We start from the raw sequence: 57671 nt of genomic DNA, 5'->3' as shown, positions 1-57671 counted from the left end.
GGAGCGGGCGCCGTTCCCCAAGAGAATTTTTCGCACGGTCATCTCGCGGCCGCTCCCCCTGTGTCAGCGTAACACACTTAAGAGCGCGCTCGATACGATGTCGTAGTGGCATCCCGACAGGGCGGGTCGGGGGACGCGGAGCCCCTCGGGCCCGGATCGACGGAGCGTCGGACCGCTTCCACGACCGCCGCCGCGAGCCGGCAGACAGACGCGCGGCCCAGGTCGCCGCCGGAGTCGCCGGCGCGCCGCCGCGCTCGGGCCGGCAGAACGGATCGACCCGAGTATCGATCGGTCGATTCGCGCCACGGCGGGAAGTCTGCTGCCCGAACGCCGGAGGACCCGCCGGTACGCGACCCGGGCCTCTACGCGCTCACCGACCACTTCCGCGAGCGCCTCGAACAGCCGGGTCGGTACGTCTCGACGCGCACCGTGAGCGACGCGATCCGGAGCGGTCAACTCCGCTGGAACAGCACCGACGGCTGGCGGTTCGCCCTCGTCGAGGGCGGGGTCCGGTTCGTCGTGGTCGTGAGCGACACCGAGACGAACTCCCCGGTCGTCGTCACCGGGTGGACCGAGGTCGCGGACCGCGAGGCGGCCCTCGAAGCGTCGCGCTGGGACGGGGTCGACGTGGACACCATCGCCGTGCGCACCGCGTTAAGCGAGTCGGCGTCGACGGCGATTCCCGACCGGATCCGCCCCCGGACCGTGACCCGTCCGTTCGAGGTGGGCGAGCACCGCCTCGAAACCGAACCTGGTGAGCCGTTCGTGCGCTGTACCGACTGCGGCTGCCGGTTCCGCTCGAAGGAAGGGATCACCTCGCGGCGGTGCCGGGGGCGGTCGCCGGGACGGTAGGCGGCGGACTCTATTTATAAACGACGTTCGGATTCGCACGCTACGCGTGAGTGCTCGCGTAGCGCGGTGGCGCGTGCCTCTGAGCGCCCGAAGGGCGCGAGGAGCACGCGCGAGGGAGTCGCGAACGGAGTGAGCGACGAGGCTGGGGAGGCGTGAGGTGCGGTCCCGCGAGTGACCGGCGGGAGCGAGCGGGAGTACGGAAGTCGCAGCCCGCGCAGCGAAGCGAGCAGGAACGGCTTCCGGTGGTGCGGTCGCGGTCGGGTGGGACTCGAAGGGGCAGTCGCGAGGACGGCGCGGGTGACGTAAGGACCGCAAGGAGCGAGCAGCGCGAGCGACTGAGGACCGCAGCGAACGTGCGCCGTCCTCGCGACTGGGGCTTTGGAGGCGTTCGCCGCCGATCTACAGTTAGTCATTTATCAGCAAGCGACTGGGGTTTCGGCGGCGTTCGCCGCGACAGCGATCCGTCACGATTTCCGTGATGTCGTCAACTCCTCTCGGCCGCTGACGCTATCCATTTCCGCGTCGCGGCCGAAGCTGCGGTGATGACCGACGACACCGGCGACGACGCCGGCGACGATTCCACCGACGACACCGGCGACGACGCCGAAAACGATCCCGAAGACAATCTCTCCTTAGATCGCTTCCACGAGGCGCTCGAAGCCGAGGAGCGCCCGGTCGCGACCGCGAGCGAGGTCGCCCGCCGACTCGGGACCACGCAGGCCGCGGCCCGCGACGCGCTCGCCGCGCTGGTCGACCGCGGCGACGTGGACCGCCTCGACGTGGAGGCCGACCCCGTCGTCTTCTACCCGCGCGACTGGGGGGCGTTGGCGAGCCGCGAGCGCCTCGTGACCTTCCCGGAGCGCCGCGAGATCGTCGTCGACCGGCCCACGCAGTACACCCGGGCGCGGCTCTCGCAGTTCGCGAACCTCGTCGACACCACCGGCACCGAGCCGGGGACCCGCGGGTACCTCTATCGGATCCGGCAGGAGGACGTGTGGGCCGCGCCGTTCGACGACGCCGACGCGCTCGTCGACGCGCTGCGCTCCGTCCTCCCGCGGCGCTACGACCACCTCGAAGCGTGGGTGCGCGACCAGTGGCGGCGCGCGCACCGCTTCCGGTTATACACCCACGCGGACGGCTACGTGGTCCTCGAAGCCGCCTCGGAGAACCTGATGGGCAACGTCGCGGACCAGCACCTCGACGAGGACCACCTCCGCGCGCCCATCTCGGACACCGAGGCGTGGGTCAACGAGGCGGCGGTCGCCGCGGTGAAGCGCGCGCTGTACGACGCGGGCTACCCCGTCGAGGACGACCGCGACCTCGAAACGGGCGACCCCGTCGAGATCGAACTCACGACCGACCTCCGCGACTACCAACGGACCTGGGTCGATGAGTTCCTCGACCGCAAGTCCGGGGTGTACGTCGGGCCGCCCGGCTCCGGGAAGACGGTCGCCGCCATCGCGACCATCGCGGCCGTCGGCGGCGAGACGCTCATCCTCGTCCCCTCGCGGGAACTGGCCGACCAGTGGCGCGAGGAACTGCTCGACCACTCGACGATCGACCCGGCCGACATCGGGCTGTACCACGGCGGGACCAAGGATATCAGTCCCGTCACGATCGCGACCTACCAGATCGCCGGAATGGACCGCCACCGGAGCCTCTTCGACTCCCGCGAGTGGGGGCTGATCTGCTTCGACGAGGCGCACCACGTCAGCGCCCCCGTCTACTCCCGGACCGCCGAACTCCAGAGCAAACACCGGCTCGGACTCTCCGCCACCCCCGTCAGCGAGACCGGCAGCGAGGAGGAGATATACACCCTGATCGGCCAGCCGATCGGCGCCGACTGGGACTCGCTCTTCGAGGCCGGCTTCGTCCAGGAGCCGGAGGTGGAGATCCGGTACGTCCCGTGGCGCGACGAGATGGCGCAAAGCGAGTACGCGGCGGCGGACGGTCGGGAGCGCAGACGGGTCGCGGCCGAGAACCCGGCGAAAGTCGAGGAGATCCGCTACCTGCTGGCTGCCCACCGCGACAAGAAGGCGCTCGTGTTCGTCGAGTACCTCGACCACGGCGAGGCCATCGCGGACGCGCTCGACGCCCCCTTCATCAGCGGCGAGACGCCACACCACGAGCGCGCGGAGCTGTTCCGACGGTTCCGGGCGGAGGACGGGGGCGACGGCGACGAGGGGTCTCCCGACGCCGTCCGCGACGGCGACCTCGACGTCCTCGTCGTCTCCCGCGTCGGAGACGAGGGGATCGACCTCCCGAACGCCGAACTCGCGGTCGTCGCGAGCGGGCTCGGCGGCTCCCGGCGACAGGGGTCACAGCGCGCCGGCCGGACGATGCGACCGACCGGCTCCGCGCTCGTGTACGTCCTCGCGACTCGCGGCTCCAGCGAGGAGGAGTTCGCCCAGCGACAGATGCGCCACCTCGGCCGGAAGGGCGTCCGCGTCCGCGAGACGAACGTCGCGGAGTGACCGGGCGACGGACGCCGCGACCGAGAGACGAACGCCGTGCGCCGGGGCGACGACCGGCCGCCGAGGCCGAAGGCTTCAACACCCGTTCGGTCGAGTTCGCATCATGGACGCGGACGACCCCGCCGCTCGCGACGACCCCGACGACGCGGCCGACGACGACCGCCCGACCGTCGCCGAGGCGGTCGTCGACGCCATGCTCGCCCGCGGCGTCGACACCGTCTTCGGCATCCCCGGGAAACAGACCCTCCCCCTGAACCGGGCGCTCGCCGACCGCGACGCGCGGTTCGTCGTCGCCCGCCACGAGACCGCCGTCTCGCACCAAGCGTGGGGATACGCCGAGACGAGCGACCCGGAGGGAATGGCCGCCACCTGCGTCGTCCCCGGCCCGGGCGACACGAACGCGATGAACGGGCTGAAGAACGCCCTGAACGACTGCGTCCCGCTCCTCCACCTCGCCGTCGAGACGGAGCGCTCGGTCCGCGGCGGCGACGGCATCCACGAGACGCCGCCCGAGACGTACGACACCGTCGTCAAGGACAACGTCCTCGTCGACTCGCCGGCCGGCGCGGTCCCGGCGGTCGTCGAGGCGATCCGCACCGCCCGCGAGCACCCGCAGGGACCCGTCAGGGTCGGGATCCCGAAGGACCTCCTCGCGGGCCGCACGCCCCAGCCCGCGGTCGGGGACCGCGACCCATCGCCGCCGCCGGCCGCGCCCGCGGACGCGGTGCGCGAGGCCGCCGGCCTGCTTACCGACGCGCACTCGCCCGTCATCCTCGCCGGGGGCGGCGTCAGGCGATCGGACGCGAGCGACGCGCTGCGCGCGGTCGCGGAGAAGGTGGACGCACCGGTCGTAACGACGTACAAGGGGAAGGGGACGCTCCCCGAGACGCATCCGCTGTCCGCGGGGGTCCTCTGCGGCGGCGCCAGCGCGGAGCTGCGAGACCTCCTCGCGGAGGCGGACGTCGGTCTCGTCGTCGGCTCCGACCTCGACGCGGTCGCGACCGCCTCGTGGTCCGTCGAGATGCCCGAGTCGCTGGTTCACGTCACGCTCGACGGCGACGATATCGGGTTCGGCTACGACGCCGCCCTCGGGGTCGCCGCCGACGCCGACCGCTTCCTGCGCGCGCTCGACGACCGCGTCGACGGCGGGTCGGCCGCCGCCGAGCCGGCCGCGTCTCGCGACCGCACGGGCGCCGAACGCGCCGATTCGGTCCGCGCCGCCGACCGCGAGCGGTTCGCGGCGCTCTCGGGGTCGGCCGCCGGGGAGGACAGCGACGGTCCCGACGACGGCGACGGCCGCCCCCTCCGCTCGGTCGAGGTCCTCTCCGCGGTGCGCGACGCGGTCCCCGAGGAGGCTGTCGTCACCGCCGACGCGGGCGGGTTCCGGCTGTGGACGCTCGTCTCCTTCCCCGCCGCCGGGCCGCGGTCGTACGTCAACCCCGGCTCGTGGGCGACGATGGGGACCGGACTCCCCTCCGCGATCGGCGCCAAGCTGGCGAACCCGGACCGCGACGTCGTCGCGCTCACGGGCGACGGGGGGCTCATGATGTGCGTCCACGAGCTGCACACGCTGGCGAGCGAGGGAATAGACGTGACCGTCGTCGCGCTCAACAACGACGACTACGCGATCATCAGCGAGGAGGCGTCGCGCTCGTACGAGTTCTCCGAGGGCGCCTACGGCTGGGCGGAGACCGGGCTCGACCTCGTCGCGGTCGCGTCGGGGATGGGCCTGCCGGCGGAGCGGGTCCGCGAGCGCGACGCGGTCGGCGACGCCGTCGAGCGCGCCCGCGCTCGGGACGGTCCCGCGCTCGTCGAGGTCGTCACCGACCCGAACGAGCCGCAGGCGAGCGAGTGGATGACCGGGTCGCACCCGAGCGAGTGACCGGCCTCCGACCCGGATAAACCCCCTCCGGAGGCTTTCCGCCCCGTTCAGTTTCACGCCGGGCATTTCCGAGATCTGAAGCGATCTATATGAGCGCCCGACCACGAGTTCGCGTATGCGAAACCCGTGGGTCCACGACGACGTCCCGGACGACGCCGGGAGGGGGTACGACGGGCCGGTCCGCCTGCTGGCGGCGCTCATGTGGGGGTCGCTGGTCCTCCTCGTCGGGGGGTTCGTCCTCCTCTCCGGGGCGGGCGTCGTCGACCTCGCGGACGGCGGATCGCTCGGGGAGGTCGTCACCGGGGTCGTCGCCGCGCTCGCGCTCGCGCTGGCGGTCCCGATCCTGTTGCGGCTGCTCGCGATCTCGCGGGCGCTCGCCCTCCTCGCCTTCCTCGTGACGGGCGCCTCCGTCGGTCGGTTCGTGATCGCCCGGGAACCGGAGCGGTTCCGGGCGCTGCTCGACGCCCGCGACAGTCTCGCCGGGAACGCCGGCGCGCTTGGGGAACTCTTCGATTTCGTCGACTCGATGGCGCCCGCGGTCGTCGACGCCGCGGCGACGCTGGTCGTCGCCGTCCCGGTCGCCTGACGCGGAGACCGCCGCCTCGACCCGCCGCGTTCGGCCGGACGTGTGTGTTAAAAACACCCGTTGTGAATCCCGTCTATGACGCATCCGAACGACGTCGCCGTCGGCATCGTCGGTCTCGGCGGCATCGGGTCCCACCACGCGACGAAACTGGTCGAGCGCGGCGCGAACCTCGTCGGCGGGATGGACATCGACGCGGACGCCCGCGAGCGGTTCCACGAAGAGTTCGACCTCCCTGTCCACGCGGACGAGGCCGCGCTGTACGACGACTGCGACGCCGTGTTGGTCACCACGCCGAACCGGTTCCACGAGGAGTACGCGACCGCGGCGCTCGCGACCGGGCTCGACGTGCTCTTGGAGAAGCCGCTGGCGCACACGCTCGAAAGCGCCGAGCGGATCGCCGCCGCCGCCCGCGACGCCGATGGGTTCTGTACCGTCGGGTTCAACAACCGGTTCGCGGAGCCGGTCCGGGTGATAAAACACCACCAGGACGAGGGGCGCTTCGGTGAGACCGCCCACGTCGAGGCGAACTACGTCCGGCGGCGGGGCGTTCCCGGCCGCGGCTCGTGGTTCACCTCGGCGGACGTCGCGGGCGGTGGCGCGCTCATCGACATCGGCGTCCACGCCGTCGACCTGGCGCTCCACTTCCTCGACCACCCCGAGGTCGTCGAGGTCACCGGGGAGACGCGCTCGGAGTTCGGCGGCCGCGACGACTACGCGTACGTCGACATGTGGGGCGACGACGCCGGGCCGGAGGGGTTCGACGTGGACGACTCCGCGTCGGCGTTCGTCCGGACCGAAGACGGCTCCACGGTCTCGCTGGAGGTCGCGTGGGCGACGAACCGCCCGCCGACGAACGAGTTCGTGGTCCGGGGAACCGAGGCGGGCGCGACGTTCGACCGCGGCAGCGGCGACCTCACGATCCACGAGGCGGGGGTCGGCGGCGGCCACCACCTCTCGGACGCGACCGTGGAGACGCGCGAGGCGGACAGCCACGCCGCCGAGCAGGCGGCGTTCCTCGAGGCGGTCGCCGCGGGCGAGGCGCCCCAGATCAACACCGTCGAGGAGGGCCTGCGGGTCCAGCGCGTCATCGACGCCATCTACCGGTCCTCAGAGACCGGGGCGGCGGTCCGATTGGATTGACATCCGCTACAGAAAATAAATTCTCTCCCGATCCCGCTCAATACAGTCCACGTACCGAGACTACAGGCTGCTCGGCCTCCTCAATCCTACCATTTGTCACCGCTGAGGACGAGCGGCACGTATGGGTAGCGATGGTCTCATTGAGCTCGATCAGGACTGCTGGGCAGCGTTCGCAAAATACAATCTGGTGCTGGCAACGGGATTCGGTATTCTCGCTGTAGTCACCCGGACGGTGCTGGCAGACAACCTCTTATTGCTCGTCGAAAACGGGATACTCGCGCTGTTGTTCGGCGCTATCCAGACATACGCATGGCTCTCATCCTGATGTGTTTCGGTTCCGCTACCGACGAACTCGTCATGTTGGTGAAACGGGAAAGTCGCTGTCCGCTCCCGTCGCACGGTGTAACGACGGGAGACGGACAGCTCTCATCGACCGACTGTTTCAGGCGAGACTCCGTCTGAAGAGTGTTTCAACAGAAGTAACAGAGTCGGTCGAAGCCGACGGGCCTGCCGGGCGCTGACGCCCGTCCCGACCCTCGACGACGCCCGCCCCGACCCCCGGCGACCGCGTCCGCGATGGGAACCTATTCGGTGCTGGGCGCACTTCCGTCGGACAACTCGTGACCCGCGATTCCGGCCCGACGCCGCCCTCCGAACGGATCACCAGTCTTGACGCGCTCCGGGGGTTCGCGCTGCTCGGCATCCTCGTCATCAACATCCGCGTCTTCTCGATGCCGGAGCAGACCCTGCTCAACCCCAACGTGTACGGGGAGTTCAGCGGGCTCAACTACTGGACGTGGTTCGTCGGCCACGTGTTCGCGCAGTCGAAGTTCATCACGATATTCTCCGCGCTGTTCGGCGCGGGCGTCCTCATGTTCATCGAGAGCAAAGAGGAGAAGGGCCAAGACGCCGTCCGGCTCCACCTCCGCCGGACCGCGGTGCTGATCGCGGTCGGGCTCCTCCACGCGTACCTGCTGTGGTACGGCGACATCCTCGTCGCGTACGGGCTGACCGGGATCTTCCTCCTCTTCGTCCGCGACCTCGACGCGCGCCGGCTCGCCGGGCTGGCCGGGATATTCCTGCTTTTCATCCCCGCGCTCGAACTGTTCGCGGCGGTGTCGATCGGCGGCGAGGCGCTCGCCGGCCAGTGGATGCCGGCTGAGGCCGCGATCCGACAGGAGGTGGCCGCCTACCGCGGGGGGTGGCTCGACCAGATGAGCCACCGCGTCGGCTCGTCGTTCCAGCGACAGACCTCCGGGTTCATCGGGTCGAGCTTCTGGCGGGTCGGCGGCGTCATGCTGCTCGGCATGGCGCTGTACAAGCGGGGGTGCTGACCGGCGAGCGGTCGACCGCGTTCTACCGCCGGCTCGTCGCGGGCGGCGTCGTCGGCGTCGGTATCGTCGTCGCGGGCGTCGCGTACATCGAGGCGAACGACTGGAGCGCGGGCGCCGCGCTGTACTGGCGGCAGTTCAACTACGTCGGGAGCCTCCTCGTCGCGGGCGGCTACGTCGGCCTGATCACCCTGTTCGTCCGCTGGCGCGGCGAGGGAATCGTGACGCGCGCCCTCGCCGCGGTCGGCCGGACCGCGTTCACGAACTACCTGCTCCAGACGGTCGTCGCGACGACGATATTCTACGGGCACGGGCTGGGGCTGTTCGGCTACGTGAGCCGGTTCGAGGCGATGGGGATCGTGGTCGGGATCTGGGCGGGCCAGATCGTCCTCTCCGTGCTCTGGCTGCGCTACTTCCGGTTCGGGCCCGTCGAGTGGGTGTGGCGCACGCTCACCTACGGGGAGGCGCAGCCATTGCGGGTCGGAAACTGACCGCGCGTTCTCCGAACTGAGACTCGCGAGGACACGTTCAACACCCCGCGGGCGAACTCCCGCGTATGGCCGAGTTCGACGTTCACGACCACCGTCACGAGCTGAAACAGCTCCGCGATTCGGGCGCGACGAGCCTCTGGGAGAACCGCGAGGCGATGCCGTGTCCGGTGTGCGACGACGCCTTCTCGCGGTTGTTCGTCACGCGACAGACCGGGACGACGTTCCCCGAGAACGACGGCGCGCGCTTCTGTCTGCTGCGCGACGGCGACGCGGTGTACCTGTTTCGGCACTGAACGCACAGGCGATCGGTTACACGGAGCGTCGGCTCCGTTGAAATGCCTTCTTCAGATATATATCCGCCCGAAACGGCTGGTCGCTGAAGAGCGCTTCTTGATCGAGTGAGGGAGTGAGTATCGCAGATCGATGGCGATGAGCCGGTGTTTAAATAGCCGTGAGTGACGGTGCCGAGCGTTTATAAAAGCAGAGTGCGGTGGCGCGCCTGCGACCGGCCGCCACCGGCGGCCGCGAGTCAGCCCGCGAGGGAGTCGCTGGCGGCGCCAGCCGCCAGCGACGAGGCTGGGGAGGCGTGAGGTGCGGGGCGGTGCGGGGCGGTGCGGGGTGGTGCGGGGTGGGGTAGGACTCAAAGGGGCAGTCGCGAGGGCGAAGCACGCCGCAGCAAGCAGTGTGGCGCTACGCGCCACGGGCAGCCGGCGGCGAAGCCGCCGGCGACACCGCAGCGAGGGAGCGACAGCGACCGAGCGAGGAGCACAGCAAGGCGCGCGAGCCGTCGCGACTGGGGCTTTGAAGACGTTCACCGCAGCAGCGCCAGCCGCTTATAAACAGCCGCCGGCAACACCGCAATTCTACTTATAAATGGCCTCACAACGGACTACACCTACTCCCGCAATCGCTCGTCGCTACGTCTGTACTGAGCGCGATTGGGCCGGAATATCTCACTTGTGACGGATCACAACGGATCCGGGGCGTCAGTCGTCACCCACGGGATCCACGCCGGGGTCCGGGTCGTCGATGTACCGCTCGGTCCACGTGCCGCGCGAGAACCACGCGACGCCGACGACCGCGCCGAGGACGTTCCCGAGCGCCATGCCGACCCAGACCCCCGTCTCGCCCCACCCGGCGACGAACACGAGGTACGCCACGCTCGCGACCCGGCCCACCCAGAGGGTGAGGATCGAGATGACCATCGCGGTCTTCGTGTTGCCCGCGCCGCGGAACGCCCCGAGGATTACCTGCGAGACGCCGATGAAGGCGAACTCCACCGAGCGGATTCGGACGTACTCGACCGCGTGGCCGATCGTCGCGGGCGCGTCCGGCACGTCGCCGAGGAACGCCCCGACGATCGGCTCGGTGAACGCGACGGCGACGACCGCGACGAGGAACATGACGCCCGCGCCGGTCGTGGCCGCGAACTTCACCGCCTTGCCGGCGCGGTCTGCGCGGTTCGCGCCGAGGTTCTGCCCGACCATCGTGTCGATGGCGCGGCCGAGTCCCATCGCGGGCAGGAAGACGAGCGAGATGAGCCGGTTCCCGAGTCCGTAGGCGGCGACGACGGGCGGCGAGAACGTGACGATCATCGCCGTGAGCGTGATCATCGCGAGCGCGCTCGTCGTCTGCTCGACGCTGGAGGGGAGGCCGAGCCGGAAGATGTCGCGGATGAAATCGAGGTCGGGGACGAGGTGGCCGAAGGTTACGTCGGGGCCGTAGCCCGTCCCGAACAGGATCCAGAGGCCGATGGCGGTCGCGACGCCGCGCGAGAGGATCGTCGCGAGCGCGGCGCCCTGAATGCCGATCCCCGTGACCCCCGTCGCGGAGAGCAGAGTCGCCTCCAGCGCGATCAGGTCGAGCGCGGCGAGGCCCGGCACCGCTGCGAGCCACTCGAACAGCGGGTTCCCGTCGAACCCGAAGATGAAGAACGGGTCCAAGAGGACGTTCAGGAGGACGGAGACGAACATGACCGCCATCGGCGTCCGGGTGTCGCCGTAGCCGCGCATCAGCGCCGAGAAGACGAAGAAGCCGAACATCAGGGGGATCCCGGCGAAGATGACCTCCATGTAGTCGGCCGCGAGCGGGATCACGGTCGCCGCGGTGTCCGCGTCGCTCGGCAGGATCTCGAGGGCGGGACGGGTGTAGAAGTAGCCGCCGATCCCGATCAGCACGGACAGCACCGAGACGGTGAAGATCGTCTGTCCCGCGACGAGCCCCGCCGACCCGTCGCCGTCGGCGCCGGTGTACTGCGCGACGAGGATCGCGCCCGCGGTCGTGAAGCCGCCCGCGACCGCGATCAGCAGGAAGATGAGGGGGAACGCGAGGCTGATCGCGCCGACGGCCTCCGCCGAGAGCCGGCCGAGGTAGAGGGTGTCGACGATGTTGTACGTCACCTGTAACAGCTGGATGACGACGATCGGCCACGCGAGGCGGAACAGCGGCCGGAGGAGGCTCCCCTCGGTGATCGACTCGTCGTCGAGGGGCCCGTCGTCGCCCGGATCGCCGGGCGGGTCGCCGGCGGGATCGCTCGGGGGACCGTCGCGTCCGTCAGGCGGACCGTCGCCGCGTCCGTCAGGCGGACCGTCGCCGCGTCCGTCGGGCGGACCGCCGTCGGAGGGGTCGTCCGGGTCGGAAGCGGGCTTGTCGCTCACTAGTACGTAAACGCCGGGCGCGCTCTATCAGGGTTCCGATCCGGTCACCGATCCCGGCCCTCGTCGCCGGCGGAGTCCGCGGCGTCGGAGGCCTCGTCGACGGAGTTCGCGGGGGCCACCGCGTCGCCCGCGGCCGGATCGGCCGCAGCGACTTCCGCCGAGTCGGAGCCGGTGTCGACGCGGGCGACGCCGGAGGTGTCGTCGAAGACGAGGTGCCGGTGCGGGTACGCCATCTCGACGTCCGCCTCCGCGAACCGCTCGCGGATCCTCGTGTTCACCTCCGACTGGACCTTCGCCAGCTTGTAGGGCTTTTTCACCCAGTAGCGGAGCCGCAGCAGGACCCCGTTGTCGCCGAACTCGTGGATCCGGCAGTCGGGGCCCGCCATGTACCGCGCCACGCCGATGCGGATGTCGGGGCCGCCGTCGATGACGGCCTCGCTGTCGCGCGCCGCGCGCTCGACGAGCCGCCGGGCCTCCGAGACGTCGCTGCTGTAGGTGACCAAGACGTCGATCGACCGACGGGTCCGCTCGTCCTCCGCCGAGAAGTTCGTCACGTCGCGCTCGCGCATCGCCCCGTTCGGCACCACGAGAAACGTGTTATCGAGGGTGAATATCTTCGTGTACCGGATCGTGATGTCCTCGACGAACCCGGTCGTCCCGTCCTCTAACTGGATCATGTCGCCGATCTCGAACGGCTGGTCCGCGAGGATGAACACGCCGTTGATGAAGTTCCCCACGAGCGGCGCGAGGATGATACCGATGACGGCCGAGAACACCGCCGTCCCGAGGAGGAGGTCCGCGAACTGGAACCCGACGGCGTTGAGTCCGACGAACAGCGCGGCCGCGATCGTTCCCACCCGCACCCCGCGGACGATCGTCTGTGCGACGCTCTGTCGCGACACGCGGCGCGCCACCGGGCGCCCGATCAGTCGAACGATGAAGTTGGCGACGACGACGCCGAGCGCGACCGACGCGAGGACCGTCAGGAGGCTCGCTCCCGGGAGGTCACCGAGTCCGGAAGCGATGTCGGTGAGCCGCGAGACGACCCCCGGGACCGCCGGCGCCTCCGGAGAGACCATAGCGGATTCGCCGTCGGCCACCCGAAAAAGCGTTTCTCCCCGCGGGCGTCCGGGCGGCCTCGGGTTCGGACCCGGCTATCCGATCGCGACGGACGAGGACGGACGCGGTCGCGGCGAACCGACCGCGGCGGGGACAACCACTATCACGCGGCTGAGCGAAGGAGGAGTATGTCGCGACCGCCCGCGGATACGAGGGGACCGAGCTTCGGCGTCGAACACGACTCGCGGCCGGGAGCGACGGTCATCGTCGGGTTCTCGTCGTTCGGACTCGCCGGCCTCACCGCCGTCGACTACCTCGTCGACGACCTCGACCTCGCGGAGACGGGGCACGTCCGGGTCGGCGGGCTCCCGTCGATCACGCCGTTCACCAAGGGAGCCCCCCGGCACCCGATCCGGCTGTACTCCGCGCCGGACCTCGACGTCACCGTGCTGGTCGCGGAGCAGTTCGTCCCGCCGATGGCCGGCGAACGGCTCGCGGACGCGCTCCTCGACTGGACCGAGGCGAACGGGGTCGAAGAGGTCGCGGTGTTGGCGGGCGTCCCCGTGGCGCACGGTCCGGACGCCCACCGGACGTTCCACGTCGCCACCGAGGACTACCGCGCGGCGCGCTTGGGCGACGGGGTCGAGGTCCCCGCGATGGAGTCCGGCTTCCTCGACGGGACGAACGCCGGGCTGCTCGAACGCGGCCTCGAGTCGCCCTCGGCGTCGGCGTGCTCGTCACCCGGTCCACGCGCAGGCGCCCGACGTCGACGCCGCGGTGCGGCTTGTCGACACCGCGAACGAGATATACGAACTCGGCGTCGACGCGGCCCCGCTGGAGGCGTTCGCGGCGGAGATCCGGCGTCGCTACGAGGATCTTGCCGAACGGATGGAAGAGCGGGAGCCGGAGGGGAGCTACGACCGCATGTACATGTGACCGGCCGACGGCGGTCGGGGACGAAACCGGACTCTGAAAACGCGTACAACTCGTCCCATAGTAAAAAGCTATAACCCCCGCCCCCGTTCTCCCGATATGACAGACGATCTCCGGGACACGCTCGACCGGGTCGGAGACCGATTCAACCTCGGGGAATACGAGATAGACGCGTACCTCGCGGTGTTGGAACACGGCGAACTGACGGCGAGCGACATCGCCGACCGGACGGACATCCCGCAGCCGCGCGTGTACGACACCGTTCGGAGCCTCTCGGACCGCGGCCTCGTCGAACTCCGCGAGTCGCGGCCGATGAAGATCGTCGCCGTCGACCCCGAGGACGCCTTCGGTGACCTGCGCTCGTCGTTCGCGGAGATGGTCGACGAGCTGGAGGCCCGCTACACCGCGCCGACCCGCGAGACCGAGGCGGTGTCGCTCGTGAAGTCGCGCTCGACTATCCTCCGGTACCTCGAAGAGGTGATCGAGAACGCGGAGTACGAGCTCGCCGTCTCGCTCACCCCGGGGCTCCTCCGTCGGTTCCGCGACGAACTCGCCGCGAAGGTCGCCGCGGGCGTCAGCGTCGAACTGCTCGTCACGCCGGCCTCGAACGCGCCCGACCCGGCCGAGTTCGACTACCTCGAAGTCTCGACCATCGCGCGCGCCCGCCGCGGGATCACCACGCCAGTCCTCGCGGTCGGGGACGGGGAGTACTCCGTGTACGCCACCCAGGACGCCCTGCGCGACGACCGCGAGCGCTACGGCGTCATCTTCAACCGCTCCGCGCTCGGCTTCCTCGTCTCGGGCTTCTTCGGCACGGTCCTCTGGACGACCGCCGAGACGCTCGCCGCCGACGGCGAGGAGCGGCCCTTCCCGCGCCGCTACGCCTCGATCCGCCGCGCGGTGAAGGACGTCCGCGAGTTCGACGGCGAGGAGTTCTACGCGACCGTCGAGGGGCGCGACATCGAGACGGGGGCCGACGTGACCGTCCGCGGGAAGGTCGTCGACGTGGCGTTCGTCGACACCGAGGAGGTGGCGTCGCTGGTCGTCGAAACGGAGGACGGCCGCGTCGAGATCGGCGGGCGCGTCGCCGCCTTGGAGGACGTCGAGGGACAGGAGATCGTGATCGGCCGCGGCGAGCCGCCGGCGCTGTGAGGCGGCCGGGGGCCGCCGCGGCGTCGGCGTTCAAGTAGTTGCGGCCCGAAACGCGCCCGTGAGCGACGACGGCTTTTCGAACGACGACCGGGAGGCACCGACCGTCTCGTGCGAGCGGTGCGGCCGCGAGTGGACGCTCGACCGCGAGGTCGACGACCTCGACGCGGGCGGCCACGCAATAGAGCAGTTCGCGCTCGACCACGAGCGCCACACCGGTCACTACCCGGACGACGTGACCCCGTGGGTGGGCCGGTGTCAGCGGTGCCCGGACGGCGAGCGGTTCCTCTCGGAGCGGTCCGCGCGTCGCTGGGCGGAGTCGCACGCGCGACACACGCGTCACGCCGTCCGGCTCGAAGCCCCGAGGGGCCCCGACGACGTGATATCGCCCGAGTCAGACGGGAACGGTCAGTAGGGCCCGTCTCGCACTCGCCCTCACGGCCCGAGCGCGGCGATGTCGGCGCCGACCGCGGCGCGGGCGTCCGCCGGGTTCGGGTCGCTGTCGACGAGGTGGGTCCACTCGCACGCGGACAGCGCGGCGAGGCGGTCCCGGATCGCCGGCCTGTACGGCGCGGCCGCCGCGACGCCGTCGCCGTCGCCCCAGACGTCGTCGATCACGGTCCGCGAGTCGATCCGGACCTCGACGGTTTCCGGGTCGCAGCGCGCGGCCAGCGCCTCTAACCCGAGGTGGAGGGCCGCGTACTCCGCGGTGTTGTTCTCGGCGCTGGCGCCGACCGGCCGCCCCAACCGAGCGACCGGTCCGCCCTCGGTCCGGATCACGGCGCCCGCTCCGGCCGGTCCCGGATTGCCGCGGGAACTCCCGTCGACGTAGAGGACGACGTCGCGGTCGCCGGAGCGCCGTGAGTCGCCCTCGGAGGGCGGGCCGGCGGCGAGGACCTCCTCGACGGCGGCGCGGATCTCGCCGTCGCTCGTCCCCGGCGAGAACAGGCCGCCGTAGCCGGTCACGGCCCCGTCGATCGCCTCGATCGCGGGGCCGATCTCGTAGCCGTACAGCGCGAGGACGTCGTCGACCCGGCTCGCGAGCGGCGAGAGCCTGTCGGTGGGGAGTTGGTCCATGTTATCTCGGTGGAACCGCGCGCTTCGCGTCGGTTCGTCGCCCTCACATTGGACAGCGCGTACAAAAACCCGAGGGGCCGGGCGCGGGTCACGGGCGGGCACACCGACAGCGTATTTACGTCCCGGCTCCCACCGATTCGACATGACGCTCGTCGTGGTCCCGGTCCGGTTCCCTCCCTCGTCGCACTCGGCGGCGACGCTCCGAGAGGCGGCCCGCGTCGCCGAGGAGCGCGACGCCGACCTCACGATCCTCCACGTCGACCTCTACCAGCAGTCGGGCGGCGTCTCGCGCAGCGACCTCAAGCGCGCCGTCGAAGAGCGGATCGGCCGGATCGACCGCGCGCGCTACGTGGTCCGCCGCGGGTTCCTCGTCGAGGAGACGATCCTCGAAGAGGTCGTCGCGGAGGGGGCCGACGTCGTCGTCATCGGCTCGAAGCAGGCCGGTCGGTGGCGGCGGATGGTCCAGAAGCTGCTCTCGGACCCCGACATCGACTCGTTCCTCCGCGGCGAACTCGACTGCACCGTGATCACCGTCGACGCCGACGGCGAGACCACGACGGACGAGTCGGGCGCTGACGACGCCGTTCCCCTCCCCGACGAGAGCGGCGGCGACTAACCGCGTCCGGCCCGTCGACGGGGCGCCCGTCCGGCGCTCGGCCGACCTACGCCGCGACCTCGTACCGCCGCTCGTACTCGATGACGGTCGCCACGCGGTCGGCTATCTCCTCCCCGTACTCGCGCTCGACGACGTGTAAGGCGAGGTCGATACCGGAGGTGACCCCGCCGGCGGAGAGGAGGTCGCCGTCGTCGACGACGCGCGCGTCGACGACCTCCGCGCCCGACTCCCGAAGCTCGTCGAGCGCCGAGGCGTGGGTGACGGCGCGGCGGCCGTCGGTGACGCCCGCCTCCGCGAGCAGCATCGAGCCGGTGCACACCGAGGCGATCCGCGTGCCGGCCGCGTGGTGCGCCGCCAGCGCGCGCGGCACGTCGCCCTGCTGGGCCTCCGCCCACGCGCTCGCCGCCTCGTCGCGCGCGCTCCAGCCGCCCCCGGGGACGACCAGCAGGTCGGGCGCGCCGTCGGCCTCCGGGTCGGGGAGGACTCCATCCACGCCGACGCGGGTCCCGTGGCTCGCCGTCACCCGATCGCGCTCGTCGAGCGTGACGTACCGGACGCGGCCGTCCCGCCCGGCGTCGTCACCGTCGCCGGCGCCGGCGTCGGCCGTCTCCTCGGCGGCGAAGCCGAGCGCGTAGTCGAACACCTCGTACGGGCCGATCCCGTCCAGCTCGTCGAAGCCGTCGTACAGCAGAATGTCGACGTTCACACCGCTCCGCAGGGCGGCGGGCGGCTTGTGGGTTCCCCTCCGAACGCGCCCTTTTACCCCCCGCTTCACAACTCACCAGTTCTCTCGGCTACTCGGCCGCGCCCCAGTCCTCGACGCGCTTGGGGCGGTCGGAGACCGCCATCACGTCGAGGTCGTCGTTCGCGTGGTCGAGCGCCTCCAGGGCCGCCTTCGCGGAGGCGTGCGTCGAGAAGTAGGTGATCTCCTCCTCGACGGCGACCTCCAGCAGGTCGCGCTGGCGCGAGACGATGAGGTCGAGGTCGCCGCGCTTGGCCGCCTCGATCAGGTCGGTCGCCTCGCTCAGCTCGAAGTGCTCCGCGTAGCCCGCGACGAGCGCCTCCCCTTCCTCGGTGCCGGGGTCCGGGAACTCCTCGGCCGAGAGGTCGACGACGGCGGTGCCCGACTCCGGGATCGGCTTACCCGTAGAGTCCTGCGCCTTGTCGTACGCCTTGCCGAAGGAGGTCGCGGTGCCCATCACCTCGCCCGTGGACTTCATCTCCGGGCCGAGCCGCGGGTCCGAGCCCGGCAGGCGGTCGAACGGGAGGACGACCTCCTTCACCGAGCGGTGTTCGGGGATCTGCTCGTCGGCGTCGAGGTCCGCGAGGGTCAGGTCGTCGGTCATCACCTTCGCCGCGAGCTTGGCGATGGGGACGCCCGTCGCCTTCGAGACGAACGGGACGGTCCGCGAGGAGCGCGGGTTCGCCTCCAACACGTACACCTCGCTTTCCGCCTCGCCCTCGACGCCCGTCACCGCCAGCTGGACGTTGAGCAGGCCGACCGTGTCGAGCGCGCGGGCGATGTCCTCGGTCACCTCGCGGACCCGCGCCAGCGTCTCGTCGTCGAGCGAGCGCGGCGGGATCATACACGCGGAGTCGCCCGAATGGACGCCAGCGCTCTCGACGTGTTCCATCACGCCGCCGAGGAGGACGTCCTCGCCAGGGCGAGACTCCGTCTCGCTTGCAGGCGCGTGTGACGCGCCGACGTCGGCGACCGCGTCGACGTCCAGTTCGACCGCGTCGTCGAGGAACTGGTCGACGAGGATGGGCTTGTCGGGCGAGACGCGGACCGCCTCCTCGATGTACTCCTCTAGCTCCGCGTCGTCCTCGACGACGCGCATCGCGCGCCCGCCGAGCACGTAGGAGGGGCGCACGAGGACGGGGTACCCGATTTCGTGAGCGAGTTCGAGCGCCTCGTCCTCGCTGGTCGCGGTGCCGCCCTCGGGCTGGGCGACGCCCAACTCGTCCATCAGGACGTTGAACCGGTCGCGGTCCTCCGCGAGGTCCATCGCCTCGACGCTCGTCCCCAGAATCTCGCAGTCCAGCCCGCGGCGCTCGATCTCCGCCTGAAGGGGTTCGCCCACGTTGACGGAGGTCTGGCCGCCGAACTGGACCATCACGCCGTCGGCGCCGGTCGTCTCGATCACGTCGGCCACCTCCTCGGCGGAGATGGGTTCGAAGAACAGCCCATCGGAGGTGTCGTAGTCGGTCGACACCGTCTCGGGGTTGTTGTTGATCACGTGCGCGTCGATGCCGAGTTCGCGGAGCGCGCGCACCGCATGGACCGCGCAGTAGTCGAACTCGACGCCCTGCCCGATGCGGATCGGGCCGCCGCCGACGACCACGACGCTCTCGACGTCGGGGTCGACGCGGACCTCGTTCGCGGCGCCCGCGGTGTCGGCCCCTTGGAGGAACTCCGGCAGTCGTGCGGAGTAGTAGTACGGCGTGGAGGCCTCGAACTCGCCCGCGCAGGTGTCGACCTGCTTGTAGGTGCGGTCGGGCACCGCGCTCTCGACTGTCCCCACGTCGGCGTCGACGCCGCCGGCGGTCGCGGTCGCGGCGATCTCCGCGTCGGTGCGGCCGACCATGGCCGCCTCGGTGAAGTCGCCCTCGGCGGCCGCGGCGGTGCCGTCGGCGATCTTCTCGAAGCGCTCGACGTACCAGCGGTGGATGCCGGTGAGGTCGATCACGTCGTCGACCTCGTAGCCGCGGTCGAACGCCTCGAACATCGCGTACGGGCGGTCCGGGCTGGGGCGTTCGAGGTACTCCGATTCGAGTTCGTCGTCGTCTACCTCGTCGAAGTCGACCGCGGGGTCGTACTCCGAGGAGCGGAGCGCCTTCACCATGCTCTCCTCGAACGTCCGGCCGATGGACATCGCCTCGCCGGTGGACTTCATCGCCGTGCCCAGCTCGAAGTCCACGTCGTCGAACTTGTCGATTGGCCAGCGCGGCACCTTCGTCACCACGTAGTCGATCGCCGGCTCGAAGGCGGCGGTCGTCTCGCCGGTGATCTCGTTTTCGATCTCGTGGAGGCGCTTGCCCAAGGCGACCTTCGCCGTGACGCGGGCGATGGGGTAGCCGGTCGCCTTCGACGCGAGCGCGGAGGAGCGCGAGACGCGCGGGTTCACCTCGACGACGCGGTACTCGCCGCCCGGCGTCCCGTCGTCGTGCCACGCGAACTGGATGTTACAGCCGCCCTGAATGCCGAGGTCGCGGATCACTTCGAGCGCCGCGTCGCGCATCTCCTGATGGCCGTCGTCGGGGATCACCTGCGAGGGGGTGACGACCGTCGACTCGCCGGTGTGGATCCCCATCGGGTCGATGTTCTCCATGTTACAGATGATGATACAGGAGTCGTCGGCGTCCCGCATCACCTCGTACTCCAACTCGACCCAGCCCGCGATGGACTCCGTGATCAGCACCTCGCTGTTGCGCGAGAGGCGGAGTCCCTTCCGGACGCGCTCGACCAGCTCCTCGAACTCGTCGACGACGCCCGAGCCGGAGCCCCCGAGCGTGTACGTCGTCCGCGCGATGACCGGGAGCCCCCCGACCGCGTCGACCGCGTCCTGAACCCGCTCGCGGAAGTACTCCTCGTCGAAGTCGGTGACCGACTCGTCGTCGTCTAAGGAGATGGTCGTCGACTTCGGCACCGGCTGTCCGAGGCCCTCCATCCGCTGGCGGAACAGGTCGCGGTCCTCCGTCGCGTAGATGGTGTCGAGCGGCGTCCCCATCACTTCGACGTCGTGCTCTTCCAGAATTCCCTCCTCGGCAAGCTCGGCGGTGACGTTGAGTCCGGTCTGGCCGCCCAGCCCGGCGATGACGCCGTCCGGCTCCTCGATCCGGATGACCTCCGCGATGGCCTCCGGGGTGATCGGCTCGATGTACACCCGGTCGGCCGTCTCGGGGTCGGTCATGATCGTCGCGGGGTTCGAGTTCACTAAGACGACGCGGGCGCCCTCCTCTTGGAGCGCGCGACACGCCTGCGCGCCGGAGTAGTCGAACTCGGCCGCCTGCCCGATCTGTATCGGTCCGCTGCCGATGAGTAGAATCGTCCGGTCCTCGCTCATTACGCGGACGGAATACGCTCATCGTAATAAGGTCGGCGGTAGAGTACGAATCTCGCAGCAAATTTGCGATTTTCGCAAGCGGTCGAGTACCACGGTGGTTGCTACTGCACCGCGTGATCTCCGACACGACCGCCGCGAACGGAAGCCTCGATGTCCAGAACGTGCGGCGCGTCGCCGCCGAATACGGGGGCTGAGGCGCCCACCACAAGGAATTTACCGAGATGTCGGGAATCCCGTGACGGACATGACCTGTTCCCGCCGCCGTGCCCTCCGACTGCTCGGCGCCGCCGGCGCGGCTGCCGCGACCGGCGGGTGTCTGAGCCCCGGCAGCCTCGACTCGTACGCGCTCATCGCTGACGAACTGGACCTCTCGTCGATCGGACGTCCGTATCTGTGGCCCGATCCGACCGAGATCGACGCCGTGACCCGCGTCGACTTCGCGACCGAGACCAAGACGGCGTACCTCTCGGAGCTGTTCGAGACCGGGAACGTGACGGTCAGGCAATGGCCGCTCGTCGGCCGCGATCGGTGGGGGACGGAGACGCGGCCGCGCCCGACGTTCCTCGAACGCGACGGGACCTTCTACGAGGTTCGAATCGAATCGGAACGTTCCCTCGAACGGGAGCGATGGCACTTCGCGCTCGAACGCCGCGACGAGACGCCGCCCGACGACGCGACGGTGGCGCGGCCGCCGTTCGACCTCTCGGACCAAGACGAGCGCGTGCTCGACGCGGCGCTCGACGCCGTGTACGCGGGCCACGACGGCTTCCTCGGCGACCCCGAGTTCGACGGGCTTCAGACCGTCGAGTTCCACCACGGGCTCGACGCCGACGCCAGCGACCTCGTCCCGTCGCCCGCGTTCGAGTTCGTCGAGTACGAGGACGAGTTCTTCCGAACCGTCGCGGAGCGTCGGACGGTTCGGGTTCCGGAGTGGACGTACGCCGTCACCGAAATATCGGACGTACGGAGCGAGTTCACCGAACACGCGCGCGAGCGGATCGTCGAACGCGACCTGAACGCGGCCGGGCTCTCGGAGGCCGCTCGGGGGGTGTTAGACGACGCGATAGCCGACGAACCGCGTCGGTACGAGGAGGGCGCGCCGCCGTCGGAGGCACTCGACGAGGCCCTCGACGCGCTCGGTATCGCCGGCGACCTCCGGCCGATAGGCGACTACGACGACCGCGTCGACTTCCGGAACGTCGTCGTCGAGTACCGAGACGGGGTCTCTCGGTTCGATCTGATAGTCTCGCCGTAGCAGGCGCCGCAGTAAGAGCGGCCGCCCTCAGGTATCGAGCCGGTACCGGTACGGCTGTCCCGCGATGACCTCGACCTCGCCGCGCTCGGCCCGGCGCCCCAGCACCGTCGCGACGCGGTGCGGGCTGTCGATCGCCTCGCAGTCGTCGCACTCCTCGACGAGGGCGAGGATCTCCCGGGCCGTCAGCGGCTCGTCCGCCTCGGCGAGCACGCCGCGGATCCGGTCGTACCGGTCGTATTCGCCGGCGCTCATGTGTCTTACGTACGGTCTCCGAACATATAGGGTTGAGTGAGACAGAAGTCGGACGGCTGTCAGACACGAGGCGTGAAACGGCCGTATGTCGGCGTTTGAGCGGTCTTCGGGGAGCGAACCGAGACCGGCCGGTCCGATTCAGGCGTAGGGATCCTCGGCCTCGAGGTCGCGCTCGGCGCGGTACTGCTCGACGAACTCGCTCACGTCGAACTCGACCATCTCCTGTTCGAACGCCGACAGCGCCTCGTCGTCGTCCGCGTGGCTCACGGCGTGTTCCATCAGCTCGACGACGAGTTCCACGACGACCTCGTGGAGCCGGCGGGAGTCGAACTGTGCCACCCACACCATCGCGTACCCCACGTCGGCGTTCTCGCTGGCGTCGTGCGAGACGACGGCCTCCGGGAACTCCTCTAAGACGACGCCGAGCAGGTGCGGCGTGTCGAACTCCGGCATCTCCTCGCTGGTCGTCTCGATGGCCTCGCGGAGCACCTCGACGAGGAAGTCCGGGAGGAACCGCTCCGGGGGGTGGACGTCCATCACGACCGCGTGGGTCTCCCCGCAGTCGCACTCGTACTCGCGCATTCCGAGATCCAGTGCGCCCACGCCGATCGCCTCCCCGCAGGGCAGCTCCAGCGCGTTCTCGTCGCCGCCGGGGACGCGGGGCTGAGACATACCCCCGCTTGGTCGCTGGCGAGGTTAAAAGGTGCGAAACGGGGCGGCGGCTCGTCGCGAGAGCGGTGCGGGTCCGCTACTCGGTGTCCTCGTAGCCGGGCTCGTGGTCGGCGTCGCCGCCCTCGTCGCCCTCGCCGCCCTCGCCGTCCTCGCCTCCCTCGTCGTCGCTTCCGGCGTCCGTCTCAACCTCCGCTTCGACCTCGATCTCGATCCCGTTCGCCTCGTAGGTCGCCTCGATCGCCTCGGCGCCGTCGCGTTCGATCTCCAGTTCGTCGCGGTCGACCTCCACTTCGACCTCCACGTCGACGGTCACGTCGTCGGACATAGTCGCCGCTCAGTACGTGTCGTGAACGCAAAAACGGTCGGACGGTGCGGACCGCGGCGAACGGTCTACTGGAACCCGATCCGGCCGCCGGTGTCGCGCAGCGACTCGCCGCCGCCGCCCTTGAACTGCTCTCTGACGTCCTCGTAGTACGCGAGGATGTCGTCGTTTATCGTCGGCCGCACCGACTCCATCGCGCGCCGGAAGTGCTTCATCTCGACCTCCTCGGCGTCGTCGTCGTCGCGCAGGGCCTCGATGGCGGCCTCGCGGGCGATCCCCTCTAAGTCGGAGCCCACGTAGCCGTCGGTTATCTCCGCGACCTCGCGGAGGCTCACGTCGGGCGCGAGCGGCGTGTTCTGCGTGTGGATGTCGAGGATCTGCTCGCGGCCCTCCTGATCTGGCTGGCCGATCATCACGAGGCGGTCGAACCGCCCCGAGCGCAGCAGCGCGGGGTCGATCATGTCCGGGCGGTTGGTCGCGCCGATGACCATCACGTCGCCCATGTCTTCAAGGCCGTCAAGCTCCGTCAGGAGCTGGTTGACGACGCGCTCGGACACGTTGTTCCCCATCTCCTGCCCGCGCGAGGGCGCGAGGCTGTCCAGTTCGTCGAAGAAGATGATCGTCGGGCTCACCTGCCGGGCCTTCCGGAAGGTCTGCCGGATCGCCTTCTCCGACTCCCCGACCCACTTCGAGAGCAGCTGCGGCCCCCGGACCGAGATGAAGTTCGCGTTCGTCTCGTTGGCGACCGCCTTCGCCATCAGCGTCTTCCCGGTTCCGGGCGGTCCGTACAACAGCACCCCCTTCGGGGCGTTGACGCCCATCCGGTCGAACTTCTCCGGCGAGGTGAGCGGCCACTCAACCGACTCCTGAACCTGCTGTTGGGCGTCGCTGAGCCCGCCCACGTCGTCCCACGATATCTTCGGCAGCTCGACGAGCACCTCGCGCATCGCGGAGGGCTCGACCTCGTTGAGGGCGCCCGAGAAGTCGTCGCGCTTGACGATCATCCGGTCGATGAGGCTCGGCGGCACCTCCTCCTCGTCTAAGTCGATCTCCGGGAGGTACCGCCGGAGCGCCTTCATCGCGGCCTCCTTCGTGAGGCTCTCGATGTCGGCGCCGACGAAGCCGTGCGTCTCGTCCGCGAGGTGGTCCAAGCTCACGTCGTCCGAGAGCGGCATCCCGCGGGTGTGGATCTGGAGGATCTCCTTGCGGCCCACCTCGTCGGGGACGCCGATCTCGATCTCGCGGTCGAACCGGCCCGGCCGGCGGAGCGCGGGGTCGACGCTGTCGACGCGGTTCGTCGCGCCGATGACGATCACCTGTCCGCGCGTCTCTAACCCGTCCATCATCGTCAGCAGCTGGGCGACGACGCGTCGCTCGACCTCGCCGGTGACGTCCTCGCGCTTGGGCGCGATCGAGTCGAGCTCGTCGATGAAGATGATCGAGGGCGACTCCTCTTTCGCGTCCTCGAAGATCTCCCTGAGCTGCTGTTCGGACTCGCCGTAGTACTTCGAGATGATCTCGGGGCCGGCGATCGAGAAGAACGACGCCGACGTCTCGTTGGCGACCGCCTTCGCGAGCAGCGTCTTCCCGGTGCCCGGCGGGCCGTGGAGCAGGACGCCCTGCGGCGGCTCGATGCCGAGCTTCGAGAAGATCTGCGGGTGTTTCATCGGCAGTTCGACCATCTCGCGGACGCGCTGGATCTCCGACTGGAGGCCGCCGATGTCCTCGTAGGTGATCCCGCCGCCAGTCTTCTCGAACCCGGAGATCGGTTCCTCACGCAGTTCGACCTCGGTGTCCTCGGTGATGAGACAGACGCCGTCCGGCTCCGTCTCGACCGCGATCAGCGGGATCGCCTGCCCGGGCGACCGCATGAACGGGTGGTTCGTCGACGACATCACGGGGACGATGTCGCGCTCGACGACCGGGCGCTTGAGGATCTGGCGTTTCACCATGCCGGCGGCGTCGGAGCCGAACTGGACCGACGCCTCCTCGGGCGGGGCCAAGACGAGCTTGTCGGCCTTCTCGGCCTCCGCCTTCCGGATGGTGACGCGCTCGCCGATGCCAACGTCCGCGTTCTGGCGGGTGAACCCGTCGACGCGCACGGTGTCGGTGTTCCAGTCCTGGCGGTCCGCGCGCCAGACCTTCGCGGCGGTGGTCTCCGCGCCCTCTATCTCGATGATGTCGCCGGGCGAGAGCTTCAGGTGCAACAGGGTGTCGGGGTCGAGTCGGGCGATGCCGCGCCCCGAGTCGTTCGGGTACGCCTTCGCCACTTCGAGTTGGACTTCGTTCATGGTTCCTCGCGGGGGATAGTCGTATCTGGACCCGGTCCGGGAATAAGCCTGTTGCCCGTGCCGCCGCCGGGCCGCACCGAGGGACCGGCGACCGCGTCAGGTTGTGTTATCATATAGCACGGTTAGGCGTCCGTTCTTAAAACCTCGTCGTAAGCGTGCGTTTTCGCCGTGGACTCGGGGCCGGCCGTGGCGGGCGTTTTTTGCCCGTTCGCGGCGACGTCCCAGCGTGTTCGACTCCCTCTCCGACCCGATGCGGTCGCTCCTCTCCCGGCTGGCCTTCCTCGTCGCCGGCGTGCTCGTCGGCGCGACGCTGAACGCGCTCGACGTCGGCGGTCTCCTCGCCGTCCCGCTCGCGGCTGTCGGGTTCGTGGTCGTCGGGGAGCTGTACCTGTTCGCGACCGGCGGAGACCGTTTATAAATAACAACGCCGAACTGCGGTGGCGCGTGCCTCCGAGGGGCCGCCGAAGGCGGCCGCGAGGAGCACGCGCGAGGGAGTCAGTCGCCCGGAGCGGAGCGACGGGCGACTGACGAGGCTGGGGAGGTGTGAGGTGCTGTGCGGTCGGGCGGGACTCAAAGGGGCAGCCGCGAGGCGGGCGCAGGCGACACAAGCACCGCAACAAGGGAGCGAACGGAGTGAGCGACCGAGTGAGGAGCGCAGCGAGCGTGCGCCCGCCTCGTGGCTGGGGCTTTGGGGTGTTCGCCTCCGATTCGTCGTCACCGATTTATAAATAGCAGACGGCCATCGCTCAGATACTTATAAACAACCGTTCGACCAATTCAGCGAAGTCAATCCCGAGGTATTTGTCCGGCAGTCGCCTCGGGAGCACCATGCGAACGCTCGTCTTCGACGGTCGGACCGGGGCCGCCGGCGACATGATCTGCGCCGCGCTGGTCGCGGCCGGCGCCGATCCCGCGGTCCTCGACCCCGTGAGCGACGCGCTCCCGGTCCGGTACGAGGTCGGTGAGACGGAGAAGAACGGGATCCGAGCGACGGCCGTCGACGTCCTCGTCGACGGCGACAACGAGGCGGCCGAGGCTAACTCGGACCACGGCCACAGCCACGACCACGACCACGACCACGACCACAGCCACGACCACGACCACGACCACAGCCACGACACGGCGTCTCCCGCAGACGCTGCTTCGGCCGAGGGCGCCGGCGTCCACCGGAGCTACCGCGAGGTGGTCGACCTCGTCGAGTCGATGGCGCTCCCCGACCCCGTCGAGTCGACCGCGCTCGACGCCTTCGAGCTACTCGGACGCGCGGAGGCCTCGGTCCACGGCACCGACCTCGACGAGATCCACTTCCACGAGGTGGGCGCGGACGACGCGATCGCCGACGTGGTCGGCGCCGCGCTGCTGCTCGCCGACCTCGACCCCGAGCGCGTGGTCACGACTCCCGTCGCGGCCGGCGGGGGGACGGTCGAGATGAGCCACGGGACGTACCCGGTCCCGGCCCCGGCGACGACCGAGATAGCGACCCGCGCCGGGTTCCGGATCGTCGGCGGACCGATCGACCGCGAACTGCTCACTCCGACCGGCGCCGCGATCCTCGGTGCGGTCGCGGAGGGAGTCGACGCGGTCCCGGATCTCGCGGTCGAGCGCACCGGCTACGGCGCCGGTGACGCCGACTTCGAGCGCCACCCGAACGTCCTGCGCGCGCTCCTCGGTGACGGCGGTCGACCCGGAGACGAAGCCGACGAGGCCGATGGGACCCACGAGACCCACAACGCGGACGCCCACGCGGAACACGATCCCGACGGCGGACTCGTCCACGACGACATCGCCGTCTTGGAGACGAACCTCGACGACGCCGCCCCCGAGGTGCTCGGCGGGCTTCAGGAGACGCTTTCGCGCGCCGGCGCACGAGACGTAACCATCGTTCCGACGACGATGAAGAAGTCACGGCCCGGCCACCTCGTCAAGGTCATCTGTAAGCCCGCGGACGCCGAGGCGGTCGCGGAGCGGCTCGCCCGCGAGACGGGGACGCTCGGCGTTCGGCAGTCCGGCGCGAGCCACCGGTGGATCGCGGAACGCGAGTTCGAGACGGCGACGCTCCGGGTCGACGGCGCCGACCACGAAGTGAGCGTGAAGATCGCGTCGACGACGGAGGGCGAGCCCTACGACGTCAGCGGGGAGTACGACGACGCGGCCGCGGTCGCGGAGGCGACCGGGCTCCCGATCCGGGAGGTGCTCAGGCGCGCCGAGACCGACGTGCGGGAGCGGCTCTCGGAGGAGTAGCCGAGGGTCCCGCGACCGGTCGCCCCGTCAGTCGGGCGGGTCGACGCGCTCGACACGCTCGGGGTCGACGCCGAAGCCGCCGGCGAGCCGTTCGCGGACCCGGTCGACGACGAACTCCTGTTCAGCCTCGACCTGCGCTCCGGGCGCCGCCCCCTCGTCGACCGCGAGGGTCGCGACCGCCTCGACCGTGGTGTCGTTGAGGCCGGGCCGGAGGCCGGCGATCTCGATCTCCTCGACGCGGAGCCCGTCGATTCGTTCGATCTGTGCTCTGGCGCCGGCGACGAGGTCGCCGGCGGCCGCCTGCGAGACGCGGACGGTCACCGTCGCCTCGACCGACGGCGTGTGGATGGCTGCCGCCATACGCCCTCGCCGCGAGTCGAACGCGGCGCGGCCGGTCTGCGTCCCGGTCCGAACCCGGGAAGCGACCGGTCCGCGGCCTCGAACGCGCCGACGGCGAGCCACCGACTGGGGTCACAGCGGGGCCACCGACGGCGACGCTCGCGAGGGAGACGGCCGTCCGACTCGACGCGCGCGACGGACAGCGGCGGCTGGAGAGAACGGGAGGTGGTCCGTCCCGCGGGGAAATCTCCCCAGCCGACGCGCGTCACGCGGTCGGGCGGACGGACCGTAGGTTCGGAATCCCGTAGCCGGTCCCGATCCACCCGAGGAACGCGACGCTCGCGGACCGCACGAGCGTCGAGGTGGTGGAGCGGGTCATAGTCGGGATCCGCGGCGCGGGAAACGCCGTCATCAACCACCTGTATCGGTTTCGTATTAAAATTATGTTAGTTATGTGACCGCATGCCACGGCAGGTTCCGTCCGGAAGTCCCCGAGAACACGCCGGAGCGGCCGCGGGCGCCGCGTTCCGTCGCCGTCGAGACGACAGGCCTATGCCGACCGCCCGACCAGTTGCGCGTAAGCAGTCACCGTCATGATCGAGCGAATTCACACGTCGGACGTCGAACCGGACGCGGACGAGGTCGCCATCGCCGGCCACGTCCACGAGATCCGCGATCTGGGAGGCCTCGTCTTCCTCATCGTGCGCGACCGCGAGGGGCTCATCCAGATCGTCTTCAAGGAGGAGCGCGAGCCGGAGCTGTTCGAGGCCGTTCAGGACGTCGGCGCCGAGGACGTGGTCCGGGTCGTCGGCGAGCCGTTAGAGAGCGACCAGGCGCCCGGCGGCGTCGAGATCGCGCCCACCGAGTACGAGGTCATCGACGAGGCGGACTCCCCGCTCCCGCTGGAGATCTCGAAGGACATCGAGGTCGACCTCTCGACCCGGCTCGACAACCGCGCGCTCGACCTCCGGAAGCCGGAGACGCTCGCGGTGTTCACCCTGCGTTCCGAGCTGGTCACCGCGATGGAGGAGTGGTTCGAAGACGAGGGGTTCGTCGACATCAAGACGCCGCTGATCTCGAAGGGCGGCGCCGAGGGCGGCGCGGAGCTGTTCCCGATCCTCTACTACAACCAGGACGCGTTCCTCTCGCAGAGCCCCCAGCTGTACAAGCAGATGCTGATGGCCTCGGGCTACGAGGCCGTCTACGAGACGGGCACCGCGTTCCGCGCCGAGGACTTCGCCACCTCCCGGCACGTCTCCGAGATATCGATGTTCGACGTGGAGCTGGCGTACATCGACGACGAGGACGACGTGATGGACGTGCAGGAGGAGTCGCTGCGCTACGCGCTCCGCGAGGTCGCGGCGAACGCCGAGCGCGAACTCGACCTGCTCGACGTCGACCTCGAAGTCCCCGAGGACGACTTCCCGCGGATCACCTTCGACGAGGCGCTCGACATCCTCGAAACCGAGTACGGGCACTTCCCGGACGACCCGACCGACCTCGACACGAAGGGCGAGAAGCTGCTTGGCGAGCACTTCGAAGAGCAGGGCCACCCGGCGTTCTTCGTCGTCGGGTACCCCGACGAGAAGTTCTACTACATGCAGGACGTGCCCGAAGACGAGATCGCCTCTCGGAAGTTCGACCTCATCTACAAGGGTCAGGAGCTCTCCTCGGGCGGCCAGCGCGAACACGACGTCGAGCGCATGGTTGAGGTCATGGAGGAGGAGGGCGTCGAGACCGCGAACTTCGAGTTCTACATCGAGGCGCTGAGCTACGGCACGCCCCCCCACGGCGGCTACGGACTCGGCATCGACCGCCTCGTCCAGAAGGTCGCCGGCCTCGACAACATCAAGGAGGCGATCATGTTCCCGCGCGACCCGAACCGGCTGGAGCCGTAGCCGGACCGTCCGACCTCGTCGCGCACCGCCGACCGCCGACGCGGTCCGACCTCGACTGCGCGACCGCCGTCGTCAGAGACTGTCTTTTATAAGTGTCCGCTCTTTCGACCCGGATTCCGTTTTCAGGCCGTCTACTCCCCATTAAACCGGATTAAATCGGGCGAAACTCGGCTGAACGGCTTGGGGTATTAAACCGTGTCGGGCACCGAGGGGAAGTTGCTATGAACGCACTCCGAACGACGCTGCTCGTGGCGCTGGCCACGGTGGTACTGATCGGGACCGGCGCGGCCGCCGGCGCCGTCGCGGCGACGCCCGGCCCGGACGACGCCTCGGGCGACGCGGGCCCGCCGAGCGACCTCCCGGACCAGGTGCCGGACTTCGTCGGCGGGGTCCTCGACAGCGTGAACGAGTTCCTCTCCGGCGGCGTCGACGACCTCGGTGAGACCGTGAGCGAAATCGCCGGGAACGGCGCCGGCGAGGGCGACGCGGACGACGGGACCGACGCGGGCGAGGAGGAGGCGTAACGTGACGGACCGCACGACCGATCTCGACGCGCTCGACCGCCGGACCTACCTCCGGGCGACCGGCGCCGCCGCGCTCGGCGCCGCCGGTCTCGCCGGCTGCGTCGGCCGTGCGACGGGGACGCTCGCGACGCGGGTGACCGACCAGCCCGCCGACATCGGGGACTTCGAGTCGCTCGTCGTCACCGTCGAGGGGTTCTGGCTCGGGCCGGAGGGCGCCGAGCCGGAGTCCGACGAGTCCGATGGCGACGGCAACGAGACCGCCGCTGACGGTGACGACGGAGCCGACGACACCGCCGACGGCAACGAGACCGTCGACGGCAACGAGACCGACGGCGAGGACGCTCCCGACGGCCGCGAGTACTTCGAGTTCGACGAGGCCCAGGAGGCGGACCTCGTCGAACTCCAGAACGGCGAGACGCAACTGATCGACGAGCGCGAACTACGGACGGGCGAGTACCCGTACCTCCAGCTCGACGTGTCGTCGGCCGACGGGACGCTCACCGACGGGAGCGACGCGACCGTCGACCTCCCGGGCAACGCGCCCCTGACCTTCAACGAGCCGTTCGAGATCCGCGAGAACGCGCGGACGACGTTCACCGCCGACTTCGCGCCGGTGCTGCGGGGGAACGGGCGGTACCTCCTCCGACCGGTGCCGAGCGGCATCGAGGTGGCGTACGGCGACGCCGAGGACTCGTCCGGCGACGGAGAGAACTCGTCCGACGGCGGCTCGTAACCGCTTCGCGCCCCCTCGGTCCCCCGTTGGAGCCGCGGTGCGCTCCGCGCTCGCGCCGCAGCGAGCGGCCGGGAGCGACCGCGGCTTCGGGGTCAGGGCTGGGTCGGTTCCCGGGATTCGGGGACCGGGGGAATGCGCGCACCGCTGCGGTCGGTTCCCGATCGGAGGGCTCGTTCGCCGTCAGAGGCACACGACCCGCAGATCGCCCGCGCGACGACGCGTTCGGGCGGTCTTCGATTTCCTCGACTCGGCCGCTGTCGAGTCGTTTTCTCAGACGCTCTCCGTGCGCCGAGTCAGGCCGCCGCCGCGTCCGGTCGCACGAACGTCCGGTAGAGCGGCCCCGCCAACAGCAGCGCGCCGACCGCGGCCATGCCGACGATCACCGCCGGGTCGACGAGCGACCCGCCGCTCGCCGCGAGGCGGTCGAGCGAGACGCCGACCGCGATCCCGCCGAGGACCCACGGTAACTCGCCGATCGCGGTCCCGAGCAGGAACGGGCGACCGCGGACCCCGGCGACCGCGGCGCCGACCGTCACCGCGTCGGAGGGGAGCGGCAGCAGGCGGGTGCCGGCCACCGCGCGCACGCTCCCGGACTCCGCCGCGAAGCGCTCGCCGGCGCGACAGAACCGGGCCGCGACGCCCGCCTTCCCGTCGGCCTCCGAGTCGCCTCGGAGCCGGAGTCGCCCCGCCCGAGCCAGCGCGTACGGCGGGAGGGCGGTACCGACGACGAGCGCGAGCGCGAACGGCGTCCCGACCCACCCGTAGCCGAAGCCGACGACGACGGCGAGCAGGGTCGTCGGCCACGCGAGGAGGGGCCTGACGGCCGCGAGCGCGAGGGCGGCGACCCCGAACCGCACCGGGTCGTCCGCGAGCCAGCGGAGCCGCGAGAGCGCCGCCTCGGGGGAGACCGCGAGCGCGACCGCCGCCAGCGCGGCGGCGGCGACGCCCGCGACCGCGTACCGTCCGACCGTCGAGCGGCGATTCACGCTCCCGCGTCGGCGGGCGCCCGGTAAACGCTTTGTGGGTGCGTCCGATCACTCCTCGACGAACGCCTCGCGGAACGGCTCCGAGAGGTGTTCGCGCTGCCACGCCGCCACCGCCTCCTCGCCCAGCAGGCTCGCCCACGCGGTCAGGACTCCGGCGCATAAGACGAGACCCGGAAGGACGTGCGCGGCGGCGTCGACGAAAAGCGCCGGCCGGAAGAGGAAGAAGCCGAACCGCTCCGCGAGCGCGTCCCACGCCGGCCCGAAGGCGACCCAGCGGAACGCGAACGGGACCGCCGTCACCGTCGCGAGCGGATACACGAGGACGTCCGTCACCGGACCGCCCTTCCCGCGGACGAACGCGAGCGCGTAGAACCCCCAACAGGCCAGCGAGGCGAAGACGCCGGCGACCCGCTGCGGTCCCGCCGGCTCGCCGTGGCCCAGCGCGGCCAGTCCGAAAAACGCCGCGGCCGCGCCGACGTAGCCGACGAGACACGCGATCGCGCCCCCGACGAGGACGAGCGCGTGTTCGCTCCGCGACTGCCCGGCGAACGGCGTCAGTCCCAGCGGGACGTTCATCATCCGGGACTCGGGTCGGCCGCGGATTGAAGCTTGCGCGTCCGGCTCACGACAGCTTCCCGAGCGCCTCGAAGAAGTCGGAGGGCGGGCCGGCGACCCGTATCGGCGGCGCGGTACGCTCGACTGTCACCTCGACCGGCCCGTCGAGCGCGGCGGTGTCGCGGCCGTCGCTGACGACGGTCGCGCCCGCCTCGTCCGGCACCGAGACGGTGACGGTCGCGTCGGCGTCCACCACAAGCGGGGGCATCCCCTCCTCGGCGGCCATCTCGTTGACGACCAGCCCGTCCACGTCGGGGTGGACCAGCGGCCCGCGCTCGGAGAGGTTGTACGCGGTCGACCCCGTCGGCGTGGCCACGAGGACGCCGTCGGCGTGCCCGCCGGCGTACCGCGACCCGTCGACGCGCACCTCGTAGTCGATTCCGCCGCCCGGGCCGCGGCGGTCGCCCTGGACGACCACCTCGTTCGCGGCGGGCGTCGAGGTCCAATCGGTCGCGCTGGCGGTGAGCCGCGGGGCCTCGCGGACCTCCAGGCCGCCGTCGCGGAACGACCGGATCTCCGCGCGGAGCGCGCTCGCGGCGTCGGCGGGCGGGACGGCGTTGAGGAAGCCCACCTCTCCGAGGTTCACCCCGACGATCGGGGTGTCGCCGGCGTTGCGCGCGACGAACAGGAACGTCCCGTCGCCGCCGACCGCGACGACCAGGTCGCAGTCGTCGAACGCCGCGACCGGCCGGGCGTCGTCGCCGGCGTCGAGCGCGGCGGCGGTCTCCTCGTCGAGCCAGACGCCCTCGCCCGCGTCGACGACGACGTCCCTGAGCGTCGCCGCGAGCGACGCCGCCCGCTCGCTGCCCTTTCGCGCCACGATGCCCACTTCCATGGGGAATCCATCCCCGTCCCCGGGTAAAAGCGTGCGGACATCGCGCGGACGGTCGGATTCCGGAGGGGGTGCTCCCCGCGAGTTCTCGGAAGCCGAGACCTCGCCGGAAAGTTTCAAGCCGCTCGGCCGCCTTGCTCGGCGCATGTCGACCCCCCACGGGCGGCGGAAACGATGAGCGAGGAGGACGACTGGTTCGAGCGCGCGCTGCGCGAGACCGACGAGGAGTCCGACGAGCGTCCCGTGGCCGGTTCGGAATCCGAGGACGGAGGGGCAGAGTCCGACGACGGAGGGGCAGAGTCCGACGACGGAGGGGCAGAGTCCGACGACGGAGAGGCGGAGTCCGACGACGGGGGATCGGAGTCGGACGGCGCGGAAGACGCGGCAGACGGGGCGGAAGGCACCGCCGGGAGCGCGAAACCCGGAACAGCCGACGCGGGACGCGGACCCGACGACGCTGAGGGCGTCTCGGACGACCCGGCGCGGGAGATCGGAATCGGGAGCGACGACTCCGACGGTGACCCCTTCGGCGGCGTCGACGCGGACGGGACCGACGTCCTCGACGGTGACGACTCGGGCGAGAGCGACCCATTCGGCGGTGACGACTTCGGCACCGGCGACCTCGACGGCGGCGACGGCGGACCCGACGCGCCCGACGCCGACCCCGCGGGCGGCGGCCTTCCGGCGGACGCGTTCGGTGACGTCGACGACGCGGGGTCCGGCTCCTTCGGAGAGGACGACCCCTTCGGCGGCGGCGGCGATGCCGATGTCGGGAGCGGTGCGGGCGGCGAACATACCGGGGGCGGCGGCACGGACTCGCTCGGGGACGACGACCCCTTCGGCGGAAGCCGGAGCCCCGGCTCTGGCGGCTCCGGCGGCGGTGGGGGCGGTGGCGGCGCCGACAACGATCCCTTCGGCGGCTACCGCGGCCCGTCGGGCGGGGAAGGCGACGAGTTCGGGTTCGGGGAGTTCGGCGGGGACGACGCCGGGGACGCGGCGGAGTTCGACGTCGACCCCGAGGAGTTCGAGTCGGAGATCGAACGGACCGACATCGGGATCAAGGGCCTCGACGACATGATCCTCGGCGGCGTCCCCAGTCGGTCGCTGCTGTCGGTCATCGGCGGCGCCGGGACCGGGAAGACGACGTTCGCGCTCCAGTTCCTCAACCACGCCCTCGAACGCGGCGAGAAGGGGATCTACATCACGCTCGAACAGACGAAGGAGTCGATCTACGACACGGCCGACGAGAAGGGGTGGTCGTTCCGCGACCACGCGGCCGAAGACCGCCTCGCGGTCGTCGCCATCGACCCCATCGAGATGGCGAACTCGCTGTCGTCGATCCGCAACGACCTCGTCCGGCTCATCGCGGAGTTCGACGCGGACCGGCTGGTGCTCGACTCCGTCTCGCTGTTGGAGATGATGTACGACCACCCCGCGAAGCGCCGCTCGGAGGTGTTCGGGTTCACCCGCGCGCTGAAGGACGCGGGCGTGACGACGCTGCTCACCTCCGAGGCGAGCGAGGAGAACCCGTACGCCTCTCGGCACGGGATCGTCGAGTACCTCACCGACGCCGTCTTCGTCCTTCAGTACATCCGCGGGTCGGACTTCCGAGAGACCCGGCTCGCCGTCGAGATCCAGAAGATCCGCGACGCGAACCACTCCCGGGAGACGAAGCCCTACGACATCACGGACACCGGTATCTCCGTCTACGACCAGGCGAACATCTTCTGAGCGGACAGTACGACGCGGTATTTAAACCAGTACGCGTCCCAGCGGCGTTCCTTTATAAATAGACGTGGTACTGCGGTGGCGCGCGCCTCCGAGTGGCCGCCGCCGGCGGCCACGAGGAGCGCGTGCGAGGGAGTCGGTGGTCCGGAGCGTAGCGGAGGACCACCGACGAGGTTGGGGAGGTGTGAGGCGCGGTTGCTGTGCGGTGGAGGGTGGGACTCAAAGGGCCCGCCTCACGGCTGGGGCTTTGGAAGTATTCGACATGTCAGAGCGAATTTCGGAATGCCTGCGGCTCGCGGTATTGCTCGCCGCAGCGATACACCGTCCGGGAATTGAACCGGAGTCAGACGTGCTCGCTCGCAATCGAGGTGCTCGCTTCGTCGCCGGCGCAAAGCGCCGGCTGCTTGAGGGACCTTCGGTCCCTCTCAGCTCGCACCTCGCACCGCTCGCTGCACGCGACTGATAGGGTTCAATTCTGTCCGGTGACTTCTCTCACTACGTTCGAGAAATGCACCGTCCGGGAATTGAACCCGGGCTATTAGCTTGGGAAGCTAATGTCCTACCACTGGACCAACGGTGCTCGATTTGAGGTATCCGACCGTCCCACTTGAACGTAGCGTTTCGGCGGACGCCGACCCGCTCCGGGAATCCGGTTCCGCGAGCCACACGCTTAAGCCGTCACCGACGGAGGCACGCCCATGATCGACGACGCAACAGACGCGACGCGTTCCGCCGCGGTCGACCGCGTGCGCGAGCGGGCGGCCGCCCTCGCCCCCGCGCTCGGCGCGACCTGGACCGACGACGAGCCGTGGCGCTTCCTCACCGACCTCACGGCGACCGGGAGCCGCATGGCCGGCAGCGAAGGGGAGCGCCGGGCCGCCGGACTCGTCGCGGACGCCTTCGAGCGCGCGGGACTCGCGGACGTGCGCACGGAGCCGTTCGACCTCCCGACGTGGGAGCGCGGGTCGGCCTCGCTTGACGTGACCGTCTCGGGGCGGGACGGCGAGCCGGCGACGCGCTCGTTCGATGCCCTAGCGCTCCCGTACTCGCCGGCGGGGAGCGTCGCAGGCGAACTCGTCGACGTCGGCTACGGCACCCCGGCGGAGATAGACGAGCGGGAGGTGGAGGGCCGGATCGCGGTCGCCTCGACGACGACTCCCTCCGGCGGGCGGTTCGTCCACCGCATGGAGAAGTTCGGCTACGCGATAGACGCGGGCGCGGTCGGCTTCGTGTTCGTCAACCACCTCGACGGCCAGCTCCCCCCGACCGGGTCGCTCACGTTCGGGGCGGAGGCCGAGGCGGTCGCCGTCGGCGTCTCGAAGGAGACCGGCGCGTGGCTCCGCGAGTACGCGGTCGGGGGCGAAGGGGCGATCACGTCCGGTTCGCGCGACGTCGCGCAGGCGGAGCTGTCGGTCGAGGCGTCGACGACCCCCGGCGAGAGCCGTAACGTGATCGGGCGCGCCGGGCCGGACACCGACGAACGGGTCCTCCTGCTGGCTCACTACGACGCCCACGACATCGCGGAGGGCGCGCTCGACAACGGCTGCGGCATCGCGACGGTCGCGACCGCGGCCGGAATCCTCGCGGACGCGGACCTCCCCCTCGGCGTCGACGTCGTCGCGGTCGGCGCGGAGGAGGTCGGGTTGCTCGGCGCGGAACACCTCGCGGACCGCCTCGACCTCGACCGCGTGAAGGGCGTGGTCAACGTCGACGGCGCGGGGCGGTTCCGTGACCTCGTCGCGCTCGCGCACGCCTCGACGGCGGCCGCGTCGGTCGCGGAGGCCGTGTCGGCAGCGACGCGGCAGCCGGTCGAGGTCGACGCGCAGCCCCACCCGTTCTCCGACCAGTGGCCGTTCGTGCGCCGCGGCGTGCCGGCGCTCCAGCTCCACAGCGACTCGGGCGACCGCGGCCGGGGCTGGGGTCACACCCACGCGGACACCCGGGACAAGGTCGACGACCGGAACGTCCGCGAGCACGCGATGCTGACAGCGCTGCTCGTCGCGGAGTTCGCGTCGCCCGAACGCGACCTGCCGCGGCTCGACCGCGACGAACTCGCGGCCGCGTTCCGCGAGGCCGACTTCGAGACCGGGATGCGCGCCGCTGACCTCTGGCCGGCCGACTGGGACTGAGAGGGGTCCGAGCGTGGCCGGGGTCCCGAGGGGAACCGGTCCCCGGCCTCACTCGAGGTCCGCGTCCGGCGTCGGCGGCGGGAGCCGCTTGTGTGCCGTCGCGCGGTGCCGACCCAAGAGCTCAGCGACGAGTTCGCGGTCGACGGCGGCGAGTTCGCTGTCGTCGCTTTCGTCGCCGTCGCCGGGGTCGGAGAGTGCGGCGGCGATCCGTTCGAGGACCGACTCGGGGTCGAGACCGCGGTCGACGCCGAGGTGGAGGACGGGGTCGACGACCTCGTAGGGGGCGCCGAGGTCGTCGGCGTCGCGCTGTCCCGGGAGAAATCCGGCTGTGGGCGCCTTCTCGACGACGAACTCCGGCACGTCGAGTTCGGCGGCGAGCGCCCGGACGTCCGTCTTGTAGCGGTGGCCGAGCGGGAACATGTCGGCTGCGCCGTCGCCGTGTTTCGTCAGGTAGCCCAAGAGGAGTTCGCTGCGGTTCGCGGTGCCACAGACCAGGCGGTTCGTCGCGTTGGCCGCGAGGTACGCGACCGCCATCCGGAGCCGCGAGACCGCGTTGCCGGACCGGACCGGCTGGCCGTGGAGGTCGAAGCGGTCGGGGACGACCGCGCCGAACTGCGCGAACAGCGGCTGGAGGTGGACCGTGTCGTGGTCGATCCCCAGCGCCGCCGCGAGCGCCTCGGCGTCGCGAGCGTGGGGGGCGCCGATCTTGTTACACGGGAGGATCAGCCCGTAGACGCGGTCGGCGCCGAGCGCCTCGACCGCGAGCGCCGCCGTCACCGTCGAGTCGAGTCCGCCGCTCATGTTCACTACCACGCCGTCGGCCCCCGCGGCGCTCACCTGTTCGGCGATGAACGAGCCGACCCGGTCGCGCTCGGCCCCGGGGTCCCGGTCCGGGAGGAGCGACTCCGGGAGGGACCGAGTCCGACCGGCGGCCGACCCGTCGTCGTTCGACGCCGCGCTCCCCGCCGAGCGCCCGGTCGCCGCGTCCTCGTCGAGGTCGAACGCCGAGTCGCGGTCAGCCATCTTCCCCTCCCGTCCGGAGGCCGGTCTCCCGACCCGCTCGGCGCGCTCGTCGTTCCGGTTGCCGTCCGACGGCCCGTCGCAGAGCGTCGGTGCGTCGATCCGGGCGGTCCCGGTCGGTGCGTTGGATCGTCATCAGTCGCTCGCCGCTTCCGGTCGGGCTGGTAAATACTTGCGGTGTAGATTATATAAGGAATTGGTGCGATAGTCGTCTGAAACGCGTAAGTATCGGTTTAAAAAATTATGTACGTTTTGTTTTGTCAGGAATAGTAACACAGTACCGGTCAGAGAATCTTCGAAACAAGAATTTTGACCCGTTAGAAGAAGTCTTCCAAATTTTCGCACGTATTTCTAGGAATTGTCTCTACAAGACTCGTTCTAAGCATATAATGTCGTTATACACGAACATTTATCAATCAGACGTGGTTCAGTTTAGTTATGTCCGAAATTCAGTTGAGTTCGAGTCAGGAACGGGTGCTTACCGCGCTCGTGAACCTCTCCGAGGGTCGAGAGGCACCGGTACAGGGACGCGAGATAGCCGACGCTATCGACCGCAACGCGGGGACGGTCCGGAACCGGATGGGGAGCCTCCGGACGCTCGGCCTCGTCGAGGGGGTCGCCGGGCCCGACGGCGGCTACGTCCCCACCGACGGGGCGTACGACGCGCTCGGTATCGAGCGGCTGGAGGACGCGGCGACGACGCCCGTCGAGCGCGAGGGCGCTCCGGTCGAGGACGTCACCGTTGCGGAGATAGACCTGTCGAGCGTCGCGAACCCGGAGCTGTGCCGCGCCGAACTCGTGATCCGCGGTCCGGTCGGCCCCTTCGACGCCGGCGACCGCGTGACCGTCGGTCCGACCCCCGCGGCTGGGCTTCGGCTCTCCGGCGTGGTCGACGCGACCAACGTCGACGGGAACACCCTCCTCGTTCGCGTCGACGGCATGGAGACGCCGGCGGGCGGGTCGGCGGCGTAGTCGGTTTCCGTCTCTCCGTCGCGACCCGAGCTACCGTTCCTTGATGGCCGAGAACAGCCTGTCGCGCACCGCGCCGGTGGCGGTCGCGGCGTGGCGGGCGTCCCGGTGGCGCTCCCCGAAAGCGACGCGAGCGCTCTCCGCGGCCTCGGGGTCGACCGCGAACGCCGCTTCGGGGTAGGTCACGTCCCACAGCACGAGCGGCTCCGGGGGCGCCGGCCCGACGCCGCGCTCGCCGGGAACCGGTTCCGCGGCGAGCAGCCGGTCGATCCACGCGAGGTCCGCCGTCCCGCGACCGACGGCGCGGGCCGCGGCGACGACACGCCGCACGAGCGCGCGGGGGAAGCCGTCCGCGGCGAGTTCGACGACGAGCGTGTCACCCTCGCGGACCGCCCGCGCGTCGAGGTCGCGGACCGTCCCCGTCTCGTCGGTCGTCAGGTTGTGGAAGTCGTGTTCGCCGTCGAACCGCGCGAGCGCCGCCCGGAACCGGTCGTCGTCGACCGCGTGTTCCGGGTCTCTGCGCGCCGGGTCTGCGGGCGCGTCCGCGGCGTCGGCGCTCGGCGCGTAGAGGTGGTATCGGTACGTCCGCCGGACCGCGTCGTGCGTCGCGTGGAACCCGTCCTCGACGTCGGCGGCGGCCCACACGCGGACCGACCCCGGCAGGTGGCCGTTGAACGCGCGCGGCGTGAGCCACGTCGGCGCCTCGAACGCGACGGTCTGGGCCACCGCCGAGACCCCCGCGTCGGTCCGGCCGGCGGCGGCGTAGCCGGGGGGCGTGGCGTGGGTCGGTCCCTCGCCGGGTTCGACGACCCCGTGATCGGCCAGCGCGCCGAGGAGCGCGTCCGCGACCGTGTGCGCGTGCGGCTGGCGCTGGAAGCCGGCGTACTCCCGGCCGTCGTACGCGACCCGGAAGGCGCGGGTGACGGTCTCCCTCCCGGTCGAGTCGTTCGGGTCGCCCGTCACCGCGCGTTGGACGCGTCGCCCGCGTCGCTTCCGGCGGCCGGCTCCGCTGACTCCTCGCCTCCCTCCTCGGTCTCGTCCATCGGGACCGTCACCACGGGCACGGAGGCGACCCGGACGACCTTCTCCGTCACGCTACCGAGGAGGAGGCGCCGGATCCCCCGCCGGGTGTGGCTCGGCATGACGACGATGTCGGCGCCGTCGTCGATCGCGCTCTCGATGACGTCCAGCGGCTCGCCGCGGACGACGTTTCCGACCGTCTCGGCGCCGGCGGCCTCCAGTTCGGCCGTCACCGCCTCGACGCGCTCTTCGGCCGCCTCCGCGAGCCGGTCGGAGAACGCGCCGGTCCGCGGCCCCGCGAGCGTGTCGACCGCGGTGTCGGCCGCCGAGACCACGCGAACCGTCGCGTCGTACCGTTCAGCGAGGCTGGCCGCGTGCGGGATCGCGTCGTTCGCCTCGCCGCCGGGCGCGACTGGCAGGAGGATGTCGTCGTACATACCCGCCACTCCTCGCGCCCGGTGGAAAACGATACCGGCCGCCTCGGTGGTCGGACTCGGGAAGGTCGGACTCGGGAAGGCCGGACCGGGAAGCTCAGACCGGGGACTACAGTCCGAGCGCGTCGAGCAGGTCGAAGCCGACGCCGGCGTAGCCGACCAGCTTGAACCCGAGGTAAATCCCGACGATCGCCACCACCCCCGGTAGCTCCGGGGGCGCGGGGATCGGAACGCGGAGGAACGCGAACAGCGCGCCGACGGTCACCCCGACGACGAGCGCCGCGGCGGTCAGGACGGGGGTCGAACTCATGTCGACGCGTCGGCTGCGTTCGTTTATAAATGCGGCCTTCGCGGTCGCCGGGCCGGCCGCGAAGATGGGTAGGGTTTTCCGACGCGCGCTCCTTCCCGAGGACATGGCACGAGACGTCCACGACCCCGACAACCCGCAGGTAACGATCCAGACCAACCACGGCGAAATCGTCGTCGAGCTGTTCGCCGACCGCGCGCCGAAGACGGTCGAGAACTTCCTCGGCTTAGCGCGCCACGACCCCGCCGCCGACGCGGAGCCGGCGCGTGACACGAACACGTGGGAGGACCCCAAGACCGGCGAGGTCCGCGGCGACTCGCTGTACGAGGGTATCGTCTTCCACCGCGTCATCGACGACTTCATGATCCAGGGCGGCGACCCGATGGAGAACGGCCGCGGCGGTCCCGGCTACCAGTTCGACGACGAGTTCCACGACGACCTCACCCACGACGGGCCCGGTATCCTCTCGATGGCGAACTCCGGCCCGAACACGAACGGCTCGCAGTTCTTCATCACGCTGGACGCCACCCCGCACCTCGACGGTAAACACGCCGTCTTCGGGCAGGTCATCGACGGGATGGACGTCGTCGAGGAGATCGGCGGCGTGCCGACCGGCCGCAACGACGACCCCCGCGAGGCCGTCGAGATCGAGAAGGTCGACGTCGACGAGTAACCCCCGAGTTTCTGTCCGCGTCGCGGCCCCGAGTGCCGTGGCGATTCCGAGTGCCGTCGCGGCCCCGAGTGCCGTGGCGATTCCGAATCTCGTCGCAGCTCTGAGTCCCGTCGCGGCTCCGAACCTCGTCGGGGTTTCGGGTCGCGATCGTCTGCGGAGATCGGGCGTGGGCTACCCACCCACGCTGCCGAGAGTTGAGAAGAGTTAAATTGTCCCCGGCGTAAGCGTCGTTTACGCTCGGTTGGTGTAGTCCGGCCAATCATGTTGGCCTTTCGGCGGACGCGGCGCCTCGGCGCCGGTTCGGAAGTCAGCCGACGACCAGGGTTCAAATCCCTGACCGAGCATCCACTCTCACACCGCGAGCGACGGCTCTCGTCTCGCGGGCGCGCAGCCTTCTCGCGGGCGGTTCAAAGGGGAAGAATCACCAGCCTCGGTGACGAGACACAGGTATGAGCGACCGATCTGACGGCAGCGACGGCGACCGCGACGACGACCGCCGCTTCGAGACCCGCGCGATCCACGCCGGACAGGAGCCGGACCCGGAGACGGGCGCGCTGATGACCCCGATCCACGCGAACTCGACGTACGAGCAGGACGCGCCGGGCGACCACCGCGGCTACGAGTACAGCCGGACCGGGAACCCGACGCGCACCGACCTCGAAGCGAACCTCGCCTCGCTGGAGTCGGGCAGCCACGCGCGCTGTTTCTCCTCGGGGATGGGCGCGATAAACACCGTCCTCAACCTGCTGTCGGCGGGCGACCACGTCGTCGCGGGCGACGACGTGTACGGCGGGACCCACCGCATCCTGACGCAGGTGTACGACGAGTACGACATCGACACCAGCTTCGTCGACACGACCGACCACGACGCGGTCCGGGACGCGATGCGCGAGGAGACCGAACTGGTGTGGGTCGAGACGCCCACGAACCCGCTGATGAACGTCAACGACATCGGCGCGCTCGCGGAGGTCGCCCACGAGGGCGACGCGCTCTGCGCGGTCGACAACACGTTCGCGACGCCGTACCTCCAGCGCCCGCTCGAACACGGCGCCGACATCGTCTCCCAGTCGCTGACGAAGTACCTCGGTGGCCACTCGGACACCATCGGCGGCGCGCTTATCGTCGACGACGAGGAGTTAGACGAGCGGCTCGGCTTCTACCAGAACTCGGTCGGGGCGACGCCCGGGCCGTTCGACGCGTTCCTCGTCCTCCGCGGGACGAAGACGCTCCCGGTCCGGATGGACCGCCACTGCGAGAACGCGACGGAGCTCGCGGAGTGGCTGGAGGACCGCGACGCGGTCGACCGCGTCTACTACCCCGGGCTGGAGTCGCACCCGGACCACGAGCTGGCGGCCGCACAGATGGACGACTTCGGCGGCATGCTCTCCTTCGAACTTGACGGCACCCTCGAAGAGGCGTCGACGGTCGTGAGCGAGACCGAGGTGTTCACGCTCGCGGAGTCGCTCGGCGGCGTCGAGAGCCTGATCGAGCAGCCCGCGGCGATGACCCACGCCGCCATCCCGCGCGAGGAGCGGCTCGCGGCCGGACTCACCGACGGCCTGATCCGGGTCTCGGTCGGGATCGAACACGTCGACGACATGAAGGCAGACCTCCAAGCGGCGTTCGACGCGGCGCTGTCGTAGGCCGTCGCGCCCGACCTCGGGGACCGTCTCCGGCGTCGGCCAAGCGGCACCATTTTTGTCGGTTCCGCCAGGACTGCTCCGCATGAGCGATCCGGACGTCCTCGTGCTTCGACAGACGATCCACGGACTCGGTCCCGACGAACTGGCGGACGCGCTCCGCGAGCGACTCCCCGGCGCCGAGGTCGCGCGGGCGCGGACGCCCGCGGAGGAGCGCGACCTGATCCGAGACGCGCGGATCGCCGTCGGGCTCAACATCGACGAGGCGCTGCTCGACGCCGCCGAGGAGTTGGAGCTGTTCGCCTGCGTGTTCGCGGGGACGGGGCACCTCCCGCGGGAACTGCTCGCAGACCGCGGGGTCGCCGTCACGAACGCCTCCGGCGTCCACGGGCCGAACATCGCGGAACACGTCGTCGGGTCGATGATCGCGCACGCGCGACAGTTCCACCGGGCGTATCGCCAGCAGTCTCGCCGGGAGTGGCGCACCTACGAGACGACCGAGGTGTGCGGCTCGACGGTCGCCGTCGTCGGGCTCGGCGCGATCGGGCGGGCGGTCGTCGACCGTCTGAAGGCGTTCGACGCCGAGACGGTCGGCGTCCGCTACTCCCCCGAGAAGGGCGGGCCGACGGACGAGGTGTACGGGTTCGACGAGTTTCACGAGGCCGTCACCGACGCGGAGTACGTCGTGCTGGCGTGTCCGCTCACGGAGACGACCGAAGGGTTAGTCGACGCGGACGCGCTCCGGACAATGCGGCCCGACGCGATACTGGTCAACATCGCGCGCGGCCCGATCGTCGACACCGACGCCTTAGTGACGGAGCTCCGGAACAACCGCATCCGCGGCGCGGCGCTCGACGTCACCGACCCGGAGCCGCTCCCGGAGGACCACCCGCTGTGGGGGCTGTCGAACGCGACGATCACGCCGCACAACGCCGGCCACACGCCCGAGTACTACGAGCGCGTCGCGGACATCCTCGCGGACAACGTCGCCCGACTGGACGCGGGCGACGACCTGCGAAACCGCGTGGTGTGAGCGGATAGGTGGGTAAAACGAGGGCTATATATTTCTATATACTTTGAGTTTTTCTACCGGCTCTCAACTGCCCGATATCGTAGATATCGAGTGACGGCTCGGTAGATACCGATTTTTCCGCCCGAAACTGGGGTGGTATCGAGGTATATATTTTGATCAAAATTAAGGTGATCCGCTCCGGAGGGTGGGGTATGGAAACCCGGAAGGTCCAGGTCACCGGCGGTTCGACGTACACGGTGTCGATTCCCAAGACGTGGGCGACGGACAACGGCGTCGAGGCCGGGACGGAGATCGAGTTCCATCCCGACGGCGACTCGCTGTTTCTCACGCCCAAGTCCGACTCGGAGCGGACGCGGGGGACGCTCGACATCGCGGACCTGACCGGGCAGGCCCTCCGCCGCGCGGTGACGACGATGTACGTCAGCGGCTTCGACGTCATCGAACTGGAGGCGGCGGAGATAACCACCGAGCAGCGGTCGACGATCCGCGACGCGGTTCAGAGTCTCGTCGGTCTGGAGGTGTTAGAGGAGACGCGCGACCGCGTCGTCGTTCAGGACCTCCTCGACTCCTCGGAGCTTTCGATCCACAACGCGGTCACGCGGATGCGACTGATCTCGCTTTCGATGCTGGAGGACGCGATCACCGCGCTCTCGGAGCGCGACCACGACCTCGCGCGCGACGTGATCGGTCGCGACGACGACCTCGACCGGCTGTGGCTCGTCGTCTCGCGGATCTTCCGCGCCACGCTGCGGACGCCGAAGGCCGCCGAGGAGCTGGGGCTCCCGCGCGAGGAGTGTTTCGACTACCACTCCAGCGCGCGCCAGTTAGAGCGGATCGGCGACCACGCGACGAAGATCGCGCACCTGACCCTGAACATCGACGACCCCCTGCCCGACGATGTCGTCGAGGCCGTCAGCGACCTCCACGGCGACGCGGTCGACGTGATCGACGCGGCGATGGACGCGCTGTTCGACGACGACACCGAGGCGGCGACGCGGCGGGCCAACGAGGCGCGGACCGGCGTCAGGGTGATCGACGAGCGCGTCCGCTCCATCGACGAACTCCTCCGCGACCTCGACCCGACTCGCGCGCAACTGCTCGGGCTGGTCGTCGACTCTGTCCTCCGGTCGGCCGACTACGGCGGGAACATCGCGGAAACGGCCCTCCAGAAGGCGGCGCCGACGCCGTGAGCGGGATCCAGTCCGCCGCGGTCTCCGTCGCCGGGTGAACGGGTTTTTTGCCCGCGCTCCCCCGAGGTTATCGCATGCCAGAGATCGAACTCGGCGTGCCGAAGGGCGTCGTCGAGTCGCTTCCGGAGGAGGAGGGGACCGCCGAACGCGACATGCGACGCGCCATCACCGGTATCCAGTCGCGCCTGAACGACGCGCTCGCAGACGCGGAGCCGGACGAGGCGGCCGAGATCGTTGCCGACGCGGTCGAGCGCATGGAGTCGCAGGCGAGCACGTATCACGAGTTCGTGCCGGAGCTGCGCGCGTGGGGGCAGTCGCCCATCTACGCGATCGCGTGGCGCAACCTCTACCTCGAACTCATCGGCCAGCTGTACGATCACGAGTGGCTCGCCGACGACCTCGACCGCGAGCGCAACTTCCGGCTGGTCGAAGACGGGATCCGGCTGTCCGACCTGTAGTCAGAACGTGACCGGGCGCGGGCCGCGGTCCGCCGCCGCATCGGCTTCCGCGGCCGGCCGCTTTTAAGCCGCCGCGACCCGACGTACGGGTATGGAACTCGAACTGCGGTTCTTCGCGACCTTTCGCGAGGCCGCCGGCGGGAAGACGGTGAACGCGGAGTTCGCCGACGGCTCCTCCGTCGGTGACGTGCTGCGCGAACTGGAATCGGAGTACGAGGGGATGGAGGGCCGCCTGATCGTCGACGACGATCTCGCACCGCAGATCAACGTCCTGAAGAACGGTCGCGAGGTGCTCCACCTCGACGGGCTCGACACTCCGATGGCGGACGGGGACCGGCTCTCCGTGTTCCCGCCGGTCGCCGGGGGCGCGGGAGACGACGAATCGGCGGTCGAGGCGGACGGCGGCGCGGTTGAGGCGGACGGCGGCGCGGACGCGACCGACGAGGCCGCGGAGGCGACAGATATCCCCTCGACCGAGGAGGGTTGGGAACGCGAGACGGTGGCGTACCGCGGCATCTCTCGTCGGCTCGCGGCCCACTACCTCAGGAACTTGGGTGGCGAACTGGTAGGGACCGACGACCCCGCGGAGGCGACCCGCGTCGACGGTGACGGCTGGCGGGTCACCCTCAGCGCCGAGAAGGTGACCGCCGCGGCGGCCATCAAACTCACCGAGGTGACCGCCGAGTTCGCGGGCGACCCCGACGCGCTCGCGGACCTGCTCCCGAAGTACAGGCAGAAGGCCATGCGCGCCGGCGGGTGATGTCCGACGACGAGAGCGTCGATTCCGACGCGAGAACGGGCTCGGAGTCGGACCCCGACCGGGACCGCGGCTCGTATCCCATCGAGGGGACCGCCCTCGTGAAGACGGCTGCGCTCGCGAGCGTCCCGGCCGCGCGCGTCCCGGCGCTGCTCGCGCGCGTTCAGGCCGACCTCGGCCCCAGAGCCGACGCGTACCGCCGGCGATACGAGCGGATCGCGGCCGAGGCCGACCGCGAGGCGTTCCTCGTCGAGCCGGACCACTGGGAGGCGGTCGGCGAGCGCGTCGGACTCTCCGAGCGCGAGCGCGACGCCGTAGTCCGCGCGCACGAGGCCGAAGTGGAACGGATCGGCTCCGGGAGTGACCGGCGGGCGGAGTTCGAGACCGCTCTGGAGATTCGGTCGGGCGTCGTGATCGGTGTCGACTCGGGCGACGCCGGCGACTGAACTCGGTCGCTCGCCGTCGTTCGCTCGCCATGGGTCGCTCGTCATCGACTGTACGTCACCGATCCTTTTCAGGACGCAGCGCGCACGTGTCCGCATGCGACTCGCTCGACTGATCACGCCGGACGGTCCCGTCGCCGGGCGCTACGACGACGGCGCGGTCGTCACCGACGACGGCCGCTACGAGGTCGGCCGCGACGGGCGGCTGCTCCCGCCGTGTGACCCCAGCGCGCTGTACTGCGTCGGCCGGAACTACGCCGAGACGCTCGACCAGATGGACTACGAGCGGCCCGAGGAGCCGGACTTCTTCGTCAAGCCGCCGACGAGCCTGCTCGCGCACGGCGAGGCGATTCGGTATCCGGAGTGGACCGACGAACTGACCTACGCCGGCGAACTGGTCGCGGTGATCGACGAGCGCTGTCGCGACCTCGCGCCCGCGGACGTGCCCGACGTCGTGCGCGGCTACACGGTCATGAACGACGTCGACGCGCTCGACCAGCAGGGCCGGACCGCGCGCAAGGCGTTCGACGGGTCGGCGCCGCTCGGCCCGTGGATCGAGACCGACGTGGACCCGACGGGACTCGACATCGAGACGACGGTCGGCGGCGAGACGCGGCAGGACGCCAACACCGAACTGATGCTGTTCGGCCCGCACGAGGTAGTTTCGTACCTCTCGAAGCGGTTCACGTTCGAGTCGGGCGACTGTGTCGCCTTCGGCAGCCCCGCGAACCCCGGACTCGTCGAGCCGGGCGAGCGCGTCGAGATCACTTACCAGGGGGTCGGCACGCTCTCGAACCGGGTGGTCGCGCCGGACGCTGCGTGAGGGCACCGGTCCGGACGGGCGACTCGGTCCGTCTCCCGAACGGGCGGTTCGGTCGGCCTCAGCGATCCGTCGGGTCGAGGTCGTCGACGCTCGCGCGGGCGATCAGGTCGTCGGCGGTCGCCAGCGCAGACTCCTCGCCCGCCCGGACGTACTCCCCCAGCGCGCCGACGGCCTCGACGAGGGCGTCCGCGGCCGCGGGCGACACGTCGCCGCCGAGCGCGTCGACGCGCGTGACGCGGTCGCGGAGGCGCTCGAAGGCGTCGCGCGCGGGAGCGATTCTGGCCGCGGGATTCTCCCCCCCGACCGCGACCGCCGGGGCGCCGTCGTCACGCTCGCCGTTGGAGTCCGGTCCGGCGTCACGCTCGCCGTTGGAGTCCGGTCCGGCGTCGGCTTCGAGTTCGTCGAGGAAGTCGAGCGCGTCGCTGCGGTACGCCTCGACCGCGCGCACGGCCGCCATCCCGCGGGCTTCCCGGAGCGCGTTCGGGACCTCGCCGGCCGGCGGTCGCTCGCCTTCGTCCGCGCCGGCGAGCAGGCCGAGGAGGTACTCGCGGTCGGCGTCGGTCGGGTCTCGCAGCCGCTCGAAGCAGTCGACGGCCTCCAGCAGTTCGCGGGCGGCGAGGTAGGTGTCGTCGAGGGAGAGGAGTCGCCCACCGTCGATGAACCCTCGCTTCCGGCAGTACTCCCGGAGGTCGGACTGGAGGTCGTCGACTCCCGACCGAGGGAGAGTCTCGGGCGCGTCCGCGAAGCGCTCGCGGTGGGCGGAGAGGTCGAGGGCGACGGCCGCGTCGGTGTGCGCGGTTCGGTCGTCGACGCCGACGCTGCGCAGGTCGCCGCAGTTCGGGCACGCGACGGACCCCGTCTCGTAGTACGACCACCGCGCGCCGCAGGACTGGCACTCGCGTTCGCCGCGGACCTTCATACGTCACGATCCGTCGCGTCCGACTTAAACGACCCCGGGTCGGCGGCGTCGGCCCGCGAAGTGAGCGACGGGGTGGCTGTTCGCGAGAGGAGGGCAGTCACCCGCCGCGCGGGTGCCAGCCTATTTGACGCTCTTTGGCGAACGGTCGGTATGAGCTGGCACGCCGTCGACGCGCTCGACCGGGCCGTCGACGCCACGCGGCGGTTCCTCTTCCCCTTCGAAGCGGTGCGGTGGGCGAAGCTCGCGTTCCTCGCGCTCGTTATGGCGGGCGGGAGCAGCGGAGTGTCGGGTACCGGTTCGTCGTCGCTCGGCGCCCCGGCCGGCGGTATCGGCGTCTGGAGCGAGTTCGTCCCGGCGGAATCCGAGTCGGTACCGGCGGGCGTCGACCGCGCCGTGGGAGCGGGCGCCGAGCGTCTCGCCGGGGTCGACGCCGCGCTGCTGGCCGGGGTCGACGCCGCACTGCTGGCCGGAGTCGCCGTCGGCGCGCTGCTCGTCGCGGTCGCCCTCGTCGCGTGTTCGATCGCGTTCCAGCTCGCCTTCTACGACGCGCTCGCGACGACCGAGGTTAGGATCTGGCGGCCGTTTCGCGATCGGTTCCGGCAGGCGCTGGGACTGCTCGGGTTCGCGACGGCGCTCGCGGTGGCGACCGGAACTCCCGCGGTCGCCTTCGCCGCCGCCATCGACCCCGCTCTCGTCCGCGTTCTCGGCGTCTCTCCGGGTGGCTTCGCCGGACTGTCGACGGCCGCGACCGTGGCTCTCGGGGTGTTCAGCGTCGTGACCGGCCTGGTCGGTGTCCTCGTCGGCCGGCTCACGTTCGAGTTCGTCGCGCCGGCGATGGTGGCTCGTGATGTGGGCGTCCTCGCGGGGTGGCGTCGCGTCTGGACGTCGGTCCGCGGGTCGTGGATGGACGTCGTCGCCTACCTCGCGGTCCACGCGGTTGTCGCGGTCGGCGTCGGATTCGCTCAGGCCGTCGCGGTCGCCTTCGCGAGCGGCGTCGTCGCCGTGGTCGTTCTCGTCGCGCTCGTGCTCGCGGCGGTTCCGCTCGGCGGGCTCGGGGCGTTGACGGGAACGACCGCGGGTGCGGTCGTCCTCGGCGTCGTTCTCGTCTCCGCGGTCGCCGCGGTCGCGGTCCTCGCGGTCCCGGTTCGACTGGTGGCACGGACGTACCTGACCGCGTACGAGGTTTCGACGCTCGCTGGTATCGATCCGGACTCGGCGCCGCTGGCAGCGGCACTCTCCTCGAACGGCGATGGCCATCGATGACGTCGACGGCCATCGATGGTGTCGCCGGGTATCGATAACGTCGACGGCCATCGATGATGCCGGCATTTACTGCTGACGCCGACAGCAGCCGCTGACGCCGGCGTTCACGGTACTGACGTTCGCCGCGAGCGGTGGTCGGGAACCGACCGTTTGGCAGTTCGGTTCAGGGGGTGCGGGTAGGCCTTCCGCACCGGAGAAGGATCGTCGAACGTCGAATTACATATTCGACACCATGGATAGCTTTTTACTCCGTTCATGAATGGGGAGAGATATGGGATTGGACGACGACGCGCGGGAGTACCACCGGCAGGAGCCGCCCGGGAAGATCGAGATCGAGACCACGAAGCCGACGAACACGCAGCGAGACCTCTCGCTGGCGTACTCGCCGGGCGTCGCGGCGCCGTGTCGCGACATCGCGGCCGACCCCGAGTCGGTCTTCGAGTACACGGCGAAGGGGAACCTCGTCGCCGTCGTGTCGAACGGATCCGCCGTTCTCGGACTCGGAGATATCGGCGCGTCCGCGTCGAAACCCGTCATGGAGGGGAAAGGCGTGCTTTTCAAGCGGTTCGCCGACATCGACGTGTTCGACATCGAACTCGACATCGACACCGTCGACCCGTTCTGCGAGGCGGTGACGGCGATGGAGCCGACCTTTGGCGGGATCAACCTCGAGGACATCAAGGCGCCCGAGTGCTTCGAAATCGAGGAGCGGCTCCGCGAGGAGATGGACGTCCCGGTGTTCCACGACGACCAGCACGGCACCGCGATCATCTCCGGCGCGGCGCTGATGAACGCGGTCGACATCTCCGGGAAGGAGCTCTCCGAGCTCGATATCGTCTTCTCCGGTGCCGGCGCGTCAGCCATCGCGACCGCGCGGTTCTACGTCTCGCTCGGCGCGCGCAAGGAGAACATCACGATGTGTGACTCCTCGGGCATTATCACTGAGGAGCGCGTCAAGGCGGGCGAAGTCAACGAGTACAAGAGCCAGTTCGCCACACCCGTCGAGGGGGGCGACCTCGCGGACGCGATGGAGGGCGCCGACGTGTTCGTCGGTCTGTCCGTCGGCGGTATCGTCTCGCAGGAGATGGTCCGCTCGATGGCTGCCGACCCGATTATCTTCGCTATGGCTAACCCCGACCCGGAGATCACCTACGAGGACGCGAAGGACGCGCGCGACGATACGGTGATCATGGCGACGGGCCGGTCGGACTACCCGAACATGGTGAACAACGTGCTCGGGTTCCCGTTCCTGTTCCGCGGGGCGCTGGACGTGCGCGCGACCGAGATCAACGAGGAGATGAAGGCGGCCGCGGCGGAGGCGCTGGCCGACCTCGCGCGCAAGGACGTCCCGGACGCGGTCGTGAAGGCGTACGGCGACGACCCGCTCCAGTTCGGTCCCGACTACGTCATCCCGAAGCCGCTCGATCCGCGGGTGCTGTTCGAGTTGGCGCCGCGCGTCGCGGAAGCCGCGATGGAATCCGGGTCGGCGCGGACCGAGATAGACCTAGAGCAGTACCGGGAGCGGCTCGAAGCGCGCCTCGGCAAGTCCCGGGAGATGATGCGGGTCGTGTTGAACAAAGCGAAGAGCGACCCGAAGCGGATCGCGCTCGCGGAGGGGACCGACGAGAAGATGATCCGCGCGGCCTACCAGCTCTCCGAACAGGGAATCGCAGAGCCGGTGCTGCTCGGTGACGCCGACACCATCTCGCAGACCGCGGCCGAACTCGGGCTCTCGTTCCGTCCCGAAATCGTCGACCCCGACAACCGAGACGTCTCCGCGTACGGTGAGCGGCTGTACGAGCTCCGCAAGCGCAAGGGGATCACGAAACGCGAGGCGAACGACCTCGTCGAGCGGGACACCAACTACCTTGGGAGCGTCATGGTGGAGACCGGAGACGCCGACGCGATGCTCACCGGACTCACGCACCACTACCCGTCGGCGCTCCGGCCACCGCTCCAGGTCGTCGGCTCCGCCGCGGACACCGACACCGTCGCCGGCGTGTACATGCTCACGTTCAAAAATCGGGTCATCTTCTGTGCGGACACGACGGTCAACCAAGACCCGGACGCGGAGACGCTGGCGGAGGTCACGCGACACACCGCCGACCTCGCGCGCCGGTTCAACGTCGAACCGCGCGCGGCGATGCTGTCGTACTCTAACTTCGGCAGCGTCGATAACGCCGGAACGCGAAAGCCGCGGGACGCGGTCGACATCCTCCAGTCCGACGCCGGCGTCGACTTCCCCGTCGACGGTGAGATGCAGGCGGACACCGCGGTCGTCGACGACATCCTCAACGGCACCTACGAGTTCTCCGAACTCGACCAGGCCGCGAACGTCCTCGTGTTCCCGAATCTCGAAGCCGGGAACATCGGATACAAACTGCTTCAGCGACTTGGCGGCGCCGAGGCTATCGGGCCGATGCTCGTCGGGATGGACCAGCCGGTTCACGTGCTCCAGCGAGGTGACGAGGTGAAAGACATCGTCAACCTGGCCAGCGTCGCGGTCGTGGACGCACAGGAGTAGCTCCGCCGAGAACGTTCCGTGGCGCGCGCGGGATTCCGGTTTTCTCTCTCGCGTGTTATCCGAGGACCGACACGCTACTCTCGACGACCGCAGCACCTGAGTTCGCGGCTCGGACGTCCGACGACGTTCTGGAAGGCGTCGACGCCCCGGAAACGACTGGCACCGTCGAGGCCGGGAGCGAGGGCGGCCTCGCGATGCGTAACGGTGCGTTACACTCTGTTCCGTAGGTAGGGTGAAAACTACTATCCCAGTTTCCCCAAGGGCGGGTGCGGTAGCGGTCCGCAACTCTCTCGAACGGGAACTCACGGAACGGTTAGGTTGGGTCTTGTTCGGAGAGGCACACCGTGTTTCCGGTGAAATGGGGGTGTGGTGGGGGTAGGGTGGCGTCGTCGTCGTGGAGATTCGTTCTTTGTGACGAAAATGAAACAACAGGATTTATGTAGTGTACCAGAGTAGAGTTCGCCAAGCGATCTGGGCGAAGACTCGCCAAGCGATGCTCGGTATTTCACCGGAAACACGGTCTCCTCATACACGGTTAGATTGATTATCTCATCGAACACCGTATTTCCGATGAAATGCGGCCGGTAGTGTCGTCTCGTTGCCTCCTTGTCCGGGACCGGCCTCCGATCGGTTCAGCCCGTGTCCTATTCGATTCGGTCTGGCTCTCTCCGTCCAGCTGTAGACTACTCGTTCACTTCCTCAACTTCGGGTTAGTTTCCCATCTCTCGGTACCTTTCCACTCTATTCCCATCCCATTCCACCCTATTCTACTCCACTCTATTCCCATCCCATTCCACCCTATTCTACTCCACTCTACTCCCGTCCCATTCCACCCTATTCTACTCCACCCAACCCCCACCCTACCCCCATTTCACCGGAAACACGGTGTGTGTCTCGACCTCGATCAGTGCTTCACCCCGCCTCCAGTTCGGTCGCGAAGCAGAACGCATTTCACCGGAAACACGGTGTCTCTCTCATGGACGCAGCGGACGATCTCTTCACGAAGGAGGACCCCATCTTCGCGAACAAGGAACTCCTCGAGATCAGTCACTTACCGGGCGAGGGGCGTATCGTTGGCCGGGACGATGAGATTGCGGACCTAGCGACCGCAGTCAACCCGGCTATCTTCGGACAGAGCCCGAGCAACGTGCTCATCTACGGCAAAACGGGTACCGGAAAGTCGCTGTGTGCGAAGTACGTCTCGAAGCGACTCGTCTCGACCGCCAGCGAGGAAGGCGTCACGGCGACGTTCGCCTACGTCGACTGCGCGCAGGACACTACGGAGACGCAGGCCGTTCAGACGATCGCCGAAGGCGTCAACGACTCCGAAGAGACCGACATCAACGTCCCCGATAAGGGGCTCTCGACTTCTACTTACTACAAACGCCTCTGGCGGATCCTCGACCAGCGATACGACGTCGTCTTGATCCTCCTCGACGAAATCGATAAGCTCGACGACGATGCCATCCTGATGCAGCTGTCCCGTGCCGGTGAGGCGGGAAAAATTACTGACTGTAAGCTCGGTGTCGTCGGAATCAGCAACAAGATCCAGTACAAGGACAGAATGGACGAGCGAGTCAAATCCAGCCTCTGTGAACGCGAGTTCGTCTTTCCGCCGTACGACGCGAACCAACTCAGAGAGATCATGCAGGCGCGTGCGGACGCGTTCCACGACGGCGTCCTCGAACCGTCGACGGTTCCTCGGGCCGCCGCGCTCGCCGCCCGCGAACACGGCGACGCGCGGAAGGCCATCGACATCCTCCGGTACGCCGGCGAGATCGCGCAGGCGAACGGCGAACCAACGGTCCGCGAGGAGTTCGTCACTCAGGCGCGCGAGCGGGCGGAGACGGATCGGTTCCGAGAACTCATCCGCGGATCCACGCCGCACTCGCGGTACGTCCTCCAAGCGCTCGCGCTGTTGTCGCTCTCTAACGGCCGGCAAGACGGGTTCCGGACGAGCCGAGTGTACGAGATCTACGAGAACATCTGCCGGCAGGAAGGGTCCGATAGCCTCTCGCTGCGACGCGTTCGAGACCTTCTGAAGGAACACGCGTTCCTCGACATCATCGAACAGTCGAAACACAGCGGCGGTAGCGCCGAGGGAAGCTACACGAAACACCAGCTTCTCGAGGACCCGAGCGTCGTGAAAGAGGTCCTCACCGAGGACACCGTGGAAGCGTGACCCAACAACGCCCGACCGCCTGCCACCGAGGACCGGCACTCTGATACTGACTGCCGACCGCCTGCCACCGAGGACCGGCACTCCGATACTGACTGCCGACCGCCTGCCCGCTTCTTCGCCCAGACGGGGTCTCCGAACAGACCGATCGATACGAGATCGCGTCAGCCGAGGAGGCCGAGACCTTCGATGCGTTCGACGATCTCTTCGACCGCTTCTTCGGCGTCATCGGTGCGTTTTCCGCCCGTAATAACGATCTTTCCGCTCCCGAAGAGAAGAATGACGACTTCGGGTTCGTCCATCCGGTAGACGAGCCCGGGGAACTGCTCCGGTTCGTACTCCACGTCTTCGAGCCCCAGACCGATCGCGAGGGCGTTGAGGTTGAGGTTGTGCCCGAGGTCTGCGCTGGACACGATGTTCTGGACAGTGATTTCCGGATCGTCCTCGACGGGGATCTGGAGGCCGCGGAGTTTCTCGAAGATGATGCCGAGCGCTTCGTGGACGTCATCGATGCTCTTCGCGCCCGTACAGACGATCTTCCCCGAGCGGAAGATGAGCGCGGCAGCCTTCGGCTCCTGGGTACGGTACACGAGACCGGGGAAGTTGTCGGGGTTGAAATCCGCGCCTGGGAGGTCCTCGGCAAGCGCCTCCAAATCGAGCTCCTGACCGATACCCGTCGATGCAACAACGTTCTGAATCTCGATCGAGTCTGCAGGGTTCGTCATCGTTCGCTTTTATATGTGGTCCCCTCCCTTATAAACGCCCGTGGTATAAACAACCGATCATCCCCGGTTCCTATTTCAACTCGATTCCGCGCACGTGTGAGGGAACGAATTCATATGACATATTTCGGATAGATATCTCGGAAACAGGTACCTTACGACTTACTCGGTAGCTGCGATTCCCTTCCGATATCAACTCCTCTCGACGGATCGATCACTTGTGAACTGTTCCATGAAACCGCATGACGTGGCGAGGATGCTTCGACGGGGTTAAATATAACCCGGGCATTCAAAGAAATGCGAGGCGCCCCCGACGAGGGAGCACCGACCGACCGTTTACGCGGCCGGTCAAAGCGTTCCGACGTGCTTAAGTGTATAAGCCCGTTCGGTTGATACGCGAAGAACGCACCGCGGACTCGGGCCGTTCAAGTCGGCCCGGTTTCGCAGAGTCGGCTCGTCCGACTCATCCGATGAGGATCGCGCCCCCTGCGCTCCGGCGTAAGCGGCGATCTGATGTGAGCCGTGGTCGTTCGGTGCCATCCAAGCCGTTGGGTGAACCGGACACCACACAGACCAATGCAATGGTGTGTCAACATCATCGTTGACACCCGCCAACACCCCCTTCGAGCCGGGAATCAGGCTCGAAGGATACTCATTCCGGTTGATCCTGCCGGAGGCCATTGCTATTGGGATCCGATTTAGCCATGCTAGTCGCACGAGTTCAGACTCGTGGCGAATAGCTCAGTAACACGTGGCCAAACTACCCTTCGGAACACAATACCCTCGGGAAACTGAGGCTAATAGTGTATACCATACCACCACTGGAATGAGTGGTATGCCAAACGCTCCGGCGCCGAAGGATGTGGCTGCGGCCGATTAGGTAGACGGTGGGGTAACGGCCCACCGTGCCAATAATCGGTATGGGTCATGAGAGTGAGAACCCAGAGACGGAATCTGAGACAAGATTCCGGGCCCTACGGGGCGCAGCAGGCGCGAAACCTTTACACTGCACGATAGTGCGATAGGGGGATCCCAAGTGCACAGGCATAGCGCCTGTGCTTTTCGGTACCCTAAGGCGGTACCAGAATAAGGGCTGGGCAAGACCGGTGCCAGCCGCCGCGGTAATACCGGCAGCCCAAGTGATGGCCGATCTTATTGGGCCTAAAGCGTCCGTAGCTGGCCGCGCAAGTCCATCGGGAAATCCACCTGCTCAACAGGTGGGCGCCCGGTAGAAACTGCGTGGCTTGGGACCGGAAGGCGCGACGGGTACGTCCGGGGTAGGAGTGAAATCCCGTAATCCTGGACGGACCGCCGATGGCGAAAGCACGTCGCGAGAACGGATCCGACAGTGAGGGACGAAAGCCAGGGTCTCGAACCGGATTAGATACCCGGGTAGTCCTGGCCGTAAACAATGTCTGCTAGGTGTGGCTCCCACTACGAGTGGGTGCTGTGCCGTAGGGAAGCCGCTAAGCAGACCGCCTGGGAAGTACGTCCGCAAGGATGAAACTTAAAGGAATTGGCGGGGGAGCACTACAACCGGAGGAGCCTGCGGTTTAATTGGACTCAACGCCGGACATCTCACCAGCATCGACTGTAATAATGACGACCAGGTTGATGACCTTGTCCGAGTTTCAGAGAGGAGGTGCATGGCCGCCGTCAGCTCGTACCGTGAGGCGTCCTGTTAAGTCAGGCAACGAGCGAGACCCGCATCCTTACTTGCCAGCAGTACCGCGAGGTAGCTGGGGACAGTAGGGAGACCGCCGTGGCTAACACGGAGGAAGGAACGGGCAACGGTAGGTCAGTATGCCCCGAATGTGCTGGGCAACACGCGGGCTACAATGGTCGAGACAAAGGGTTCCAACTCCGAAAGGAGACGGTAATCTCAGAAACTCGATCGTAGTTCGGATTGTGGGCTGCAACTCGCCCACATGAAGCTGGATTCGGTAGTAATCGCGTGTCATAAGCGCGCGGTGAATACGTCCCTGCTCCTTGCACACACCGCCCGTCAAAGCACCCGAGTGAGGTCCGGATGAGGCGTACCACGTACGTCGAATCTGGGCTTCGCAAGGGGGCTTAAGTCGTAACAAGGTAGCCGTAGGGGAATCTGCGGCTGGATCACCTCCACCGACCCGAGACTCGCCCTCTGGGCGAGCTCACCTTACGACC

The 57671-nt window shown here is 69.1% G+C and carries 50 protein-coding genes, 2 tRNA genes, 1 rRNA gene and 3 pseudogenes; 35 read left to right on the top strand and 21 right to left on the bottom strand.

Features of this window, described 5'->3' with window-relative positions:
• Positions 1-105 precede the first annotated feature (105 nt).
• From KI388_RS06915 to KI388_RS06880, 8 genes and pseudogenes are all read left to right on the top strand, one after another.
• Positions 106-852 carry a hypothetical protein gene (locus KI388_RS06915; protein WP_215088604.1) on the top strand — a complete coding sequence of 249 codons (747 nt, stop codon included), beginning with the start codon at positions 106-108 and terminating at the stop codon, positions 850-852.
• Positions 853-1394: 542 nt separating this feature from the next.
• Positions 1395-3326, top strand: a complete 1932-nt coding sequence (locus KI388_RS06910; protein ID WP_215088603.1) for a DEAD/DEAH box helicase — start codon at positions 1395-1397, stop codon at positions 3324-3326.
• Positions 3327-3429: 103 nt separating this feature from the next.
• On the top strand, positions 3430-5208 hold the full coding sequence (locus KI388_RS06905) for a thiamine pyrophosphate-binding protein (protein WP_215088602.1): 1779 nt from the start codon (positions 3430-3432) through the stop codon (positions 5206-5208).
• A gap of 115 nt (positions 5209-5323) precedes the next feature.
• A complete protein-coding gene (locus KI388_RS06900; RefSeq protein ID WP_215088601.1) occupies positions 5324-5794 on the top strand; it encodes a hypothetical protein in 471 nt (156 codons plus the stop codon).
• Positions 5795-5869: 75 nt separating this feature from the next.
• Entirely contained in the window at positions 5870-6934 is a 1065-nt protein-coding gene (locus tag KI388_RS06895) for a Gfo/Idh/MocA family oxidoreductase (RefSeq protein ID WP_215088600.1), read from the top strand.
• A gap of 121 nt (positions 6935-7055) precedes the next feature.
• Positions 7056-7259, top strand: coding sequence for a hypothetical protein (locus KI388_RS06890; protein WP_215088599.1), 204 nt, complete (start codon positions 7056-7058; stop codon positions 7257-7259).
• A gap of 295 nt (positions 7260-7554) precedes the next feature.
• Positions 7555-8756: pseudogene (locus KI388_RS06885) on the top strand (DUF418 domain-containing protein).
• A gap of 65 nt (positions 8757-8821) precedes the next feature.
• A complete protein-coding gene (locus KI388_RS06880) occupies positions 8822-9049 on the top strand; it encodes a flagella cluster protein (RefSeq protein WP_215088598.1) in 228 nt (75 codons plus the stop codon).
• 693 nt (positions 9050-9742) lie between these two features.
• On the opposite strand, the gene KI388_RS06875 is transcribed toward KI388_RS06880, so the two are convergent.
• Both KI388_RS06875 and KI388_RS06870 read right to left on the bottom strand, forming a co-directional pair.
• Complete coding sequence (locus KI388_RS06875; protein WP_215088597.1) at positions 9743-11413, bottom strand: MATE family efflux transporter; 1671 nt, start codon at positions 11411-11413, stop codon at positions 9743-9745.
• A gap of 44 nt (positions 11414-11457) precedes the next feature.
• Positions 11458-12492, bottom strand: a complete 1035-nt coding sequence (locus tag KI388_RS06870; protein WP_215088596.1) for a mechanosensitive ion channel family protein — start codon at positions 12490-12492, stop codon at positions 11458-11460.
• A gap of 168 nt (positions 12493-12660) precedes the next feature.
• On the opposite strand from KI388_RS06870, the pseudogene KI388_RS06865 reads away from it, so the two are divergent.
• The 3 genes and pseudogenes from KI388_RS06865 to KI388_RS06855 all read left to right on the top strand — a co-directional run bounded on the left by KI388_RS06865 (position 12661) and on the right by KI388_RS06855 (position 14969).
• Positions 12661-13408 (top strand): annotated as a pseudogene (locus KI388_RS06865) (PAC2 family protein).
• Positions 13409-13504: 96 nt separating this feature from the next.
• On the top strand, positions 13505-14557 hold the full coding sequence (locus KI388_RS06860) for a TrmB family transcriptional regulator (protein WP_215088595.1): 1053 nt from the start codon (positions 13505-13507) through the stop codon (positions 14555-14557).
• Between the two features lie 58 nt (positions 14558-14615).
• Positions 14616-14969, top strand: a complete 354-nt coding sequence (locus tag KI388_RS06855; RefSeq protein WP_215088594.1) for a hypothetical protein — start codon at positions 14616-14618, stop codon at positions 14967-14969.
• A 20-nt stretch (positions 14970-14989) separates the two neighbouring features.
• On the opposite strand, the gene KI388_RS06850 is transcribed toward KI388_RS06855, so the two are convergent.
• Positions 14990-15631: a ribonuclease HI family protein gene (locus KI388_RS06850; protein WP_215088593.1), complete on the bottom strand. Its 642-nt coding sequence runs from the start codon at positions 15629-15631 to the stop codon at positions 14990-14992.
• 142 nt (positions 15632-15773) lie between these two features.
• Between KI388_RS06850 and KI388_RS06845 the strand changes: the two genes are divergently transcribed.
• Positions 15774-16247: a universal stress protein gene (locus KI388_RS06845; protein WP_215088592.1), complete on the top strand. Its 474-nt coding sequence runs from the start codon at positions 15774-15776 to the stop codon at positions 16245-16247.
• Between the two features lie 46 nt (positions 16248-16293).
• On the opposite strand, the gene KI388_RS06840 is transcribed toward KI388_RS06845, so the two are convergent.
• Positions 16294-16953 (bottom strand): DJ-1/PfpI family protein, encoded by a 660-nt coding sequence (locus KI388_RS06840; RefSeq protein WP_215088591.1) that lies wholly within the window; start codon positions 16951-16953, stop codon positions 16294-16296.
• Between the two features lie 88 nt (positions 16954-17041).
• Complete coding sequence (gene carB / locus KI388_RS06835; protein WP_215088590.1) at positions 17042-20314, bottom strand: carbamoyl-phosphate synthase large subunit; 3273 nt, start codon at positions 20312-20314, stop codon at positions 17042-17044.
• A gap of 244 nt (positions 20315-20558) precedes the next feature.
• Between carB and KI388_RS06830 the strand changes: the two genes are divergently transcribed.
• Positions 20559-21569, top strand: coding sequence for a hypothetical protein (locus KI388_RS06830; RefSeq protein WP_215088589.1), 1011 nt, complete (start codon positions 20559-20561; stop codon positions 21567-21569).
• Between the two features lie 27 nt (positions 21570-21596).
• Here KI388_RS06830 and KI388_RS06825 read toward each other — a convergent pair whose 3' ends face one another.
• The 4 genes from KI388_RS06825 to KI388_RS06810 form a co-directional block, all read right to left on the bottom strand.
• Positions 21597-21821 (bottom strand): hypothetical protein, encoded by a 225-nt coding sequence (locus tag KI388_RS06825; RefSeq protein ID WP_215088588.1) that lies wholly within the window; start codon positions 21819-21821, stop codon positions 21597-21599.
• Between the two features lie 138 nt (positions 21822-21959).
• Positions 21960-22493, bottom strand: coding sequence for a DUF5815 family protein (locus KI388_RS06820; RefSeq protein WP_215088587.1), 534 nt, complete (start codon positions 22491-22493; stop codon positions 21960-21962).
• A 76-nt stretch (positions 22494-22569) separates the two neighbouring features.
• Positions 22570-22818 (bottom strand): hypothetical protein, encoded by a 249-nt coding sequence (locus KI388_RS06815; RefSeq protein ID WP_215088586.1) that lies wholly within the window; start codon positions 22816-22818, stop codon positions 22570-22572.
• A 65-nt stretch (positions 22819-22883) separates the two neighbouring features.
• Positions 22884-25106 (bottom strand): CDC48 family AAA ATPase, encoded by a 2223-nt coding sequence (locus KI388_RS06810; RefSeq protein WP_215088585.1) that lies wholly within the window; start codon positions 25104-25106, stop codon positions 22884-22886.
• Positions 25107-25332: 226 nt separating this feature from the next.
• Here KI388_RS06810 and KI388_RS06805 point away from each other — a divergent pair, with 226 nt between their 5' ends.
• A complete protein-coding gene (locus KI388_RS06805) occupies positions 25333-25524 on the top strand; it encodes a hypothetical protein (protein ID WP_215088584.1) in 192 nt (63 codons plus the stop codon).
• Between the two features lie 410 nt (positions 25525-25934).
• Entirely contained in the window at positions 25935-27347 is a 1413-nt protein-coding gene (gene larC / locus KI388_RS06800) for a nickel pincer cofactor biosynthesis protein LarC (protein ID WP_215088583.1), read from the top strand.
• 27 nt (positions 27348-27374) lie between these two features.
• On the opposite strand, the gene KI388_RS06795 is transcribed toward larC, so the two are convergent.
• Together KI388_RS06795 and KI388_RS06790 are read right to left on the bottom strand one after the other, a co-directional pair.
• Complete coding sequence (locus KI388_RS06795) at positions 27375-27707, bottom strand: hypothetical protein (RefSeq protein WP_215088582.1); 333 nt, start codon at positions 27705-27707, stop codon at positions 27375-27377.
• A gap of 244 nt (positions 27708-27951) precedes the next feature.
• A complete protein-coding gene (locus KI388_RS06790; RefSeq protein ID WP_215088581.1) occupies positions 27952-28098 on the bottom strand; it encodes a hypothetical protein in 147 nt (48 codons plus the stop codon).
• Between the two features lie 181 nt (positions 28099-28279).
• Between KI388_RS06790 and aspS the strand changes: the two genes are divergently transcribed.
• The 3 genes from aspS (at position 28280) to KI388_RS06775 (ending at position 30841) form a co-directional block, all read left to right on the top strand.
• A complete protein-coding gene (aspS, locus tag KI388_RS06785) occupies positions 28280-29584 on the top strand; it encodes an aspartate--tRNA(Asn) ligase (protein ID WP_215088580.1) in 1305 nt (434 codons plus the stop codon).
• A 221-nt stretch (positions 29585-29805) separates the two neighbouring features.
• Positions 29806-30108 (top strand): hypothetical protein, encoded by a 303-nt coding sequence (locus KI388_RS06780; protein ID WP_215088579.1) that lies wholly within the window; start codon positions 29806-29808, stop codon positions 30106-30108.
• Position 30109: 1 nt separating this feature from the next.
• Positions 30110-30841 carry a DUF4382 domain-containing protein gene (locus KI388_RS06775; protein WP_215088578.1) on the top strand — a complete coding sequence of 244 codons (732 nt, stop codon included), beginning with the start codon at positions 30110-30112 and terminating at the stop codon, positions 30839-30841.
• Positions 30842-31134: 293 nt separating this feature from the next.
• Here KI388_RS06775 and KI388_RS06770 read toward each other — a convergent pair whose 3' ends face one another.
• The 3 genes from KI388_RS06770 to KI388_RS06760 are packed head-to-tail and all read right to left on the bottom strand — an operon-like array spanning position 31135 to position 33277.
• On the bottom strand, positions 31135-31827 hold the full coding sequence (locus tag KI388_RS06770; RefSeq protein ID WP_215088577.1) for a VTT domain-containing protein: 693 nt from the start codon (positions 31825-31827) through the stop codon (positions 31135-31137).
• Positions 31828-31875: 48 nt separating this feature from the next.
• A complete protein-coding gene (locus tag KI388_RS06765; RefSeq protein WP_215088576.1) occupies positions 31876-32403 on the bottom strand; it encodes a hypothetical protein in 528 nt (175 codons plus the stop codon).
• A 46-nt stretch (positions 32404-32449) separates the two neighbouring features.
• Positions 32450-33277, bottom strand: a complete 828-nt coding sequence (locus tag KI388_RS06760) for an NAD(+)/NADH kinase (RefSeq protein WP_215088575.1) — start codon at positions 33275-33277, stop codon at positions 32450-32452.
• 171 nt (positions 33278-33448) lie between these two features.
• On the opposite strand from KI388_RS06760, the gene KI388_RS06755 reads away from it, so the two are divergent.
• Positions 33449-35005, top strand: a complete 1557-nt coding sequence (locus KI388_RS06755; RefSeq protein ID WP_215088574.1) for a KaiC domain-containing protein — start codon at positions 33449-33451, stop codon at positions 35003-35005.
• A 506-nt stretch (positions 35006-35511) separates the two neighbouring features.
• Here the strand turns inward: KI388_RS06755 and KI388_RS06750 are convergent.
• Positions 35512-35582: transfer RNA gene (locus tag KI388_RS06750), tRNA-Gly, on the bottom strand.
• 118 nt (positions 35583-35700) lie between these two features.
• Between KI388_RS06750 and KI388_RS06745 the strand changes: the two genes are divergently transcribed.
• Positions 35701-37131, top strand: a complete 1431-nt coding sequence (locus tag KI388_RS06745) for a M28 family metallopeptidase (protein ID WP_215088573.1) — start codon at positions 35701-35703, stop codon at positions 37129-37131.
• A gap of 48 nt (positions 37132-37179) precedes the next feature.
• Here the strand turns inward: KI388_RS06745 and nadE are convergent, their stop codons facing one another.
• Complete coding sequence (nadE, locus tag KI388_RS06740) at positions 37180-38154, bottom strand: NAD(+) synthase (protein ID WP_215088572.1); 975 nt, start codon at positions 38152-38154, stop codon at positions 37180-37182.
• 435 nt (positions 38155-38589) lie between these two features.
• On the opposite strand from nadE, the gene KI388_RS06735 reads away from it, so the two are divergent.
• On the top strand, positions 38590-39123 hold the full coding sequence (locus KI388_RS06735) for an Rrf2 family transcriptional regulator (protein ID WP_215088571.1): 534 nt from the start codon (positions 38590-38592) through the stop codon (positions 39121-39123).
• Between the two features lie 30 nt (positions 39124-39153).
• Here the strand turns inward: KI388_RS06735 and truA are convergent, their stop codons facing one another.
• The 3 genes from truA to KI388_RS06720 form a co-directional block, all read right to left on the bottom strand.
• The gene (gene truA / locus KI388_RS06730) at positions 39154-40083 is read right to left on the bottom strand and encodes a tRNA pseudouridine(38-40) synthase TruA (protein WP_215088570.1); all 930 of its coding nucleotides are present in this window, start codon (positions 40081-40083) and stop codon (positions 39154-39156) included.
• Positions 40080-40577 (bottom strand): universal stress protein, encoded by a 498-nt coding sequence (locus tag KI388_RS06725; RefSeq protein ID WP_215088569.1) that lies wholly within the window; start codon positions 40575-40577, stop codon positions 40080-40082. The genes truA and KI388_RS06725 overlap by 4 nt, the downstream gene beginning before the upstream one ends.
• Before the next feature lie 106 nt (positions 40578-40683).
• A complete protein-coding gene (locus KI388_RS06720; protein ID WP_215088568.1) occupies positions 40684-40884 on the bottom strand; it encodes a DUF1427 family protein in 201 nt (66 codons plus the stop codon).
• Positions 40885-40987: 103 nt separating this feature from the next.
• Between KI388_RS06720 and KI388_RS06715 the strand changes: the two genes are divergently transcribed.
• The 10 genes and pseudogenes from KI388_RS06715 (at position 40988) to KI388_RS06670 (ending at position 47898) form a co-directional block, all read left to right on the top strand.
• Positions 40988-41554 carry a peptidylprolyl isomerase gene (locus KI388_RS06715; protein ID WP_215088567.1) on the top strand — a complete coding sequence of 189 codons (567 nt, stop codon included), beginning with the start codon at positions 40988-40990 and terminating at the stop codon, positions 41552-41554.
• 235 nt (positions 41555-41789) lie between these two features.
• A tRNA-Glu gene (locus tag KI388_RS06710) sits at positions 41790-41898 on the top strand.
• A 105-nt stretch (positions 41899-42003) separates the two neighbouring features.
• On the top strand, positions 42004-43197 hold the full coding sequence (locus KI388_RS06705) for a cystathionine gamma-synthase (protein ID WP_215088566.1): 1194 nt from the start codon (positions 42004-42006) through the stop codon (positions 43195-43197).
• A gap of 82 nt (positions 43198-43279) precedes the next feature.
• The gene (locus KI388_RS06700; RefSeq protein ID WP_215088565.1) at positions 43280-44227 is read left to right on the top strand and encodes a D-2-hydroxyacid dehydrogenase; all 948 of its coding nucleotides are present in this window, start codon (positions 43280-43282) and stop codon (positions 44225-44227) included.
• Between the two features lie 191 nt (positions 44228-44418).
• Positions 44419-45417 carry a phosphate uptake regulator PhoU gene (locus KI388_RS06695; protein ID WP_215088564.1) on the top strand — a complete coding sequence of 333 codons (999 nt, stop codon included), beginning with the start codon at positions 44419-44421 and terminating at the stop codon, positions 45415-45417.
• Between the two features lie 74 nt (positions 45418-45491).
• A complete protein-coding gene (locus KI388_RS06690; RefSeq protein ID WP_215088563.1) occupies positions 45492-45875 on the top strand; it encodes a hypothetical protein in 384 nt (127 codons plus the stop codon).
• Between the two features lie 91 nt (positions 45876-45966).
• Positions 45967-46245, top strand: a pseudogene (locus tag KI388_RS06685) (ubiquitin-like small modifier protein 1); the annotation flags it as partial.
• Entirely contained in the window at positions 46219-46635 is a 417-nt protein-coding gene (locus tag KI388_RS06680; RefSeq protein WP_251133253.1) for a hypothetical protein, read from the top strand. The pseudogene KI388_RS06685 and the gene KI388_RS06680, both read left to right, overlap by 27 nt.
• Positions 46635-47078, top strand: coding sequence for a hypothetical protein (locus tag KI388_RS06675; RefSeq protein ID WP_215088562.1), 444 nt, complete (start codon positions 46635-46637; stop codon positions 47076-47078). The genes KI388_RS06680 and KI388_RS06675 overlap by 1 nt, the downstream gene beginning before the upstream one ends.
• 94 nt (positions 47079-47172) lie before the next feature.
• The gene (locus KI388_RS06670; protein WP_215088561.1) at positions 47173-47898 is read left to right on the top strand and encodes a fumarylacetoacetate hydrolase family protein; all 726 of its coding nucleotides are present in this window, start codon (positions 47173-47175) and stop codon (positions 47896-47898) included.
• 58 nt (positions 47899-47956) lie between these two features.
• Here KI388_RS06670 and KI388_RS06665 read toward each other — a convergent pair whose 3' ends face one another.
• Positions 47957-48817 carry a hypothetical protein gene (locus KI388_RS06665; protein ID WP_215088560.1) on the bottom strand — a complete coding sequence of 287 codons (861 nt, stop codon included), beginning with the start codon at positions 48815-48817 and terminating at the stop codon, positions 47957-47959.
• Positions 48818-48967: 150 nt separating this feature from the next.
• Here KI388_RS06665 and KI388_RS06660 point away from each other — a divergent pair, with 150 nt between their 5' ends.
• The 3 genes from KI388_RS06660 to KI388_RS06650 all read left to right on the top strand — a co-directional run bounded on the left by KI388_RS06660 (position 48968) and on the right by KI388_RS06650 (position 54786).
• Complete coding sequence (locus KI388_RS06660; protein WP_215088559.1) at positions 48968-50080, top strand: hypothetical protein; 1113 nt, start codon at positions 48968-48970, stop codon at positions 50078-50080.
• Between the two features lie 271 nt (positions 50081-50351).
• Positions 50352-52604, top strand: a complete 2253-nt coding sequence (locus KI388_RS06655; RefSeq protein WP_215088558.1) for an NADP-dependent malic enzyme — start codon at positions 50352-50354, stop codon at positions 52602-52604.
• Between the two features lie 976 nt (positions 52605-53580).
• Complete coding sequence (locus KI388_RS06650) at positions 53581-54786, top strand: orc1/cdc6 family replication initiation protein (protein WP_215088557.1); 1206 nt, start codon at positions 53581-53583, stop codon at positions 54784-54786.
• Positions 54787-54947: 161 nt separating this feature from the next.
• On the opposite strand, the gene KI388_RS06645 is transcribed toward KI388_RS06650, so the two are convergent.
• On the bottom strand, positions 54948-55508 hold the full coding sequence (locus KI388_RS06645) for a TATA-box-binding protein (RefSeq protein WP_004046033.1): 561 nt from the start codon (positions 55506-55508) through the stop codon (positions 54948-54950).
• A gap of 651 nt (positions 55509-56159) precedes the next feature.
• On the opposite strand from KI388_RS06645, the gene KI388_RS06640 reads away from it, so the two are divergent.
• Positions 56160-57629: ribosomal RNA gene (locus tag KI388_RS06640) — 16S ribosomal RNA — on the top strand.
• Positions 57630-57671 lie beyond the last annotated feature (42 nt).

Origin of the sequence: Halorubrum sp. 2020YC2 (genome assembly GCF_018623055.1) — an archaeon.
Taxonomy (GTDB): domain Archaea; phylum Halobacteriota; class Halobacteria; order Halobacteriales; family Haloferacaceae; genus Halorubrum.
This window is presented reverse-complemented; position numbering and strand designations above follow the sequence as displayed.

Bases quoted from the DNA above. Each gene is read 5' to 3' on its own strand.
- KI388_RS06820 (WP_215088587.1), bottom strand. From the start codon at position 22,493: ATGTCTCAGCCCCGCGTCCCCGGCGGCGACGAGAACGCGCTGGAGCTG.
- KI388_RS06815 (WP_215088586.1), bottom strand. From the start codon at position 22,818: ATGTCCGACGACGTGACCGTCGACGTGGAGGTCGAAGTGGAGGTCGAC.
- KI388_RS06690 (WP_215088563.1), top strand. From the start codon at position 45,492: ATGCCAGAGATCGAACTCGGCGTGCCGAAGGGCGTCGTCGAGTCGCTT.
- KI388_RS06670 (WP_215088561.1), top strand. From the start codon at position 47,173: ATGCGACTCGCTCGACTGATCACGCCGGACGGTCCCGTCGCCGGGCGC.
- KI388_RS06790 (WP_215088581.1), bottom strand. From the start codon at position 28,098: ATGACGGCGTTTCCCGCGCCGCGGATCCCGACTATGACCCGCTCCACC.
- KI388_RS06860 (WP_215088595.1), top strand. From the start codon at position 13,505: ATGACAGACGATCTCCGGGACACGCTCGACCGGGTCGGAGACCGATTC.
- KI388_RS06725 (WP_215088569.1), bottom strand. From the start codon at position 40,577: ATGTACGACGACATCCTCCTGCCAGTCGCGCCCGGCGGCGAGGCGAAC.
- KI388_RS06675 (WP_215088562.1), top strand. From the start codon at position 46,635: ATGTCCGACGACGAGAGCGTCGATTCCGACGCGAGAACGGGCTCGGAG.
- KI388_RS06825 (WP_215088588.1), bottom strand. From the start codon at position 21,821: ATGAGCGCCGGCGAATACGACCGGTACGACCGGATCCGCGGCGTGCTC.
- KI388_RS06830 (WP_215088589.1), top strand. From the start codon at position 20,559: ATGACCTGTTCCCGCCGCCGTGCCCTCCGACTGCTCGGCGCCGCCGGC.
- aspS (WP_215088580.1), top strand. From the start codon at position 28,280: ATGATCGAGCGAATTCACACGTCGGACGTCGAACCGGACGCGGACGAG.
- larC (WP_215088583.1), top strand. From the start codon at position 25,935: ATGCGAACGCTCGTCTTCGACGGTCGGACCGGGGCCGCCGGCGACATG.
- KI388_RS06760 (WP_215088575.1), bottom strand. From the start codon at position 33,277: ATGGAAGTGGGCATCGTGGCGCGAAAGGGCAGCGAGCGGGCGGCGTCG.
- KI388_RS06720 (WP_215088568.1), bottom strand. From the start codon at position 40,884: ATGAGTTCGACCCCCGTCCTGACCGCCGCGGCGCTCGTCGTCGGGGTG.
- KI388_RS06665 (WP_215088560.1), bottom strand. From the start codon at position 48,817: ATGAAGGTCCGCGGCGAACGCGAGTGCCAGTCCTGCGGCGCGCGGTGG.
- KI388_RS06900 (WP_215088601.1), top strand. From the start codon at position 5,324: ATGCGAAACCCGTGGGTCCACGACGACGTCCCGGACGACGCCGGGAGG.
- KI388_RS06795 (WP_215088582.1), bottom strand. From the start codon at position 27,707: ATGGCGGCAGCCATCCACACGCCGTCGGTCGAGGCGACGGTGACCGTC.
- KI388_RS06850 (WP_215088593.1), bottom strand. From the start codon at position 15,631: ATGGACCAACTCCCCACCGACAGGCTCTCGCCGCTCGCGAGCCGGGTC.
- KI388_RS06895 (WP_215088600.1), top strand. From the start codon at position 5,870: ATGACGCATCCGAACGACGTCGCCGTCGGCATCGTCGGTCTCGGCGGC.
- KI388_RS06660 (WP_215088559.1), top strand. From the start codon at position 48,968: ATGAGCTGGCACGCCGTCGACGCGCTCGACCGGGCCGTCGACGCCACG.
- KI388_RS06880 (WP_215088598.1), top strand. From the start codon at position 8,822: ATGGCCGAGTTCGACGTTCACGACCACCGTCACGAGCTGAAACAGCTC.
- KI388_RS06700 (WP_215088565.1), top strand. From the start codon at position 43,280: ATGAGCGATCCGGACGTCCTCGTGCTTCGACAGACGATCCACGGACTC.
- KI388_RS06695 (WP_215088564.1), top strand. From the start codon at position 44,419: ATGGAAACCCGGAAGGTCCAGGTCACCGGCGGTTCGACGTACACGGTG.
- KI388_RS06905 (WP_215088602.1), top strand. From the start codon at position 3,430: ATGGACGCGGACGACCCCGCCGCTCGCGACGACCCCGACGACGCGGCC.
- nadE (WP_215088572.1), bottom strand. From the start codon at position 38,154: ATGGCTGACCGCGACTCGGCGTTCGACCTCGACGAGGACGCGGCGACC.
- KI388_RS06705 (WP_215088566.1), top strand. From the start codon at position 42,004: ATGAGCGACCGATCTGACGGCAGCGACGGCGACCGCGACGACGACCGC.
- KI388_RS06810 (WP_215088585.1), bottom strand. From the start codon at position 25,106: ATGAACGAAGTCCAACTCGAAGTGGCGAAGGCGTACCCGAACGACTCG.
- KI388_RS06765 (WP_215088576.1), bottom strand. From the start codon at position 32,403: ATGAACGTCCCGCTGGGACTGACGCCGTTCGCCGGGCAGTCGCGGAGC.
- KI388_RS06845 (WP_215088592.1), top strand. From the start codon at position 15,774: ATGACGCTCGTCGTGGTCCCGGTCCGGTTCCCTCCCTCGTCGCACTCG.
- KI388_RS06655 (WP_215088558.1), top strand. From the start codon at position 50,352: ATGGGATTGGACGACGACGCGCGGGAGTACCACCGGCAGGAGCCGCCC.
- KI388_RS06745 (WP_215088573.1), top strand. From the start codon at position 35,701: ATGATCGACGACGCAACAGACGCGACGCGTTCCGCCGCGGTCGACCGC.
- KI388_RS06715 (WP_215088567.1), top strand. From the start codon at position 40,988: ATGGCACGAGACGTCCACGACCCCGACAACCCGCAGGTAACGATCCAG.
- KI388_RS06890 (WP_215088599.1), top strand. From the start codon at position 7,056: ATGGGTAGCGATGGTCTCATTGAGCTCGATCAGGACTGCTGGGCAGCG.
- KI388_RS06780 (WP_215088579.1), top strand. From the start codon at position 29,806: ATGAACGCACTCCGAACGACGCTGCTCGTGGCGCTGGCCACGGTGGTA.
- carB (WP_215088590.1), bottom strand. From the start codon at position 20,314: ATGAGCGAGGACCGGACGATTCTACTCATCGGCAGCGGACCGATACAG.
- KI388_RS06870 (WP_215088596.1), bottom strand. From the start codon at position 12,492: ATGGTCTCTCCGGAGGCGCCGGCGGTCCCGGGGGTCGTCTCGCGGCTC.
- KI388_RS06650 (WP_215088557.1), top strand. From the start codon at position 53,581: ATGGACGCAGCGGACGATCTCTTCACGAAGGAGGACCCCATCTTCGCG.
- KI388_RS06755 (WP_215088574.1), top strand. From the start codon at position 33,449: ATGAGCGAGGAGGACGACTGGTTCGAGCGCGCGCTGCGCGAGACCGAC.
- KI388_RS06645 (WP_004046033.1), bottom strand. From the start codon at position 55,508: ATGACGAACCCTGCAGACTCGATCGAGATTCAGAACGTTGTTGCATCG.
- KI388_RS06910 (WP_215088603.1), top strand. From the start codon at position 1,395: ATGACCGACGACACCGGCGACGACGCCGGCGACGATTCCACCGACGAC.
- KI388_RS06735 (WP_215088571.1), top strand. From the start codon at position 38,590: ATGTCCGAAATTCAGTTGAGTTCGAGTCAGGAACGGGTGCTTACCGCG.